The organism is Anaerotruncus colihominis (genome assembly GCF_010206195.1).
Taxonomy (GTDB): domain Bacteria; phylum Bacillota; class Clostridia; order Oscillospirales; family Ruminococcaceae; genus Anaerotruncus; species Anaerotruncus colihominis_A.
In genome coordinates this window covers 1-56676 of the sequence record NZ_VIQT01000012.1, presented here as the reverse complement: position 1 = coordinate 56676, position 56676 = coordinate 1, and the positions used below count along the sequence as shown (strand labels likewise).

Sequence of the window (56676 nt, the reverse complement as noted above, 5' to 3'; positions counted from 1 at the left end):
AAAAAAAGCCTCGGCAAAAAACTTTAGTCGGCTGCGCCGCAAACAGTGGGGCAGGCGCTGCGTAATCAAAAGTTTTCGCCCGCCTTTTTCAAAAGGCGGCGGGTGAAGGGGAATGACAAGGCCCCTTGTGGGTCTTGTCATTCCCCGAGGGCAGAGCCCTTATCCCGGGCCGCAGCCCTCATAAAAAGCGCGGACCGCGCACGGGCCGCAAGATACCCGTTCAGACGAACCCCCTGCCCCCAGCAAAATCCGTGACAGACGCCGCGCGGCTGGCATGGATTTTGCCCCAGCCTTTTTGAAAAAAAGGCCTCGGCGAAAAACTTTCCGGCTTTTTTGAAAAAAAGGCCTCGGCGAAAAACTTTCCGGCTTTTTTGAAAAAAAGCCTCGGCGAAAAACTTTCCGGCTTTTTTGAAAAAAAGCCTCGGCAAAAAACTTTAGTCGGCTGCGCCGCAAACAGTGGGGCGGGCAAAATCATCAAAACAGGCCGCGCCGCTGTTCGCGGCGCGGCCTGTTTTGATAACATGCTTATAAAGCCTTAGTCGTCACTATTTTCAATTTTATCAATTGCGGCCGCTGCGTCCACACCGCCATATAGTACGGACAGGATGCCCGAACCATAACGGTCCAGCATACAAAATCCAAGATTGATCACCCGGTCCATATGGCGTTCCGGTACCTCCAAATCACCCCAAATGGCCGTTGTCTTGTAACGGATTTCCCCATCGTCAAAATCCATTTCAAAGTTGCCGTGATTGAGTCCATAATTGGCGCGTGTGATGAATTCCGCAATCTCCGAGCGTTTATCCTCCGGAACCTTAATTGGAAAAATACTATAAACAACAAACGAATCATCATCAAACGAACGCATGACCGTGGTGCACGCATCAACTGTTTTTAAATTCATGCGCATGATCATATATTCTTCTTCTTCTTGCCCGCGAACATCATAATTCCATTCCTGTGTATCAAGATAATCGCGTACCTGCTCGAGCAATGCCGTCAAGCCAATCACTCCTATTTCTATTTTTAAGGTTTTTCCCATTCGCCGGTCCACCAGCGCTTTTGATTTATAGTAATAGTATACATGGCTTCATGACAAAAGACAAGATTTTTCGAACAATTGCTTAAAATATTTACATTTTATGCGCATACTGCGCATACTTAAAAAATTGGCCGTCCGCGCCGTCCCCGGCACGGGACCGTTTGATTAAAATGTGCCTGTTTGCACCTGTGCTTATGGCCGCATCCTGGGAAGGACTTGACTTTCCGTCCATAATCCGGTATAATAGGATATACTTCGCAGGATATACTGCGCAGGTGTGGTGCAATGGCAACACTTCTGCTTCCCAAGCAGACAACGCGGGTTCGATTCCCGTCACCTGCTCCACCAGGCAAGGGCCTGGAGCCATTTCGCGCTCCAGGCTTTTTCTTATGTCCAAAGCAAATGCCCGCGTCCGGGGTAGTTCCAAGCTGGGCAGGTTTGCCGCCAGGTAAGGGCCTGGAGCCAATTCGCGCTCCAGGCTTTTTCTTATTGTCCAAAGCAAATGCCCGCGTCCGGGGTGGTTCCAAGCTGGGCAGGCTTTCATATTTTTCATGCGAAAAATTTACCGCCGGCTGTGGAGGCAGCCGGCGGTCTGATCTCTTTTTCTTGATTGTGCGTCTCTTTACTCCCTGATCAAATCCGGCGCAAAATCAGCGGCCGGTGTTCGGGATCGGTTTTTCCGGAGTCGGAGTGGGGTTTTCCGGCTCCGGGGCGGGCTCGTTTGTTGTCGTATCGTCAACAAAATCGATGTCAAGCTCCGTGTCTGAAATGATATAGGTGCCAAGCGTCCGTGTCTGGCGCGACCAGCCGGGGATTTCGCGCTCGTCGTCGCTATAGGAGAATTTGCTTGTCACATCCGTCAGATTGCCGTCGGCGTCAAGCTCGTAAATATAGCAGGACATAGGATCCGGGGTGTAGTCGCTGTTGTCATCCCACGGAACACCCAGCGTCAGCCAGGCGCGGGAGGTCGACGGAATGGTCGAGCTGCCGACAAAATCATAAAACCACAGATCTGCGCCGGCAGGGTCGCCGTATTCGGTATAGATCTCGGTGATAGACTTTGTGGACATCTTGGCATAGAACTTGGAAGCGCTGTTATCGGATTCAAATTCAAGCGCTGCACGGTCGTCGCCCCAGACAAGGATATTGGTATCATTATCATCTGGATTCATCACAACGCCGTCGCCTGTATCCGGGTTGTCATCGTTGCCAACTTCACGGTTGCTGACCCAGAAATTATAATGAATCGTAAACCTGTCATCCTTCTGCCAGACATTGCTTCCGGTTGTTATCGGCTGATTGTTCTTTTTTGCATAAGAATCAAAATCCGCTTTTGCCTTGAAGGTGATGTCACCGGTTGTTTTGTTTTCATCCGTCGAGGTTGTATCCGCAAATTCGATCTTGAGATATGCGGAGCGGCTCAAGGTGTCGGACAGCTTCTTATCGTCAATGATCGTGATGGATTTCACAAGCTTGCCGTTAACATCCTTGTCGGTGCCAAACTTAAAATAATCCTCATTGACAATATCCTCCACCAGGATAGCGGAACTGCCAAATGTGTCGCTCATCTCAGTCGCAAGCGGGATATAAACTGTTGAACCGGGATAAACAGGGTCGGCGCCAATGCTGGCCTGGGAATTCAGGGTCAGACTGCTGATGTTGGATGTAAAACCAACCAGATCTTCGGATACCTCGCCATCGCTGTTATAGGCTGTATTCATCGCCACATTTCCTGCAAAGACGGATACAGACGCAATCGAAAGGACGGTTGCTCCAGCAAGCATTACGCTTAAAATCTTTTTTGCGTTCATAATGGTTTATTCCCTCCTTGAAAAATCAGTTTTAAATGATCGCGGCTAAAGGCGGCCCTCCAACCATTCCCTTAACTGTTTCCAATTATAATGTCTAAAAATGACATTGTCAAGCATTTTTGTAACCGTTTTGTAACTTTTTATGGCGCAATTGTAACATATTTGTCATTTTTCAATTCATTTTTCGCCTATTTATTTCTATTTTGTTAATTTATTATTAATTTTTTGTGTACACAACTTCTTGTATCTTCAAATCAATCAACCACTATAGCTTGTTGATTTTTGTATAATAATCCTTACTTTTAAGCATTATTTTCCTATTCAATCAAACATTATTTGACAAATTTTGTCGAATTCTGTACAATAGAATTGGCGCTGCCTCAGACGGCACACCGGGCCATAAAGCCCGGCGAATCGAAGGCCAACTGCCCGCAGGGGCGGCTCTCAGGCCAAAGACAGGCGGTACAATCGTGCCCCCAAAAGGGGGTGTGCGTATGGAGTACTTAATCGTATTGGTCGTTTTGCTGATCGTTTTAGACTCTGTCCTGCACAATAAAAAACGATAACCGCCCCAACCTCCCCCAAGGTTAACGGTTATCGTTCATCATGAATGGGGGCGTACCGTCTGCCGGCAGCGCCTCTTTATATATATTGTAGCATAAGGAGCAGACCGCGTCAAGCATCCCCGCTTTTCAATTGACAAATTTTGTCGAATTCTGTACAATAGAATTGGCGCTGCCTCAGACGGCATACCGGGCCATAAGCCCGGCGAATCGAAGGCCAGCCGCCCGCAGGGGCGGTTCTCAGGCCGAAGACAGGCGGTACAATCGTGCCCCCAAAAGGGGGTGTGCGTATGGAGTACTTAATCATGCTGGTAGTAATCCTGTTGGTTCTGGATTCCATTTTCCGCAACAAAAAACGATGACCGCCCCATCCCCTAGCAAAGGATAACGGTCATCGTTTTCTCTTAACATGGGGGCGTACCGTCTGCCGGCAGCGCCTCTCTATATATATTGTAGCATAAGGAGCAGGCCGCGTCAAGCATCCCCGCTTTTCAATTGACAAATTTTGTCGAATTCTGTACAATAGACTTGGCGCTGCCACAGACGGCACACCGGGCCATAAGCCCGGCGAATCGAAGGCCAACTGCCCGCAGGGGCGGCTCTCAGGCCAAAGATAGGCGGTACAATCGTGCCCCCAAAAGGGGGTGTGCATATGTACTTAATCGTATTGGTGGTTTTGCTGATCGTTTTAGACTCTGTCCTGCACAATAAAAAACGATAACCGCCCTACCCTCGCAATGTAGGCGGTTATCGTTCATCATTAAACGGGGGCGTACCGTCTGCCGGCAGCGCCTCTTTATATATATTGTAGCATGGCGTTTGATCTCTGTCAAGCGCTTCCGGCTTTCTCAAAAAAACGATAACCGCCCCAACCTCCCCCAAGGTTAACGGTTATCGTTCATCATGAATGGGGGCGTACCGTGGCGCTTATCGTTTACCATTAAATGGGGGCGAACCGTCTGCCGGCAGCGCCTCTCTATCTGTATTCCGGCAGGAAAGCAGGCGGCTTGACAAGCCGCCTGCTTTCCTGCTCGTAAACAAGCAAGTAAAAGGGACAGGCGTGGAGAGTCGCCTGTCCCTTTAACAAAACCAAAAATGTTAGATATTAACTGTGATTAGCGGCCAGTGTTCGGAACCGGCTTCTCATCGACCGGAGCGGTCGGATCGCCCACAACAGCGGAAGCCTCGGCCTCAGCGATGATGTAGCAGCCCAGCTCACGGGTCTTGGTCTGGAAAACATAGTCGCCGTCATCGTTCTGCAGAGCGGTGAAGGAAGCGGTCACGTCGACCAGCTCGCCGTTAACGATCTGATAGATGACACAATCTTCCGGAGCAACCGTCAGGAGATCCTCATCCCAATCATAGTACGGGTTGTAGAGCTCGAGCGTAGCACGGCTGGTGGAAGCGATCTTGGTCTCTCCAGCGGCGCGGCCAACAAAATCAAAGATGAACGCGTTCTGATCAGCGAAATACTCGGCATAATCAGTGTTGTCCCACTTTGTGGTCAGCTTCGGGAAGAACTTCGCAGCGTTGTCATCGCTGTAGAAGGTCAGTGTAGCGATCGTGTTGTTCGCATCTTCCCAGGTGATCGTGTTGTCATCGTTCTTGTTGGGCTTGAGCACGATGCCGCCGGTGCCGGCCATGTAATCCTGGTCAGCATTATCGGTGGTGTTGCTGATGTAATACTTACCAACCTGATAAACGAATTTGTCACTCTTCGAGAGCACGGTTGTAACACCAGTACGGCCATCGACCGGAGCAAGCACATTCGCCGTTACTGTAGTACCATCACCCAGTGTCACGGTCACGGTTTCAGAAGTTGCATAGAAGTCGTCTTTCGCGGTCAGCGTGAAGGACGGATTGATCTTGAACTCCCTGTCGGTGAAATCATCGTTCAGCTTGATTTCAAACCAGGGGCCGCGGCTGCCCTGAATGTTTTTCTCGGACAGAGCCATCGACTTGATCATCTTGGCGTTCTCGTCGCCCTTGTCAGTCTTGACTTTGAAAAGACCCTTGTCAGTATAATACGCTGAAGGAAGCACCCAATAATTGCCACTACCATCGTCTCCAACAACACCGCCAGGCGCAAAATACAGGGTCTTATCCGGCTTCACGCTGTTGGCGCCGTCATAAGCGGCCTGCGTGCCATCATCAAAGAAAGCTACGCTATCCCACTGAATCTCATAAGTTTCTGCAGCAAAAGAAACCGTGCTCAAAGAAGCAACAGTCGCGACCGCAAGAGCAGCCGCCAGAAGCTTTTTCATCGGTAAATCTCCTCCTTGAATAAATTCATGTTCATGATTAAGTACAGGAAACACTCTCCAGCCATTTCCTTGTGGCTTTAGTATAGCACAAGCCTTGGAAATGTCAAGCAATATTGTTACCACTTTGTAACTTTTTCTTCATAATTACCGCTTCAAAGCCTGTTTTCCAACCTATTGCTTCCTGTTTCCCCATTTTTTATGAATAAACTTTTAACGTTCCAAGAACATTTTGTCATAATGCCGTCTGTTTTTACATTTTGTAGTATTCTGCTGCAATCCTGCTCGTTTCCTATTTATAATATATAACCGCCGCGCTTGACAGCGGCGGCGGCGTATACTATAATCGTTTTAGAGAGGCGCTGCCGGCAGACGGTTCGCCCCCATAGATGCAAAACGATAACCGCCTACGTTGTGAGGGTAGGGCGGTCATCGTTTTTTGTGATTTATCCGTTGACAGCTCAAAAAGAAAAAGCTATACTAAAATCAAAACAGGGGCGCTGCCGGCAAACGGTTAGCCCCCGGTGTTATTGCAGAAAGTAACCGCAGGCCGGGAAGCTGATGCGGTTACTTCTTTTTTGTCGCCTGAAAGAACAGGCTGATAATGCCAACAATTAAAATTCCTGTCTGAATCAGATCCGAATATGTAACCATTGCCAGCGCCCCCTTTCCTCAGAATCAGGGGCCAAGAAGCTGCCCTCAAAAAGAGGGCTAACCGCCTGCCGCTTATCGGCAGCGCCGTTTTGATGATACCATTTTCGACATTTTCTGTCAATCTTTTCCCTATGCTTGACGTGGTCGGTTCCTTATGTTACAATATACATAAAGAGGCGCTGCCGGCAGACGGTTCGCCCCCATTTAGTTTCACGATAACCGTTCACTTTGTTGGGGTGGGGCGGTTATCGTTTTTTATTGTGCAGGACAGAGTCTAAAACGATCAGCAAAACCACCAATACGATTAAGTACTCCATATGCACACCCCCTTTTGGGGGCACGATTGAACCGCCTGTCTTCGGCCTGAGAACCGCCCGCACAGGCGGTTGGCCTTCGATTCGCCGGGCTTATGGCCCGGTGTGCCGTCTGAGGCAGCGCCGTTTTGATGATACCATTTTCGACATTTTCTGTCAATCTTTTCCCTATGCTTGACGTGGTCGGTTCCTTATGCTACAATATATACAAAGAGGCGCTGCCGGCAGACGGTTCGCCCCCATTTCGTTTCACGATAACCGTTCACTTTCTGAGGGTGGGGCGGTTATCGTTTTTTATTGTGCAGGACAGAGTCTAAAACGATCAGCAAAACCACCAATACGATTAAGTACTCCATACGCACACCCCCTTTTGGGGGCACGATTGAACCGCCTGTCTTCGGCCTGAGAACCGCCCGCACGGGCGGCTGGCCTTCGATTCGCCGGGCTTATGGCCCGGCGTGCCGTCTGTGGCAGCGCCGTTTTGATGATACCATTTTCGACATTTTCTGTCAATCTTTTCCCTATGCTTGACGTGGTCGGTTCCTTATGTTACAATATACATAAAGAGGCGCTGCCGGCAGACGGTTCGCCCCCTAATTAGATGAAACGATGACCGTTATCCTTTGTCAGGGGATGGGGCGGTCATCGTTTTTTGTTGCGGAAAATGGAATCCAGAACCAACAGGATTACTACCAGCATGATTAAGTATTCCATACGCACACCCCCTTTTGGGGGCACGATTGAACCGCCTGTCTTCGGCCTGAGAACCGCCCCTGCGGGCGGCTGGCCTTCGATTCGCCGGGCTGCGGCCCGGTGTGCCGTCTGTGGCAGCGCCAAGTCTATTGTACAGAATTCGACAAAATTTGTCAATCAAACGCCTGGTTGAATCAGCCGCTTAATCCAAAGGGCCGGAGATTTTCTCCGGCCCTTTGGATTTTTATGGCTTATGCGACACGCGCCCCTCTCCAAAATGCGAAAACCGCGCCGCATATGCATATTCAATCTTGGCATAGGGAATCCCATTGCGGTTTTTCAGCATGACAAGCTCAACCGCGCGCGGGCTGCGCGCCTTGGCTGCGTTGACGTCAAAGCCCGCCTCCCCTGCCCCGGCCAGCTGAAGCCCAAACAGGACGTCTGATGAATATTCAACTGCTCCGCTCTCTTTAAAGGCTTCCATAGAAACGGCGTTGCGGTAATTTTCGCGGTTAAAGCTTGAGATCGCAAGCACTGTCAGATCAAAATCGCGGCTGATGCGTTTCAGCTCGACAACAGCCCGGTCCGTATTCTGCTTGTCGGTCGCGCGCGGGTCGTCCGGCTTGAGGATCTGCAAATAATCGATCACAACGACCGGCTTGCAGCCGCGGATCTGAATATGGTTCTGTACACGTTCACGGATTTCACGCGCGCCCACGTCCGCCAGCCCTTCCCAGATAAACAGCCCCTCGGCGGCTGTGCGGTATTCCTTGAGCGCCTCGCTGAGCAGCGTGCTTTTTTCCAGCGGCATGTCCGGGTCGACGCGCAGCACCTGGCGCGCGGTAAACGCCCGCGTATGCCCGGGCGACGCGTCCAGGCAATAGGTCAGGCGCGATAAGCTCTTTGCCATCAGTTCAAATTTGCTCATCTCCAAAGAAAAAAAGAGCACGTCCGTTTGATGGGCGGCGATATAATCGGCGATCTGAAGGACAAACGATGTTTTGCCAAGCGATGAAATCGCTCCTATAATATATAGCCCCGCGTACAGCCCGCCGTCAAGCACATCGTCGAGCGCCGCAAACCCGGTTGGGCAGGCGCTGCGGCTTGCGCGGCGCAGGGATGTATCAAGCAGCGCCTCCAGCGCATGGGCGGCGCTCCCGGCCGCATAAGCGGCCTGCCGCGCGCCGGCGGCTTCCGCCAGCGCGCGGGAAAGCGCCGCCCGGTCGGACAGCAGCAGCTCGTTTGCATCCTTTGCGCCGTCCGGCAGCTGCAAAACGGCGCACGGCAGGCCGAGCGCCTCCAGCCCTTCCTTTAAAGAACGGTTCATGCGTTCGCCGGCGGCGTCCATATCGCCGGCTGCAACCAATGTATACCCGGCCGCAGCGGCCGGGTGCGCGGCGCACAGCGACAGCCATTTTGCCACGTTGGCCGCGCCGCACAGCGCGACGGCGCGATAGCCGCACGCCTCGATCGACAGCGCGTCGAGTATCGCTTCTGTAATGAACAGCGCGCCGCCCTTTCCCTCGCCGGTCAGATATCCGGCGTTAAATATATCCATGGCGCCGGGGCTGTTTTTATAACGCGGCGTTATATCGTCCCCGGTGGCGCGGGCACAGTAGCAGGTACATTTTTCGCCCATAAAAACAGGCATCCAGGCGCGGCCGCCGGCTTCATAAAGGCTGTATTGCTCGCACAGCGCGCGCGGGATACCGCGCGCTGTAAAATAGCTTCCGCCGGCTCCGTGCTTGGCGACGGCCGCGCGGACCATGTTTGTATAATCGGCCGCCTCGCCCGCCGGCGCGCTTTGCGCGGCGGCGGGCCTGACGGCGCGCGCGGCGGGCTTTGACGCGGGCGGGTCCTTTGGCAGCGGGATGTGAAACAGCTCGCACGCCTTTTTGACCTGGCGCGGGAAGCTGTCGCAATCGGGGTAATCCATTGCAATCACATCGAACAGGTCGTAATTCGCCCCGCATCCGAAGCAATGCAGACGGCGGCTTTGGGGATGGTACGACATGCTCGGGGTCCTGTCGTGATGCTCGGGATTGATGCAGCGGATCAGCTTTTTGCCGCGTGAACCGACTACGATGCGCTTTTGCGCCATATATTCGGGCAGCAGCGCGCGCAGCTCGCCGAGAAAGCGGTCGTCCCATTGCATATGTGATCATCTCCTTAATATATATCCTATCATATCCGCGGCCCGAGGCGCAAGTATATTAGGGTTTCTATTCGTCATTATAATTGTTATTCTAATATAAATTATATTCGTTAATGCAATCGATATTACATCTTATAATATAATTTTGAATATGTGATAAAATAGATTGTAAAATATATTTCGAAATATATTTTACAATCTACTTTACAATGCATTTTCTATTATAATATATATCATAATCTTTTATACGTTCGACATTCTATTCTTGCATATCATAACGATTGTATGATATACTGTCCTAAAGAATCGATGCGTTGATACAATAACGAATCTATTGGAGGCTTTCGCCATGGCAAAAATTATCACATTCGGAACGCTCAAGGGCGGCGTCGGCAAAACGATGCTCTGCTTTAACATCGGGGGCATTGTATCGCAGCTTGGCAAACGCGTGCTTGTCATCGACTCCGATCTGCAGGGCAATCTGACAAATAATATGGGCATCGACCGCACCAGTGCCGACCTGCTCACAACATACGATATCTATAACATCGAAACCGACCAGCCCGACCCGCAGGCGCTCGTCGCGCGCCAGCCGATCGAACGCCTGCCGCTGCTCGATATGATCGCCGGCTCCATTTTCCTGCACAAGGCGGAGCTGAAAATAGCGTCTGTCGCCGGGCGTGAGCAGATCCTCTCAAATTATCTGACGGATAACCAGGCGTTTTTTGATGAATATGATTATATTTTCATCGATACCAACCCGAGCATGTCCATTGTCAATCAAAACGCATTTCTCGCCTCAGACGCCGTGCTGCTTGTCAGCGACGTTTCCATGAACGCCATTGAAGGCGCGCAGCTTTTCATCGCGCTGTGGGAGGACGCCCGCCGGCGCCTGCGCCGCGCCGACAATATCCGTGGTTTTATTGTCAACGACTATGACCAGCGAAACAAGCTGTCAACCGATTTCCTTGAATATCTGCGCACCTCGCCCGATGTTGAGGACCTGCGTGCGCTGCTGTTTCGGACAATCATCCCGCGCAATGTGCGCATCACAGAAAGCGAGCTGGCCGCCATGCCGATTTCGCTTTATGATCTGCGGTCAAAAGGATGCGATGCAATTGCGTCGCTTGTCGACGAAATGTTCGAAAAAAATATCCTATAATAAAGGCGGTGAACAGAAAACCTATGCGCGCGTCTATTCGCTGGACGAATTGCACGCGCCATGTATCAAACCGCATGCAAGGGGGCATACTCATGGCAAACAAGTTTACGAAAAGCGTATTGGAACGCCAGGCCAAGGAACGCCGGCAGCATCCGGACGGACAAGCGGCAGGGGAGCGGGCAGCGCCCGCAGCGGCGGGCGCGCCGGCCGCACCGGCTGCGCCTGAGGCTGCCGCGCAGCCGGTCCCTGCCGCGCAGGCCCAGGACATACAACAGGAAGCTGCCGCGCCTGAGGCCGAACGCCCGGCGCCGCAGGCGCCGGCCGGCGGCAGCCTGGAGCTGCCGCTTTCCGAGCAGCCAAAGACGCGTTCGAAACATACAAAGGCCGCGCCGGCAGTCGACCTCACCGCATTTATTGTCCGCGACGAGGGGAGAAGCGCAAAGAACAAAACGTTTTATCTCGACGCCGCCGTTATTGACGCGCTGCACAGGGCGGCGGTCGCCCAAAAGGTGACTGACAGCAAGCTTGTCAATGATATTCTGAAAAAGCTTCTGGGCGTTTAACTGTGGGAAGCGTTGAGCCTTTACAGATGATGGTCCCGCGTGTCAGTCCCGACTACCCAAAACTGGGTACCTTTCATGATATAAATATCGTTTTATCTACTGAATGCTTTTATTTTTAAAAGAATTCAAAGGAATACACTTTATTTTATTTTGTGCGCAAATCAGGTGTTTTCATCACTTTTACAATCCGTATTTTCTTGAATGGTACCACTAGCCAAAACTGGGTACCTTTTTAGAATATCTGGGCGTTTATCTGGTTCAATCGTCTGTTCACGGCTGAATGCTTTTATTTACGCACTTCTTCATTATAACGAAAATCCGACAAAAACCCCGTAAAGCAAATACCTTACGTATAGAATCTTCCCCGCTTTTTTGAAAAAAAGCTCCGGCCTTTTTGAAAAAAGGCCTCAGCGAAAAACTTAGTTCGGCTGCGCCGCGAATAGTGGGGCAGGTTCCGGCGTTTTTACAGGCTGCGCCGCGAACAGTGGGCTTGGCGCATCGCAATCAAAAGTTTTCGCCCGCCTTTCCGGCCTTTTTGAAAAAAGGCCTCAGCGAAAAACTTAGTTCGGCTGCGCCGCGAACAGTGGGCTTGGCGCATCGCAATCAAAAGTTTTCGCCCGCCTTTTTCAAAAGGCGGCGGGTGAGACGGCGGCCAAGGCCCCCTGCGGGTTTTGGCCGCCGTCGAGGGCAGAGCCCTTATCCCGGGCCGCAGCCCTCATAAAAAGCGCGGACCGCGCACGGGCCGCAAGATACCCGTTCAGACGCACCGCCTGCCCCCAGCAGGAAGCGTGACAGACGCTCTGCGGCTGGCGCGCTTCTTGCAAGCACTCCACTCCCGGGCGGGCGCAGTGAAACGATCCCCCTCCAAACGTTTTGGCGTGCGCCTGATACGATCGCGCCAGGCAGAGGTGGGGATAACATAAGGGGAGGGGTCGCTCGACCCTCCCCTTGTGAGGCGCGCTGAGGGGCGCTGCCGCGGCTTGTCCGCGCCCGGCGCTACAGCGCCGGAAAGCCCCGAATAGCCGGCCGGGCAAGCGCAGCGCCCGGCGGTGAGTGGCCCGCGCACGGGCCACGCGCGCCCCCCCGGCGGTGAGTAACCCGCGCACGGGCCACGCGCGCCCCCCCGGCGGTGAGTAACCCGCGCACGGGCCACGCGCGCCCCCCGGCGGTGAGTAACCCGCGCATGGGTCGCGCGCGCCAACGCAACGGTGACAAGCTAACCGAAACTGGGTACCATCAAAATAATTCTCCGGTTTTTTGTCCATTTGCTCAATTTTCCGGCTGAAATCTCACCGTTTCATCCAAATACATTTTCGGAAAATCCGCGAATATACATAACAATTCGGGACAAGCAAACGTTGTAAAAGATCGAAAAAGGGAAGATGATCACCAAATGGTACAGACTAACCGAAACTGAGTACCTTATTTTTAAAAATCAAATTATCTTACAATTCCTCCTGTTTTCATCGATTTTCACCTTTATTCATCCACAAAAAAAACCGGCTGCAAGCTTAACCCGGCCCATAACCAATATAACACAGGCCATAATCAGCCAAACTAACCGGATCAGATCACCAAACTAACCGGATCACACCACCGCGCCAACCGAAACCGTCCACCATACCAACCGAAACCGTCCACCGTCACAAAATCCGTATCATCCCTGCAAAGCAGCATTCCAAGGGGATTTCATCCAATTTTAAAACCGATATCTCCCGCCTGTAGGTACTGTAGGTACTGTAAGTACTGTATCAATTATAAGAAAAGGGCCTCCTTTTATAAAAGGGAGGCCCCTGCCTTTTAACGTAAAAACATGGCCTTGCCTAAAGGAAAAATTATGGTATAATATGCGCAGTACAAGCGGCAAAGCCGCTTGTACTGCGCATATTATACCAGGTTATGCCCAACGGCTCGCCGCTTACGCGGCAACCGCCTTTTGATGGGCAATGATACCATGCCGATTCACAGACACAACATCATAATAGCCGGTAAAGAAAAACTGACTGGTCCGCCTGCGCTGTGGGTGGATTTTTTGGAGGGACTATCATGCCGCAGGAACCCTTTCTTTTTATACTGCTGCTGTTGACGCTCTTTTCCTTTTTGGCGGCGGCAGCGGCAGCCATATTGGCCGCCAGGGCCGGCAATGGAAAAAGTGATATGGACGGCCTTTATAACGCGCTGGACCGGCAGCGGACGGCGCTGTCTGAGGAAGCGCGCCAAACGCGCCAGGAGAGCAGCCGGGCCGCCATGGAAGCGGCCGAAGCGCTTGGGCGGACGCTGGCCAGCGGCCAGCAGCAGCAATCCCGGGAGCTCTCAATCCGTCAGGACAGCCTTCAAAGGACGGTCGCGGAGCTGACGCGGGGCATGGACGCGCGGTTTGCTCAATTTATGGCGCAAAATGAACAGCAGCTTTCGGGCATTCGTTCAACGGTTGAAAACAGGCTGTCCGCAATGCAGGAGGACAACGCCGCAAAGCTGGAACAGATGCGCAAAACAGTTGACGAACGCCTTGAAAAAACGCTTGAGACGCGTCTTGGACAATCCTTTAAACTGGTGAGCGAACGGCTTGAGCAGGTCTATAAGGGCCTGGGGGAGATGCAGACGCTCGCGGCCGGCGTAGGGGATTTAAAAAAGGTGCTTTCAAATGTCAAAACGCGCGGCCTGCTCGGCGAGGTGCAGCTTGGCGCGATTTTGGAGGATATCCTTGCACCCGGCCAATATGAAACGAATGTGGCGACGCGGCGCGACAGCCGCAATCCGGTTGAATTTGCCGTGGTTCTGCCGGGGGATGGGGAAACGCCTGTCTATCTTCCGATTGACGCGAAGTTTCCGGCGGATGCTTATATACAATTGACGCAGGCGTACGAGCTGGGCGACCGGGAGGCGGTCGACGAGGCGTCAAAGCTGTTAAAGACGCGCATCAAGGCGTTTGCGCGCGATATCCGCGATAAATACATCGACCCGCCGCATACGACTGATTTTGCAGTGATGTTTTTGCCGTTCGAGGGGTTGTATGCGCAGGTGCTCCAGTTGGACCTGGTCGAGCCGCTCCAGCGCGATTATAAGGTTGTCGTCGCTGGGCCGGCCACGATGGCCGCGCTGCTCAACAGCCTACACATGGGCTTTAAAACGCTGGCGATCCAAAAGCGTTCAGCCGAGGTCTGGCAGGTGCTTGGCGCGGTCAAAACAGAATTCAACCGCTTTGGCGATGTGCTTGAAACGACGCAGCAACGTCTAGAACAGGCGGGCAGCGAGCTTGACAAGCTTGTCGGCGTGCGCACGCGCGCCATCCGGCGGCGTTTGGCGCAGGTCGGCGAGCTGCCGGAAACGGATGCGGCAAGCCTGCTTGGCGGTGAAGAATAAGGACCGGCGGCACAGCGTCCGGCGGCCGTATGACCGGCAGGGGCGGTGTGATCTGGTTCTAAGCGCAGGGGAGAGAGAAACATATGCTTATCAGCCTGGATAATGTCAGTAAACTATTTGCGGACAAGGTCGTATTTATGAATGTCTCCGTAAAGGTGGAGGAGGGCGACCGCATTGGCCTTGTCGGTATGAACGGCGCGGGTAAATCGACGCTTTTAAATGTGCTTGACGGCGCGCTTGCGCCTGATGAGGGCGAACGTGCTGTGCGCGGCGGCCTGCGCATTGGGTTTTTGCGTCAAAACAGTGGGATTGAAAGTACAAACACCATCCGTGAGGAGATGCGCGGCGTATTTGGCCCCTTGCTCGACGCACAGGAGCAGGCCAAACAGCTTGCCGCGCAGATGGAAACGCTTGCGGACCGCGCGGGTGAGGAATATAAAACCCTGTCCGCGGAGTACGGCCGCTTGCAGGCTTATTTTGAGACAAACGACGGATACAACATCGACGTCAAAATCGACACGGTTTTAAACGGCATGGGCTTTGGCGGCCGCGATCGGGATACCATCTGCGGCACGCTTTCAGGCGGCGAAAAGACACGTCTGGCTTTGGCAAAGCTGCTGCTTGACGAGCCAGATGTGCTTATGCTTGACGAGCCGACAAACCACCTTGATTTTATAACGCTGCAATGGCTTGAGGAATACCTGCAGGCGTGGCGTGGGGCGCTGATTGTCGTTTCACACGACCGTTATTTTCTTGATAAGATCTGCACGCGCATATGGGATGTGGCCAATCTGCGGCTGATGGCTTACCGCGGCAATTATACAAAATATATCCGCACGCGCGAGGCTGCATATGAACGCGCTGTCAAGGAATATGAGATGCAGCGGAAAAACATTGTCAAGCTGACCGATTATATTGCACGCAACAAGGCGCGCGCTTCGACTGTTGCGATGGCGCGAAGCCGTGAAAAGCAGCTTGAGCGCATGGAGCCGCTCGACCGGCCGCCGCCGCCGCCCTTGCCGGTGCGCATTGCTTTCCATTTTGAAGAGGACCCGGTCAAGGACGTGCTGCATGCCGCGGGGCTGACGCTGCGCGCGGGCGGCACGGCCGATGGAACGATATTATGCCAGGCTGTGGATTTTGATCTGATGCGCGGTGAAAAAATAGCGATTGTCGGCCGCAACGGCGTGGGGAAATCGACCTTTTTAAAGGCTTTGCTTGGACAGATTCGGCCGCAGGCCGGTTCGATTCGATGGGGACGCAATGTAAAAACCTCATATTTTGAACAGGAACAGCTAGATTTACATCCTGGAAAAACGGCGCTGGCCGAGCTGTGGGACCGGTTTCCTGCGGCTTATGAACGCGATGTACGCACAATGCTTGGGAATCTGCGCTTTTCCGGCGAAGCGATTTATAAGCGGGTGGAAGCGCTTTCCGGCGGTGAAAAGGCGCGCTTAAAATTTGCAATCATGATGTATGAGGAGGGGAACGTCCTCCTGCTTGACGAGCCGACAAACCACCTTGACCTGGCTACGCGCGAAGTGCTTGACCAGGCCCTGATACGGTATAAGGGGACGATTCTTGCCGTTTCGCATGACCGGTATTTGCTTTCGCGGGTGCCGACCTGTATTGCCGAAATGACAGAGGAGGGCTTTACTTTTTATAAGGGCGGTTACGACGCGTATCTTGCGGCGCGCCGCCCCGACGCGCCGGCCGCGGGGGGACCCGCGGCAGCGTCGGAACAGGCGGCGCGCCCCGCGCCGGCGGAGGATTCCGCCGGCGAATACCATCGCAGCAAAAAGCAGCGCGCCGAAGCAGTCCGGCGCAAAAACCGCCTGATTGAGATTGAGCAGGCGATTTCCGACTGCGAATATGAGATTGAACAGCTTCAGGCCTCGCTCGCCGAGCCTGAGATATCAAGCGATTATCAAAAGGTGTCCGAGGTTTGCGCGCAGCTTGAGCAGAAGCGCGGGCAGCTCAACGCGTTTGTCGAGGAGTGGGCGGAGCTTGCGGAATAAGGCGCAGGGGCGCGGCTGCGCCCGCCGGAAAGGGGCTGGTAAAAAATGGCGCTGAAATTGGCAGGACAGGTCGCCGTGATGTTTATACTGCTCGGCGTTGGGATTGTTATCCGCAGGCGCGGCATTGTTTCACAGGTTTCAGCCGAGCAGTTTTCAGGCTTTGTGCTTTTGATTGTCACGCCTACGCTGTTAATACAGTCGTTCCAGCGCGATTTTGAACCAAAGCTTGGCCTGTTAATCGCAGCTGCTGCACTGTTGACAATTGTTTTTCACCTGTTGGCCATCCCAATTACAAAGCTTGTGTTCAGAGGGATGCAGGATGATTACGATTCTGTGGGGCGGCTGTCCGCGATCTGTTCCAACTGCGGCTTTATGGGGATACCGCTTATGAGCGCCGCCATGGGCGAGCTTGGCGCGCTGGTTGCGGCGGTTTATATCGCAGTGTTTAATCTTTACATATGGTCGCATGGCGTCATGATTTTACGGCGCACGCGCCAGGTCAGCGCGCGTGAAATCCTTTTGACGCCATGCGTTGTTGCGGCGCTGGCAGGCACGGCGCTGTTTTTGCTGCGCATCCGTCTGCCCGGTATTTTACAAAATGCGATGGGGTATCTTGCGGGGCTCAATACGCCGCTTCCGATGATTATTACAGGGATTTTGATTGCAGAGGTGAAGCCAAAAACGCTGTTTAACGATTTTCGCCTGTGGATTACAGCTGCCATGCGCCTGTTGGTTTTGCCGCTGGCGATGCTGGCCGTGCTTTTGGTGCTGCGGGCGCCGTCCTGGTTTGACGGGGCGCAGACAGCGGCGCTTGGGGTAATGATTGCATGCGCCTGCCCCACGGCGGTCAGCTGTGTGATGATGCCTGCGCGCTTTGACGCAGACGCTGCGCTTGGCGCGCGCCTGGTCGCCGTCACCACCCTGCTTTCCATCGTCACCATCCCCTTAATCACCCAACTATCCGCATACCTTTTCCGGCCTTTTTGAAAAAAGGCCTCAGCGAAAAACTTAGTTCGGCTGCGCCGCGAACAGTGGGGCGGGCGCTGCGTAATCAAAAGTTTTCGCCCGCCTTTTTCAAAAGGCGGCGGGTGAAGGGGAAGGACAAGGCCCCTTGCGGGTTTTGTCCTTCCCCGAGGGCAGAGCCCTTTCTCCGGGCCGCAGCCCTCATAAAAAGCGCGGCCCGCAGGCCGCAAGATACCCGTTCAGACGAACTGCCTGCCGCCAGCAAAATCCGTGACAGACGCCGCGCGGCTGGCGCGGATTTTGCTCCAGCCTTTTTGAAAAAAGGCTTCGGCGAAAAACTTTAGTCGGCTGTGCCGCGAATAGTGGGGCAGGCGCTGCGTTTTTACAGGCTGCGCCGCGAATAGTGGGGCAGCCGCAGTGAAACGATCCCCCGCCAGACGTACTGGCGTGCGCCCGATACGATCGCGCCAAGCAGAGGTGGGGATAACATAAGGGGAGGGGTCGCTCGACCCTCCCCTTGTGAGGCGCGCTGAGGGGCGCTGCCGCGGCTTGTCCGCGCCCGGCGGCTGTAGCCGCCGGAGAGCCCCGAATAGCCGGCCGGGCAAACGCAGCGGCCGGCGGTGAGCAATCCGCGCACGGATTGCGCGCGCCAGCTGGCCGGGCAAGCGCAGCGGCCGGCGGTGAGCAATCCGCGCACGGATTGCGCGCGCCATGCAGTAATTCTCCCATATAAACGCACTATTATATGGAAGGCGTATCCGAACCTATCAAGAGAAAGGGAGAAAAGCATCATGAAAAAGCTTCTTGCAGGTATTTTGGCTGCTGCGGTTATATTGCCGTTGCAAATGCCGGCGTTTGCCATTGACCAGGGCGCGCGCACCTATCAGATAACAGCGGTTACCGGGGACCCGCTGAATGAAAACGGCGAGCAATTTTCCATCGGGGATACGGCGCAGCCGGGACAAACGGTGTATTTTACCCTGCCTGTAACGCTTGCCGGTTGGGCGGATTCATCAAAGGACGTGCGTATTTCCACGCGCAAGGAGAAAAATTCCAAGCTGATTAAATCGATCAAGGTTGTTGAAAAGAAGCTGACAAATTCCTCTAAAAATACAATTTATGTCCCCAACCAGCAAAATCCTACAAGCAATGATTACGCTCAATTTTATACAAATCAGCGCAACAGTTATATTGCGCTCGAGTTAAGCGACATGACGGGCGTGGATGAACAGAAGATCGAATTTTCTGTAACATTTACCGCACGCACGCCGGCCGTGCTTTGTTATGGTAAGCGCACCGATACAAAAAACGACGCGGTGACGGAAAACGGCGTGACAAGGTATACACAATTTTTTAACGGTAAATCCGGCGATAAACTGACGCTGACCGGCGCGCTGTATGTCGGCAACCAGGAGGAGAGCGGCGACAGCGCGAGCGTAACAGTGGGCAATAAGGGCGTTACCATCCGTCCGGAAAAAAATGTGATCAATGAGGTTGTTTTTGAAGGCGGCGATACGTATGCAACGCTGACCTACAAAGCGAACAGCAACCCGTCCAAATTTTATGCGGCGATGTCGACAAAGTGGCCCAGTTCTTTAAGCTCAAAGTTCCGCAATACGGATGCGGTCATCCGCAAATTTACAGCTGCGACCATCCCTGCGAGCGGCCGGGCGACGCTGGCGCTCAACAATCCCTTTGACAGCGATATTGACCCGGACGACGTCTATATTTATACGGCGGACAGCAAAGGAAAGCTGCGTGATATCACACGCACAGTCGTATATAATGAGGACGACGACACGTTTGAGCTCCAGACAAGGACGCTGACCACCTATATTTTGTCAAACGAACGCGTCAGCACAAAATAGATATCTTCTATATTGATATAGTCTCCAGCCATGGGCGGGCCGGCTTACGGGCCGGCTCGTCCTATTTATCCGGGCTTGTAAGAATTTGATAGATACATTGTCAATTCCTACAAATCTTTTATGAATATACGCATTCAATTATACGCTCGCCTGCTCGATATGTGACGAAAATTGCTTGACAAGAAGTTGATGGAAACTTATAATGAAGAATGTACCAACAGGGCAAAAAACAAACGGGAAAACCGGCAGGGGGCAGCGCGCCCCGATACCCGGGGATTTTAGGCAGGCCCTTACAGATTGAAATGGTGTCATGTCGCCCGTGGAAGGTGATGACATAAAAATTTTATTTCGATTCCAAGATCGAAAAAAGAGGAGAGTGTATCAACAATGAAAAAAGCATTGGCGCTTATCCTGGCCGTCTGCATGCTGTTTAGCTGCGCGGTTATGGTCAGCGCAGCGGAAGGCGGCGGCCCCGGCGGGACTGACAGCAACTACGACAGCAACTATGACAGCGGCTACGACAGCGGTATTATCGGTGGCGGCGGTGGCGGCGGCGGTTCGTCCTCCGGCTCCAAGCTCGGCATCATCGGCGACAGGACCAATACCGGTGCGGCTAAAACGCTGAGCGCGGCTGCGGCTTCCAAGGCTGCTTCCGATGCGGCGGCGGCAGCGATTGCCGAAGCGCAGGCGGCCGGCAGGAACAGCACGAACGCTTCCGTTACCTTTAACAATGTAAGCAGCCTGACTCCTGAGGCCATCAAGGCCATCAACGATGCGGTTGCCGCGGCTGAGGCAAAGTCCGGCGTCAAGGTCAACCTGACAGTCAACCTCGACAAGGTTGTCAATGGCAGGGTTGTTACCCGCATCTCACTCAATCCGGCTGATCTGGCAAACATCACCAGGGCTGTTAATACGACGGTTTCCTACGATGTGACCGACAGAGCGGTTAAGAGCGTGCTCGACAGGTTTAACAAGTACTTTGCAAACGACATCGTTGTTGTTTCCTACGGCGAGGTAAGCCCGCTGACCGGCGTAAACGCTGAGTTCTGCGCCAAGCTGGACCTTTCCGCGCTGAATACCAACACGCTTGTTGTTTATTCCTATGACAGGGCTACAAACGTTTATGCCCGTGTCGCAGCTCCGAACTTCTTTGTTGACGTCAATGGTTACGCGCATGTGACGGCTCCGTTCGGCGGAAGCCTCGTCATCACCGATGCGCCCTTGGTCAGCAAATAAGAAGCTGTCCTGACAAATCATGCACAGCTGCAAGCGGGAATTCCCGCTTGCAGCTGTGACGGTTGGGTTCGCTCCCTCTCCTGCGCGCCCTGCGCAGGAGAGGGAGCGAATATTTTTCTTGCGGATATGGTTTCAAGGCTTGTGATTTTTCCGCCGCAATCAGGAAAACATAAACGCAGGGCGTTTATGTTTTATGGCCAGGGCGATACGCGGGCGCGGCCCGCTGCCGCCCTGATGGCCAATTTTATCATGCCGCGCTGCGGACATGATAAAATAAACGCAGGGCGTTTATTTTATATTGCGCGTATGAGCGCCTTTGGCTGCGCCCCCCTGTTTGCCGGGGAATTCCTACAGACAGGGGGCGGGAATAAGGCTGTTACAAAGCTTGAAAGCATGTCCGAAAACGGACGATGCAATGAATGGAGGATGCGGATTGCTCCCATATATAGTTTTGTTGGCGGCGGCCGGCGCTGGCGGCCTGCTGCTTTGCGAATGGAAACCGTCGCGTATGGCGAACCTTTGGTATTTGTATGCAATGACGGTGGTTATGTGTATCATGGTGATGCTGCGCTCCTCAATGGTGGGCGTCGATTACCCAACCTATCAGGCGTATTTTGAAACGGTCTGTCAAAATTCTTTTTCGTTCTTATTTTCCCCAAATAATATTTATCGGTTTGAACCGGGATTCAGCCTTTTGACATATCTTTTTTCCCTTGTGACAGAGGACGCGGTCATTTATATGGGATTGATTCCTGTATTGATCATCATCCCGCGCGCGGTCACCATTTATAAACAATCGTGTTCCGTTTGGTTTAGTGTCTTTGTTTATATCAGCTTTGGATTTTTTAGTTATTCGATGTGCACGCTCCGTCAGGAGCTGGCGATTTCCATAATGCTTTTTGCACTGCCATATCTGAAAGACCGCAAAATACTGCCTTACATGCTTATCATTGTGCTTGCGGCGTGCTTTCATAAAAGCCTTTGGCTGATGGTCCCTGTATATTTCCTTGCAGTGATCCCGCTGAATTGGAAAAGTATATCGTTTTATGCCGCAGGGACGCTTTTTGTGCTGATTTTTTCTGTACCCATCCTTGGATTTGTTACACAGTATGTTTTTAAAGCATATACGCCCGGGTCTTATTACACATGGGGCCGCAGTTTTGATACTGCGTTGATGATTCTAGTATTTTTAGCCGTCGCGCTGCTGATGAAAAAGCATATATTGGCGCGCGACCCTAAAAATATTGTGCTTTTAAATCTTTATATCTATGCCTCTATCCTGTTTATCCTGACGCTTAAACATTTTATTTTCCAGCGCGTAGGGCTGATGTTTTTGCCTGTGGCAACATTTTTGCTGCCGGAAATGCTTTACAGCATCAAGCCCGACGAAAGCAAATATACAGAGCTTCAAACGCTTGACAAACAGCAAAAGAAACAACAGCTTTCCAAGTTTGGGGCGTTGCGCGCACAGCTGCGCGGGGAACGGGCGATTTATTATACAGCGATGGGCCTTTTTATGGCTGGATGCTTTTATTATTATATCTTTCTGCTGTCGTCCAACCGGCTGCTGCTTGTGCCGTATACAACGATTTTCAGCAGTTCGGTGCGTCAAATACTTGTGCGGTCGTAGGCCCGGGCCTGCCGCCGGAAAGAAATAAACGAGGGCAAGCGGATATATCCGCTTGCCCTCGTTTATTTTTTATAGATTGCATTTTGCAATCTATAAAAAATTGGCCATCCGCGCCGTCCCCGGCGCGGGGCCGTTGGATTAAAAATGCGCAGCTGCCCGCAGAGCGGGCAGCTGCGCAAGAAAATCGTTGCTTTGCAACGATTTCTTATTGTTCCTTTTCCTTCCAGTGGATACGCACCCCTGTGATGGTGCGGCCTTCCTTGATAATTTCATACTGTGTGATATAGCCCATGCTGATAAAATGGGTTAAAATAACCTCTGTATAATCACGGATACGCTTTTTGCGCTTCTTGTCCGATTCGAGGTCGCCAAGCTCCCGGTAAATCGATTCAAATAAAATTTTATCGCGTGTCAGACGGTTGTTTTGATTTTTCATACCCTCAATGCGGCTGAGAAGGTATGTTTTTAAAGGGATTGTCGTTGCATTGTTGTTGAGCGGCGCTTTAAGCAGATCAATTGGCAGGGTTGTAATTTGATTTTTCAATTTGGCATAGCTGTAAAGCGGCGGCGTGTCAATAATTTGATACATTTCGCTGCGTTTACCGTTGACAACGCCTGTATATTTGTTAAGCGGCAAAAGATAACCGTCGATTGTAAAGGAATCAATACCATTGACGCCATCGATATTGCGGCGAATCATATGCGCCTTAATTTCTTCTGTCAGATCGATATTGATTGAAAGGCGGCGCATCGCGTCAAGTTTTGCCTTGATCTCCTCAACAAGCCCGTCGTCAACAGTTGGGTTTTCCTTACCGGTCATTGCGTGGTAAAGCATAGGGACTGTAAAGCTGGAATTTCCACTTTCCAAAATAGAAACAATGCCATTGATAATGCTTTTATCATAGTTTGTAAGCTGAAAATTGCCGTCAATGCGCATATGTTCAGGGCTATCGATCGTAACTGCCGTTTGAATGGTCAGATTTTTTCGGCGTGCAACTGTGATCTCGTTAAATTCTTTAAGCTGGGCCAGCTTGTTTGTAATCGGGTCGATCGGCATAATATAATTTTTAGGCCGGATCGCCTGTATGGCAGGCGCGACGGAAGCAAGCAGGCTGATTTCTTCGCGGACGTCCGGTTCGATTTCAAGCAGGCCGTCGATTTCATCAGCTGTGACGCCGCCCATTAAAATTAAAAAACGGCGCATATCCTCAGGGAGCTTGGCCAAAAACGCATAATAGCTGCCGGTTGCTTCAACGACGCGCTTGACAGCGTCGGACTGCGCCGTTTCGTCCGAACCGACGTCAAGCAGGCTTGCATTGCTTTCCTGGACACGCGCAAGCTTGGCGCTGCATTCATTCATATAATCCCCGACAGCCTCACGCGAATATTTTTCAATCAACTGCGGCAATAGCTCAGAAAGCGCGCTTGTATAATCAGCGGGAGCGGCCGGTTTCATACCCGCATTTGCCATATAGATCACCTCTTGCGTGGGCAGCAGGAGCAAAGCGCCGTGCTGGCCGTTTTGTAATACCTTTATCATATCAAATTTCAGCCGTTTTGTCATCTGCTTTATCATCTGTCAAACACCCCTTTACCCATACCCCCGCACACCCCCAAATTTGCAAAAAAACGCTCCCGCTTTTTTGAAAAAAAGCGGGGCAAAAAACTTTAGTCGGCTGCGCCGCGAACAGTGGGGCGGGCGCAGTAAATCTGATTCACGCCGCGTCGATCAAAAGTTTTCGCCCGCCTTTTTCAAAAGGCGGCGGGTGAAGGGGAATGACAAGGCCCCCTGCGGGTCTTGTCATTCCCCGAGGGCAGAGCCCTTTCTCCGGGCCGCAGCCCTCATAAAAAGCGCGGCCCGCAGGCCGCAAGACACCTGTTCAGAGGCAGGTGCTTCCGCCAGCAAAATTCGTGACAGACGCCGCGCGGCTGGCATGGATTTTGCCAGCGCCCGCTTTCCAGCCTTTTTGAAAAAAGGCCTCGGCGAAAAACTTAGTTCGGCTGCGCCGCGAACAGTGGGGCAGCCGAAGTTAAAACGATCCTCTTTCCGGACAAGTTTGCTTTCTGGAAAATACTATGGTAAACTGGAGGAAAATAAACGGATGAGGTGAACGCAATGATCGATGTAACAGCGCTTGGAGAGCTTCTGATTGATTTTACACCGGCTGGCCGGTCACAGCAGGGGAACAATTTGTTTGAACAAAACCCTGGGGGAGCGCCTGCCAATGTATTGACAGCCGTTACACGGCTTGGGAAAAAAGCGGCTTTTATCAGCGCTGTTGGCAACGATCAGTTTGGCCGCGCGCTGATTGAAGTGGTTGACAGCCTGGGGATTGATACCTCTGGAATCCAAGTGAAGGAGGACGCCTTTACAACGCTGGCGTTTGTACATCTGAATGAATCAGGTGACCGTTCCTTTAGTTTCGCGCGCAAACCCGGTGCGGACCAATGCATAGAAGCCGGAAAAATTGACTATAGTTTAATTGACAGATGTCGGATTTTTCATTTTGGGTCGGTAGCCCTATCCGATGAACCGGCGCGTTCCGCTACGCTTTCAGCGGCGCGCTATGCATTCGAACACGGCAAGCTTGTTTCTTATGATCCAAATTGGCGCCCTGTGCTTTGGAACAGCACAGCACAGGGAATTGCCGGCATGAAGCTTGGATTACCCTATACAAATGTTCTCAAGCTGTCGGAAGAGGAATTGGAGCTGCTTTCCGGGACCACGGATTTGGAACAGGGGACAAAAAAGCTTTTTTGTGGCGCAATGAAACTGATTGTTGTGACGCTTGGACCGCGCGGCTGTTTTTACCGCTGCGGTGATCAGACAGGCGCTTACCCGACCTATCATGTAAAGGTAGTTGATACAACCGGTGCAGGAGATGCGTTTTGGGGAGCGCTGCTCTGCCGCCTTCTTGATCAGCCGTCCTGTCTGGAGGGGGACAGCCAAGCCCTTGCCGACGCGCTCAATTTTGCAAATGCGGCCGGTTCGCTGTGCGCCGCCGGACGCGGCGCCATCCCGTCAATCCCCACAAACGAACAAATTACCGCCTTTCGGCTTTTTTGAAAAAAGCTCCCACCTTTTTTTCAAAAAAGGTGGGCCAAAAAACTTTCCGGCCTTTTTGAAAAAAGGCCTCAGCGAAAAACTTAGTTCGGCTGTGCCGCGAATAGTGGGTTTGGTACTGCGTTTATGCAGGCTGCGCCGCGAACAGTGGGGCGGGTCCCGGCATTTATACAGGCCGCACCTGCCCCGGGGTTGGGTCCATGGGATAGGGGCGGCCCGCCCCTTCCACCAAACGTACTGGCGTGCGCCCGATACGATCGCGCCAGGCAGAGGTGGGGATAACATAAGGGGAGGGGTCGCTCGACCCTCCCCTTGTGAGGCGCGCTGAGGGGCGCAGCCGCGGCTTGTCCGCGCCCGGCGGCTATAGCCGCCGGAGAGCCCCGAATAGCCGGCCGGGCAAGCGCAGCGCCCGGCGGTGAGCAATCCGCGCACGGATTGCGCGCGCCCTAGCGCCCGGCGGTGAGCGACCCGCGCACGGGTCGCGCGCGCCCTCCGGCATTTTTGAAAAAAAGCCTCGCGGTAAGCGTTTAAACTTTTAGTTCAGGGGATCTTTATGAAATCAGCATTTAAAAAAGTCGCATTTCTTGTGGGCCTCTTTGCAATCGTATGCGGTATTGCGCCAATGCCCTTTGGGGTGTTCAATAGCGGCGTACTGACGCTTGTTTTATTTGGGCTTGTGCTATGCGCCCTGGCGGTTTTATGGGATGCGTTCCCGGCGGCGCAGGGTGCGCCGCGGGTTCATCGCAGCCTTTTATTTGGCGCGGCGCGTCTGGTGCCGGTACGCACGGCCCGTTGGTGGCGTGGGCTGCGCCTGGCCGTATCCCTCGTGCTTGCGGTTGCCGTGCTGATTGGCGCTGTCCTGTCTGTGCTGATGATTCGTTACGCCTGGTTTACACCGCCGCGCACCGGAGAATCATATACAATTGTTGTGCTCGGCAGCCAGAGCGTTGACGGCAAGCCGTCGCAAATCCTGCGCCTGCGTCTCGACGCGGCGTATACGTATCTGACCGCGCATCCAAACGCGCCTGTTGTTGTGACGGGCGGCGTCGACAAAGGGGAAACAATCAGCGAAGCTGCTTGTATGCGCGATTATCTGATTGCACGCGGTTTGCCGGCCGGCCGGATCTATATGGAGGAGCAGTCCCGCAATACGCTTGAAAATCTGTGCTTTTCCAAGGAGTTGATCGCGCGCGAGCAGCTGCCGCGCGAGCTTTTAATTGTGACGGATGGTTTCCATCAGCTTCGCGGCGCAGTCTATGCGCAGGCTGCCGGGCTAAAACCGTGCGCTGCCATTTCGTCAACAACGCCGTGGGGCCTGCTTCCGTCGTATTGGGTGCGTGAATGTATGGCGCTGCTGCGCGCGCTTGTGCTTCAGGGGAACCGTTTGCCCTAAGGCCCGCGCTTTGACGGTCCGGCCCGCAGATCGCATATATAAAACCGCCCCCTTTGCTGGAGCATTCCAGCAAAGGGGGCGGTTTTTGTCTGCCGGTTACGGCGCGGGCAGCGCCGGATTCGTTAAAACAGTGATCGCATTGTGATGGTTTTCAATTTGGACGGTTTCAACCTTGCCGCCAAATTCCCCATCAAGCGTCCAAGGGACCGGTTCGGCCGCTGTGATGGCCAATTGCTTTGTACGCAGCGTTGTGATATAGGGCGAGCTGAAATCACGTCCAAGCACCGCCCCAATGATAGCGGTCGCCTCGGCGGCGTTTTTAGGGTCGCGGACAAGCAGCAGCTCCAGCAGGCCGTCGTTCATGCGGATTTCCGGGGAACGCAGCTTAAAGCCGCCGACCGAAAGCGCGTTTGATACCATACCAAACAAAAAACCGCCTTCGATTTCGCCGCCGTCATGCGCCAGCTTCATATGGTATGGATGGATGGTGGGCAAACGGCGGATTCCCTCGAGAAAATACGCCGTCCGTCCGAGCATATTTTTTGATTGCTGCGGCGTCTGGTACGCCACATCGGTAAACGCGCCGAACGCGGCGATATATGAAAAATACCGCGCCCCAAACGACCCGACGTCACAGGCAAAGGGGGTTCCGTCCAAAACGGTCTGCGCCGCGTGTAAAATATTTTTTGAGATGCCCAGGCTTGAAGCGAAGTCATTGACTGTTCCCGCCGGGATGTAGCCAAGCGGCGGGCGCTGCCCGCTGTGCATCAGGCCGTCGATTGTTTCATTGAGCGTGCCGTCGCCGCCGCAGCAGACAACCAGGTCGTACAGCGCAGCGCGTCCGGCCAGCAGATGCGTGATTTCACGGCGGCGCTGCGTTGTATGCACGGTTACTTCATAACCGGCATGTGCAAACAGGTCGATGACCTCAAGCGCCTTTGTTTTTATTTCACCTTTGCCGGCGTGCGGATTGATTGCAAAAAGCAGTTTTTTCATGATGATCGAATCCTTACAGATGTTCTTGGAATCCCGATTCACCGCCGGAAAAATGCCGGACAGGCGAAAAATTTTATCCCCGGTCCATGCAGGTTTTTTGGCCGGGCGGCCGCCCGGCCAAAAAATTTTAAGACGGCGCAGGGACAAAGGACCCATCCGGCCAGCGTTTTTTGGCTGTAAAGCAGGTTCTTAAAGATGCAGGCGGCGGCGCAGCTCGGAAAACAGCGCTTCGCCCTGGAAAGAAAGCAGAGCGGCCAGCGACAGGATGCTTGCCGCGACGCACAGGATGGAAGGGAGCGGTACACGCACCCATCCAAGCGTTAAAAACAACAGCGGGACAATGCCAAACAGGCCGTCCAGCAGCACATAGATCATATATTCTTCGATATGCAGATGCAAAATGATTGCGATGGCGGCCATTGCAATCATAGCCAGCACACAGATGGCGGGGATGACATAATCAATGGACCAGCCGCGCCGCCCGGTAAACAGATCCCACAGCACGGCAATAAGCGACAGCCAGAATACAAGCCAGATAATATTTTTTGGGATATTGTTGCGGCGGCGGATCACGCTGTAAAGACAAACCCACATACAGGCGACGGCCGCCGCGATAAACAGCCACCAGCGCCGCCCGCCAAGCAGGATATTGACTGTGGCGCAGATAACGATTGCGGCGATCGATGCAAAAATCATGGAGCGGATCAGAAGATGATACCGGGGCGCCTGATAGGTGTGGGCGGGGAACACGCTGTTTGGCGTTTCCCCCTCGCCCGTCAAAGGGCCCTGGCAGAGCGGGCAGCCCGCGTGCAGGCCGCGTACATGGACTTTACATTTTTCGCAGTACTGCACGGATTATTCCTCCTCGTCAAGCGTATTGGCCGCAATTGTAACCGGGATGCCCATTTCTGTCAGCGTGCGGAAAAAGCCCTTTTGCACATCGGCGCTGGCAAACGGCGACGTGATGCTCATAACCAGGTTGCCATTAAAGGAGCACATGACGGTTTGAAGGCGGTCCGCGCCGACAAAGGCGTCAAACCGGGAGATAAACGGCGTCAGCTCGGGCGGCATCGTAACCGGCCCGATGTTGGAAAGTGACGTTGTTTCGCCGCGCTCCGATATAAGCGCCGACAGCCGCAGGACAGGGTCTTTGAGCGCCAGCGGCAAAATCCGCACAAGCGGGTTGTGTTCCAGCGCCAGCAGTGCGTTCATCCGGCGGCTGAGGTTTTCCGCGGTCAGCTCGCGTTGAAACGACGCGGCTACGGACGCGATCACATCCTCAAGCCGGTCGCTTTGCCTGTGAAAGGTATATTTGACTGTAAACACGCCAAAGAAATTGCGGGCGGATTCCGATTCAAAATAATTGCGCAGATTGACCGGGATAGATACGGCAATCGGTTTCTTTTGACGGCGCGGGGGAATGACCTCATGAAACGCACAGATCAAAACAGCCGTCAAAAACGCCGTGATGCTTGCGCCATAGGCGCGCGCCTTGGCCGCGACCTCGCAAACGGGCGCTTCGCCCTCGATGACGCGCAGAAAATAATCTGGATTGCGCGGCCCCTTCAAATGGCAGGCAGGCGTTTTTTTGATATTGGCGCGCCGTTTTGTATCGGGGTTATAATGCTTATAAAAGCTGTCGGCTGTGCGCTCGGTCAGCGACGCGTCGTAATCAAGCGCGGGCGGGTTGTCCCCAAACTGCTCTGGATGGCATAAAATCAAATAACGGCATACAAGCGCCCGCAAAAACTGGAGCGCGCCGGTCCCATCGGTCAGGGCGTGGTAAATTTCAAGGTTGATGCGCCGCCGGTAATATGTGACGGAGAACAGTAAGCTTTTGATAACCGGGTCGTAAAGCGGCCGGCAGGGCGGCTGCGACTCCTCTGTGACAACGGGGCGCTGGGCGCTTGTCTCAAAGTAATACCAGAACAGGCCGCGCCGGATCACGCTGCGAAAGACCGGAAAAGCTTCAATCACTGTATCAAGCGCCTGCTGGAGGATTTCCGGGTCGACCTCCTCCGTCAGCTCGCAGGCGAAGCGGAACACCTTTGGGTCGGCTTTGCTGCTGGTGGAGGGGAAAATTTTAGCGGCGTTGTCAAGCCGGGTCCAAGCCGCGGCTTTTTTTCGTTTCATGTATGCGTCACCTCGCATAAAAAGCGGTTGATATATCCATATGCCCGCCTGGCTGCCTGAGTGCGCGGCGAGCGGGAGAAAAAACCGTGCAGCGCATCCGGAATGCGGTGCATCTCCACCCGGTTTCCCGCGAGCTTGAGGCGTTCGCCGTATGCCTCGCCCTCGTCGCGCAACGGGTCGTACTGCGCCGTCAGAATGAGCGTCTGCGGCTGCCGCGACAAATCGCCGGATTCCAGCGGCGCAAAGTAGGGATTGTGGCGGTCCTCTTCGCTGGAGATATAAAGTGACATATATTCTTCAATATGCTTTGCGGTTAAAAGATATCCGTCGCCGTTTTCATGCACGGAGGGGAAGGGCGAATCCGGCCCGTGGTCTGCGGCTGTCGCGGGATAAATCAGGATTTGGCTTTTCGGCAGAAATTCCCCCCGGTCGCGCGCCATCAGCGAGACGGCCGCCGCCAGGTTTGCGCCGGCGCTGTCGCCGATCAGCGTAATTTGGCGCGGCGCCATCATGAACAGCGAAAGGTCTGTAAAGATGTCGCGCGCCACGGCATAGCAATCCTCCGGCGCGGCCGGGAAACGATGTTCCGGCGCAAGCCGGTAATCGACCGACACAACCATGCGGCCCGTGATGTTCGACAGATTGGCGCACACGCGGTCATAGCTGTCGATATTGCCCGTCACCCATCCGCCGCCATGGAAAAACAACAGGATGGAATCACGGCTGTTTGTTTTCGGCGCGAACAGCCGCACCGGCACCCGCCGCCCGTCCACGCACACGATGTGGTCCCACGGCTTGTAAAACAGACGCGGCGGCCTTCCTGCCGCTGTCTGCACAGAGCGGACGGCTTTATACATCTTCCGGATATCAAACGCCGGGTTGGAGAGCGCGCGCAGCGCCGCCCGGCGCAGCTTTCGTATAGGCAAATTGACCATCCTTTCCGGCTTTTTTGAAAAAAAGCCTCGGCAAAAAACTTCATACCTTTTTTGAAAAAAAGGTATGCCAAAAAACTTTAGTCGGCTGCGCCGCGAACAGTGGGTTTGGTACTGCGTTTATGCAGGCTGCGCCGCGAACAGTGGGGCGGGCGCTGCGTAATCAAAAGTTTTCGCCCGCCTTTTGGGGGAGGCGGCGGGTGAAGGGGAAGGACAAGGCCCCCTGCGGGTTTTGTCCTTCCCCGAGGGCAGAGCCCTTATCCTGGGCCGCAGCCCTCATAAAAAGCGCGGACCGCGCACGGGCCGCAAGATACCCGTTCAGACGCGCCCCCCTGCCCCCAGCAAAATCCGTGACAGACGCCGCGCGGCTGGCATGGATTTTGCAAGCACCCGCTTTCCAGCCTTTTTGAAAAAAGGCCGAAGCGCTATGATTATTATAACAGATAAGCTGCATAATTCCTATGCAAAAAATGTGAATGTTACTGTGGCGCGGGCCCTGTGGAGCTGCGGGGCACAAGCTGCGGTTCATATTCAATCCGGCTGACCTGCGGGGAAAGCGCGCCGCGTTTGCCAAGCACAATATCAACGGCCGCGCGGCCGCGCAGATCAAGGTGATGATCTACCGTTGTAAGCGCCGGGAAGGCGGTGCGCGCTGCGAAAATATTGTCAAAGCCGCAGACGGAGCAATCCTTTGGCACACGCACGCCCAGCGCACGCGCAGCTGAAAGAATCCCGAGGGCAGTCATATCGTTGACGCCGATGACGGCTGTAACGCCGTGCGTCTGTGTAAACAGGCGGCGCGCCAGCAGCTCGCCGGCGGCAAATTCGTATGGCTCGCTGTCAAAATCGCCCTCGGACGCATCGTCTGTAAAAAAGGTAAGCAGCTCGCCGCCCTCGCGCTCAAAGCAGGCGCGCGCGCCTTCCAGCCGCTGGCCGCGCGCAAGCGTCAGATTTTTAGTGGGGGTGGACAGAAACGCCGCGCGCCGGTGCCCAAGCTTTAAAAGATGACGGGCGATGATTGCGCCGGCTTTTTGGTTGCTTAATTCAATGGACGGCAAGGTTTGCCCGGTATTTTTTTCACCGATCAAAACGGTTGGGATTGTCTGTGCAAGCTGTTCGGCCTGCTGCAAAAAGGCGGGCAGGAACGTATAAATCACGCCCGCAACGCGGCTGCGCCTGAACAGCGCAAGGTAATACGCTTCGCGCTGCGCGTCGCGCGCTGTGTTGCAAAACAGCGTTCGAAAACCGCGTGCAGCCGCCTGGTCCTCGACCGCCTGCAAAAGCTGCGTATAATATGGGTTGGAAAGCGTTGGGACCAGCACGGCGAGCAGCTTTCCGTCGGAATCGACCATACTTTGCGACGGAAGGCTATATCCAAGCGCGCGCGCCGCTTCAAACACACGCATACGTGTTTCGGCGCTGAAGGAAACGCCGCTTTTCCCATTTAAAATCATCGAGACGGCCGCCTGTGAAACGCCTGCCGCATGCGCCACATCGGATGAGGTTGGTTTTCGCATATCGCACCTTCATTTTATTAATAATTATTAGTTATTATTTTAATCAGATAATCAGCATCCGTCAAGGGGAAATCTGGCAAAATATCGTTTTAAGCTGCAAATTGCATCCATCAGGCGTGAAAACTGTTCAAATGGGGGAGGTGCAAAAAAGAGTTGACACGTTTCATGCGGGAGGCTATAATGAGGTTAAAGTTTTTAATTAATAGAAATCAATTAATATTATTAATTGGAGGCAAACGCTATGGAGCACGCAAAAACCGGCCGGCCATTTATTTCTATCGGCGAATTGCTTGTTGAATGCATCCCTGTAGAGCCAACGCTGCGCATTTGTGAGGAGGGCGCAATCCTCAAGACAGCCAGCGGTTCCTGTGGAATTGTCGCCTGCGCTTATGCGCGGCTTGGCGGTGACGCGGCCTTTTTTGGCAAGGTTGGCCGCGATGGGTTGAGCGATTTTGTTTATGGCGCGCTCAAACGGGAAGGCGTCGACGTTTCGCACATTGTCATATCCGATGAAGGACAGATCGGCCTTTCCTTTGTTGAATATCTTGAAAACGGCCGTAATTTTCAATATTACCGCAAAAATTCGGTTGGCAGCCGCCTGTCGCCCGCAGATATTGATGAACCGTTCATTGCGGGCGCGGCAGCGATCCACTATGCCGGGATGCTCCTTGAGGTCAGCCCTGAAATGCGCGCTGCCTGTCAGGAATGTGTGCGCATTGCGCGCGAACATGGCGTGCTTGTTTCATTCGACCCAAACATCCGCAAGGAGGTCATGAGCAGCGGCGAGGCGCGCGACCGTCTGCTGGAAGCGATCCGCTCGGCTGATATCATCGCGCCCACGCTCGACGAGGCGCGCTTTATAACCGGGCTTGACGACCCGCACGACATCCTGCGCGAGCTGCACGCCTGGGGGCCGCGTGTGATTGCGCTGACGCGCGACGCGGACGGCGCAATCGTAAGCGATGGCAAGCAAATCGTAACCGCTGCCGGCATCGATGTGCCGGCAATCGATCCCACCGGGGCCGGGGATACATTCGCAGCGGCGCTGGCGTACTGTGTGCTTCACGGGTATGACCTGGAGCGGACGGCGCTGTTTTGCAACTGCGCCGGTTCGCTGGCTGTCACAAAACAGGGCTCCATCGGCCGGGCGCTGCCGTCCCGCGCCGAGGTCGAAGCCCTCATGTTCCGGCCTTTTTGAAAAAAGGCCTCAGCGAAAAACTTCCCACCTTTTTTGAAAAAAAGGTGGGCCAAAAAACTTTAGTCGGCTGCGCCGCGAACAGTGGGGCGGGCGCAGTGAAACGATCTCCCTCAAGATGTTTTGGCGTGCGCCCGATACGATCGCGCCAGGCAGAGGTGGGGATAACATAAGGGGAGGGGTCGCTCGACCCTCCCCTTGTGAGGCGCGCTGAGGGGCGCTGCCGCGGCTTGTCCGCGCCCGGCGGCTATAGCCGCCGGAGAGCCCCGAATAGCCGGCCGGGCAAGCGCAGCGCCCGGCGGTGAGCGACCCGCGCACGGGTCGCGCGCGCCCCCGCGCGCACAGGGGCAATACAACGACGAACGACGGAGGAAACAGCAATGAATCTGAAAAAACGCATCCAAAGCGGGGAACGCGTCCTTGGCACCATGGCGACGACCTTTGACACGCCTGACCTTGCAAAAATTTTAAAGGTTTGCGGCTTTGATTTCTTTATCATCGATTGCGAGCACGGTTCCTTTTCCTATGGCGATTGTTCGCGGATGATCGGCGTGGCGCGCGCGATCGATTTGCCGGTGATTGTGCGCATTCCCGGGCCGCTGCGCGAACCGGCGCTTAAATTTATGGAGATGGGAGCCTCCGGCCTGCTGCTGCCCAATACGGAATGTGCCGAAGATGCGCGCAAGCTGGTTGACTTTACAAAATATGCGCCGCTGGGACATCGCGGCGTGTCGTTGTCACGGCCGCATACGGACTTTATGAAGGTCGACGGGCGCGCATATATGGAACAGGCAAATGAAGAAACGCTTTTGCTCTGCCAGATTGAGTCGCGCGCCGGTGTGGAGCATGTGGAGGAAATTTTAGCAGTCGATGGGATCGATATTGCGTTTATGGGCCCAAACGATCTTTCCCAGGATTACGGTTTACTCGGCCAATATGATCATCCCGAGATTGCCGCGGCGTTTGAACGTGTCATACAGGCTGCAAAAAAAGCCGGGAAAGCTTCCGGCGTACATTTTGGCGGTATGGAGCCGCTCGCGCGCTGGATAAAAGCCGGTATGGCGGTCAATATGTGCGGCAGCGACGTTGGCCTGATGCAGATGGGCGCCAAATCCATGCGCGCCTGGCTGGATGAACATACAAAGCAGTAAAGGGGGCTGGCAGATGAACATTGTGGTTTTGGACGGTTATACAGAAAATCCCGGCGACCTGAGCTGGAACGGCCTTGAATCGCTCGGCGAGCTGACGGTATACGACCGCACGCCGCTTGACCAGATCGCCGCGCGTGCGCAGGACGCCGACGCAGTCTATGTCAACAAGGTTCCGCTTGACCGTGAGACGATTTTTTCCTGTCCCAATCTAAAGTTTATCGGCGTTCTGGCCACAGGTTATAATGTGGTTGACATCGCCGCGGCGCGTGAACGTGGAATTGTGGTCTGCAACATCCCGACATATGGGACGGCGGCTGTCAGCCAGTTTGCAATTGCAATGCTGCTTGAAATCTGCCATCATACCGCCCATCACAGCGACGCGGTCCACGCCGGCCGCTGGGAACAAAGCGCTGACTGGTGTTTTTGGGATTATCCATTGATTGAGCTGGCGGGAAAAACAATGGGGATCATCGGTTTTGGCCGGATTGGACAGGCGACCGGACGCATTGCAAAGGCGCTTGGTATGGATGTAATTGCATATGATGAATCCGAAAACGGCGCAGGCCGCGCGCTGGCTGAATATGTCCCGCTTGACGCGCTGTTCGCACGGTCCAATGTGATTGCATTGCACTGCCCGCTGCTCCCTTCGACGCAGGGGATCATCAACCGGGAAAGCATCGCCAAAATGAAGGACGGCGTCATAATCCTTAACAATGCGCGCGGGCCGCTGATTGTTGAACAGGACCTTGCCGACGCGCTCAACAGCGGCAAGGTGTATGCCGCTGGCCTTGACGTCGTTTCCACCGAGCCAATCCAAGGAGACAACCCGCTGCTGAAAGCGAAAAACTGTCTGATAACGCCGCACATCTCCTGGGCGCCCAAAGAGAGCCGCCAACGTCTGATGGATACCGCCGTCGACAATCTGCGCAGGTTTCTTGCGGGCGAGCCGGTCAACGTTGTCAATCCATAAGGATGCATCAACCGGCCGTCAATCATGCATGATTGCCTGAAAAGTGCATCATCTTGCCAGACGGGCCGCCGCCGGGACATGTCCCGGCGGCGGCCCGTCTGTCTTTCTGTATGGCGCGCCTTATTCGCCCGGGCAGGATGGCTTTTTGGGTGCGGCTTTGCGTCAATAAGCCGAAAGAAGGGGGGAGCGGGGCCGGGCGAACTGTACCGTATGCTGAATTTATGAAAACCCCTTGACGAAACGCATGCCGGGTGTAAAATAATGACACTGGAAATTTGCAATATGAAATGAGGATTCATGCAGAATGACAAAAAATATGACCGTGGGCAATCCGGCAAAGCTCATTCTCTTTTTTACAATCCCGCTGTTGATCGGCAATCTGTTCCAACAGCTTTACAGCATGGCCGATACGCTGATTGTTGGACGCACAATCGGCGTCCAGGCGCTGGCCGCCGTCGGCTGTACGGGCAGCATCATGTTTTTAATTCTCGGCTTTACACAGGGGTTGACCGCCGGGCTTTCCATTGTGACGGCGCAGCGGTTCGGCGCCGGCGATGAGCAGGGCGTGCGCCGCAGCTTTGCGGCGGGCATTCTGATCGGCGGTGCCATCACCATATTTTTGACGGCGATCAGCGTGGCGCTTGCAAGGCCGATTCTTGTTTTAATGCGCACGCCCGCCAATATCATCGACGGCGCATACAGCTATATTGTCGTCATTTACTCCGGCATTGCAGCGTCTGTGCTTTTTAACCTGCTTTCAAGCGTACTGCGCGCGCTTGGCGACAGCCGCACCCCGCTGATCTTTCTTGTGATCGCCTGCCTGATTAATATTGGGCTTGACTTTTTATGCATTTTAACCTTTCAAATGGGCGTGGCAGGCGCGGCTGTGGCGACCATTGCCGCGCAGCTTCTCTCCGGCGGCGCATGTATCGTTTATATCGTCCGGCGTTTTCCCATGCTGCGCCTGCACCGCGAACACTGGCGCGTCACACGCGAGGAGGTTTTCGAGCATCTGCGCGTTGCGCTTCCAATGGGCTTTCAATCGTCCATCATTGCAATCGGTTCCATCATTTTGCAATTCACGCTCAACGGCCTTGGCGAGACGGCCGTTTCCGCCTATACGGCCGCACAGAAAATTGATCTGATCGCCACGCAGCCCATGATGTCGTTCGGCATGACCATGGCCACCTATGCCGCCCAGAATTACGGCGCAGGCAATGTGCCGCGTATCCGGCGCGGCGTGCTGCAATGTGCGGTTATGTCCGTATCGTTCAGCATTGTGATGGGCATTGTCAACAATATGTTCGGAAAAAATCTGATCGGGTTGTTTGTTGTCGGCCATCCCGAAGTGGTTGAAACCGCGCGGGTCTATCTGGCTATCAACGGCTCCTGTTATTTTTTACTGTCGCTGCTGTTTATTTTCCGCTACACCCTCCAAGGGCTTGGACAGAGCTTCGTACCGACCTTTGCCGGCATTATGGAGCTGTGCATGCGCGCTCTGGCCGCGCTTGTGCTGGCCGGTATATTTGGCTTTGCGGGCGCGTGCATGGCCAATCCTTTGGCCTGGGTCGGTTCGTGTGTGCCTTTGTCCATCGCGTTTCTTCTGACCATGCGCCGCCTGTCATATCTGGCGCCCGCGCCGGAACAAAGCAGGATGTAACGCCCGCCCCGGCCGCAGGCCGGGCGGGCCGCGCGCCTTGTAAAAGGCGGGGAAGCGGCCCCGGCCGCAGGCCGGGTGGGCCGCGCGCCTTGTAAAAGGCGGGGGAGCGGCCCCGGCCCTAGGCGGGCCGCGCGCCTTGTAAAAGGCGGGGAAGCGGCCCTGGCCGCAGGCCGGGCGGGCCGCGCGCCTTGTAAAAGGCGGCCCCCTGTGCTACAATGGACAAAGATGGGCGGCGTATGCCGCCCGGAAAGCAGGGGAGGGACCAAGCGTATGATTACCTGTCCGAAATGCGGCCGGCCTGTCAGCGGACGGGCACGGCGCTGCGGCTATTGCGGGCAGTCGCTTTTACATGACTATTTTCAGGATGCGCAGCAGCGCGCCGATGAAATCCAGGATTCCCGCCCAAGCGGCGGCGCGCTGGCAGGTGTGGTGCTCAGCGGGTTCTGTGGGCTTTCGCTTATTCTGGCGCTTGTATTTCATTTGCTCGCGCTGTTTGGCCTTGGGCCGGGCGGCGCGCTCACGCCCAGGCTGGATATCCTTTGGTGGGTGCGTTCCGCTTTGATGGCGGTTGTCCCCGTTGTCTACATCATGCAGACAATGCTGCTCTTGGGACGGCGCGCCTCGCTTACGCTCGACGCGATATGGCTTTTCCTGATGGCCTGCGGCCTGTCGGTGACTGTACAGGCCTACCTCGAAATGGGCCCGGCCGCTTTTTACGGCCTGATGGCCATTCCATATCTGTTGATTGTCGGCTGTGCGCTCGGCGTGGCCGCAAGCATTGCGTCAATCCTTTCCTTTGACCGCCCGCGTTATTAGGGGCTTGTTTAAAAAATCAAAATACCCGCCTTTTTCTGCAAACAGCGGCAGATGCTGCGTTATAAAGCCTCGGAATCCAAAAGGATTCCTGCGTTTTTTGCCTTGCGTTCTCCTGCTGTTTGCGAAAAATTCGGAAATTCCTCTATTTTTTAAACAAACCCGAATCGAGGACAGAAAATAGTATGATTTTATCAATTGACATTGGAAATTCCAATATTAATATCGGCGCTTATCACAACGACGAATTGTTGTTTTTGACCCACATCGTCAGTGAAGCCGGCAAGACAGAGGTTGAATACGCCGTATTGCTGCACCATATTTTACATCTGCATCGCTTAAGCGAGCAGAATTTAAAAGGTGCGGTGATTTCCTCGGTTGTTCCGCAGCTCTCGCCCGTGCTCAAAGCGGCTGTTCAGCTTACAAGCCCCGTCCCGGTCATGCAGATTGGGCCGGGCGTCAAAACCGGGCTGAATATACGCATTGATAACCCCGCGCAGCTTGGCGCGGACTTTGTCGCGGCGGCTGTCGGCGCGTTTGAAAAATATCCGCTGCCGGTTATCATCGTTGATTTTGGCACGGCGACGAAAATTTCCATCGTCGACCACAGCCGCAGCTTTATTGGCGGTTCCATCATGCCTGGGGTGCGGGTGGCGCTTGACGCTTTGAGCAACCGGGCCGCACAGCTGCCGCATATCAGCTTGGAGCCGCCCGCGCCGGTCATTGGGACCAATACGGTTGACTGTATGAAATCAGGGGTGCTGCTTGGCAACGCCAGTATGATCGACGGTATGATCGAGCGGTACGAGGAAAAGGCCGGGCCGGCCGCCTCCATCGTTGCAACGGGCGAATCGGTCGATGCAATCGCCCCGTTTTGCCGCCACAAGCTTCTCGTCGACAAAACGCTGCGCCTTGATGGGCTATATGCTGTCTGGAAAAAGAACACCGTCATGTAAGGGGAATTCCCTTTACAAATAAAACGCGCTGCATCCGCATACGGAGCAGCAGCAAGGAGCGATTTTTTATGACAACGGCAACCATTCGCAGGACCACACGGCTGACACAGCTTTCACTGCTCGCCGCATTGCTGGCGGTACTTGGCTTTACACCCATCGGATTTATTATCATTCCGCCGGTATCGATCACCTTGATGCACATACCCGTCATCATCGGAGCCATTTTGCTTGGTCCGCTCGATGGGGCGATCCTCGGCGGCATCTTTGGGTTCATCAGCTTGTTTAAAGCTGTCACAACGCCTGGCGGCCCAGTCGATCTGCTTTTTTCCCCGGCTGCCAGCGGCGCGCCCCTTAACTCCTTAATCATGTGTCTTGTCCCGCGTATCCTGCTTGGGGTGATTGCGGCGCTTGTATACAAAGCTGTCCGGCGCGCCGGTATGCGCCCTGAGCTGTGCACCGGTGCGGCGGCCGCCGCCGCAACCATCGCACATACCGTCATGGTGCTTGGCTGCTTATGGCTGTTTTTCCAGGCCATCCCTTTAAAAGAAGTTTTTTTGACAATCATCGGCGTCAATGGACTTTGTGAATTAGCGGCAGCAATTATACTGTCGGTATTTGTCTGCCGGCCGGTTCAGATCTTTTTGAAAGCGGGGCAGTAAGCTTGCGACAAATTCCAATCTCTGATATAAAAGGTGTGCGCATTGGCTGCGCTGAAGATCAGGCCGGTAAAACAGGCTGCACGGTATTGCTTTGCGGCGGCGCGGACGGGGCTCCCGCCGGTGTTGATGTGCGCGGCGGCGGCCCTGCCTCCCGCGAAGCAGAGCTGCTGCGCCCCTGGGCTGCGGCCGAACGTATCCATGCGGTATTGCTTTCCGGAGGCTCGGCGTTTGGCCTTGATGCGGCAGGCGGCGTGATGCGCTATCTGTCCGAACGTGGCGTGGGATTTGACACCGGCATTGTCAAGGTGCCGCTTGTATGCGCGTCCTGCATCTTTGATCTTGGCTATGGCTCGCCCGACGCACGCCCTGACGCCAATATGGCATATGCGGCCTGCCTTGACGCACAGACAAACAACCGTCCCCGCTGCGGCAGCTTCGGCGCAGGTACAGGCGCTACTGTCGGCAAGCTCGGCGGCGCGGCGGCCATGATGAAAGCAGGCCAGGGCTTTTTTGCAGTCCAGGCAGGCGATTTGCAGGTAGGCGCGGCGGTGATTGTCAATGCGCTTGGCGATATTTTTGATCCTGACACGCATGAGCGCATCGCCGGTATGCGCACGCCCGACGGCAAGGGCTTTGCAGACAGCACCGCTGTGCTTTGCCGCGATATCTCCGACAAGGGCAGTTTTTTTACAGGCAATACAACCATTGCGGCCATTGTCACAAATGCCGCCTTTGATAAAACCCAATTGACCAAGATCGCGTCTATGGCGCAAAACGGCCTTGCCCGCACCATCGACCCGGTGCACACAACAGCCGACGGCGACAGCGTTTATGCGCTGTCCGTCGGTTCCCTGCGCGCCGACATCAACGTTGCCGGCACACTCGCCGCCCATGTGCTCGCTCATGCAATCGTCCAGCCCTGGCGGCGCGCGTGACCCTTCCGGCCTTTTTGAAAAAAGGCCTCAGCGAAAAACTTCCCACCTTTTTTGAAAAAAAGGTGGGCCAAAAAACTTTAGTCGGCTGTGCCGCGAATAGTGGGGCAGGTTCCGGCATTTATGCAGGCTGCGCCGCGAACAGTGGGCTTGGCGCATCGCAATTAAAAGTTTTCGCCCGCCTTTTTCAAAAGGCGGCGGGTGAAGGGGAAGGACAAGGCCCCTTGCGGGTTTTGTCCTTCCCCGAGGGCAGAGCCCTTATCCCGGGCCGCAGCCCTCATAAAAAGCGCGGCCCGCGCACGGGCCGCAAGATACCCGTTCAGACGCAGGGCTTTCCCCCAGCAAAATCCGTGACAGACGCCGCGCGGCTGGCATGGATTTTGCAAGCACCCGCTTTCCAGCCTTTTTGAAAAAAGGCTTCGGCGAAAAACTTTCCGGCTTTTTTGAAAAAAAGCCTCGGCAAAAAACTTTAGTCGGCTGCGCCGCGAACAGTGGGGCAGGCGCTGCGTTTTTACAGGCTGCGCCGCGAACAGTGGGGCAGGCGCAGTGAAACGATCTCCCGCCGGACGTACTGGCGTGCGCCTGATACGATCGCGCCAGGCAGAGGTGGGGATAACATAAGGGGAGGGGTCGCTCGACCCTCCCCTTGTGAGGCGCGCTGAGGGGCGCTGCCGCGGCTTGTCCGCGCCCGGCGCTGTAGCGCCGGAAAGCCCCGAATAGCCGGCCGGGCAAGCGCAGCGACCGGCGGTGAGTGACCCGCGCACGGGTCACGCGCGCCCCCCGGCGGTGAGCAATCCGCGCACGGATTGCGCGCGCCCCCTATTCCCATTTGTCGCACAGTGCGTTGATCTGGTTTGTAAATTTGGCCAGGTCCTTGTTGGCCCGGCCTTTGCTGCGCTCGATGACCTGCATCAGACGTTTGCCCGCAGCGACAAGCCGTCCAAACACGCCGGACGGCGCGGCGGCGGATACGGCGGGCTTCGGCTTCATAGCCTCGCGCTTGACGCCGGGCGAGAGCATCGTATTGCTGGCAAGATCGAACTGCGCCATATAATCGGGCGCGCTCACCGGAACATGATAGCGCCGGGCGGCAATGTCTGCAAACTCCTCGCAGACGCCCGATTCGCCGTGCACAACAAAAATACGGCGCGGCGGCGTCTGGAATGCGTCGAGCCAGCGGAGCAGGCCAGCCTGATCGGCATGGCCGCTGACGCCCTGCAAAGAGGTTATTTCAGCCTCAACCTCAATCGTTTCACCAAACAGCCTGACGCTTTTTGCGCCTTCCTGAAGCGAGCGGCCAAGCGTCCCGGCGGCCTGATAGCCGACAAATACGACTGTGCAATCCCGCCGCCAAAGGTTATGCTTTAAATGATGCTTGATGCGGCCTGCGTCACACATGCCCGACGCGGAGATAATCACCTTGGGCGTATGATCAAAATTGATTGCGCGTGATTCCTCACTTGTTACAGAAAGCTCAAGCCCCAAAAAGGTGATTGGATTGATACCATGCTTTACAAGCTCCATCGCTTCATCATCAAAGCAATCAATACGGTTTTCCTGGAAGATGGTTGTCGCTTCAATGGCAAGCGGGCTGTCGACATAAACAGGAAAATTGTCATGGCCATGGACAAGCCCCCGCGCCTTGATATCGCGCAGAAAATAAAGCATTTCCTGTGTGCGGCCAACCGCAAACGATGGAATTACAACATTGCCGCCGCGATCAAAGGTACGCTGGATGATCTGCGCCAAATTGACACTGTAATCAGGCGGCGGTTCATGCAGGCGGTTGCCATAGGTGGATTCTACAACAATATAATCAGCGTCCGTTATGTAGGCCGGGTCGCGCAAAAGCGGTTGATTTATATTGCCGATATCGCCGGAAAAAACAATTTTTGTTGTGTTCCCATCCTCTGTTGCCCACACCTCAATACTTGCGGAGCCGAGCAGATGTCCCACATCGACAAACCGGACGGCAATCCCTTCGCAAAGCTGCTCCACCTGGTTATAGACAAACGGGGAGAGCAGTTCAATAGCAGCCTGTGCATCCTCCACGGTATAGAGCGGCTCAACCGGGCTGCGGCCGGCGCGTTTGCCCTTGCGGTTTTTCCATTCGGCTTCAAATTCCTGAATGTGCGCGCTGTCGCGCAGCATAATCCCACAGAGGTCACAGGTTGCGTCAGTCGCACAGATCGTCCCATGAAACCCGTTTTTTGCAAGCAGCGGCAAACGGCCTGAATGGTCAATATGCGCATGTGTCAGCAGCACAAAATCAATTTCGCCCGGTGCAAGCGGCATTTCCTGATGTTCATATTCATCGGGACCCTGCTGCATTCCACAGTCAATCAGTATCTTTTTTCCACAGGCTTGCAGATAGTGACAGCTTCCTGTCACTTCATGCGCCGCGCCCAAAAATGACAGCTGCATAAAACGCCCTCCTTTGACGGCTTTTTTTACATTATACCGTATTTTTTGCAGCGGTACAATCGTTCAATATACGAATAGAATTTCTATTCGTTCTTCTATTCGTTTCGTGTTTCTATTCGTTTAACAGTTCATGTTTCTATTCGCCGCAGAAGCTTTGATACCTGTGGGATTTTATCTGCCCTTAATTTCGTTAAATCTTTCTTTAACGTAATTTCCTTACTTCTTTTTCCAGATGCCCTGCCGGTATACATGGGCCTTTATACGCTTTTTAAGAATAAACTGCTGCATTATGATACTATATGCTATTGCGAAATGTGTCAATCTATCATATAATTTGTATAAAAGCTGATGTATCAGATCAATGTAAATGCATAAATTGACGTAAAAGGGTGACAGACAATGGCATTTCTGGATTTTTTAAGGCCGAAGCCGGCTGTAAAGACATTGACCTTCTCCGGGCCAATTTTTATAAAAGAAAACAGCTCCACTAAAAATCAGATTGAAAAGCTGGAAAAATGGCGGGAGCTGATTGTCCCTGAACAGACCGAGCGTATAACACGGGAAATTAAAATGCTTACCAGTGGTTTAAACGGTGAAAAAACGGTAGCCTATGAACTGAAAAACAGCTATCTGCCGATTTTGATTTTACAGGATCTTTATTTTAAAAATCAGGACACGGCAGCGCAAATCGATTTTGTCGTCATTGCCACCTCATTTATTTTGGTTATTGAAAGCAAAAAGCTGATCGATGATATCGAAGTGACAAGCAAGGGCGATTTTAACCGCTGTTTTAAAACGGCAACCGGCCTGGTTTACAAAAAAGAGGGTATGTACAACCCTGTCACACAAAATCAGCGTCATGTCGATATGCTCAAAAGCCTTTTAAAGGAACGGATACCGATCCTGTCTGCTCAGAATTTGGAAGCCCTTCTTAAATCGATCGTTGTGCTTGCCAATCCTAAAACGGTTATCCAGGATGCGAACGCCCCGGCGGAAATCCGGGATAAAATTATCAAGCACGATCAGTTGATCAATCATCTTAAAAAATTACAGGAAACAAATACAAGCGTGCTTTTAAGCGAACAGGAGATGCGTTCCATCGCCGAAACCTTGCTTTCATCACATCAGGAAAAATCATTTGTGCCGGCGGCGGATTACAGGTTTACAGTCCCGCTTTGTCCCAAATGCAATGTCCCAATGGTCCGGCGCACAGCCAAAAAAGGCGCAAATCAGGGAAATGAATTTTTCGGCTGTCCAAATTTCCCAAAATGCCGCCAGATTATCAATATCGATTGACGCCGCAGAGTATGTAAAAAAGCGCATGGAACATCGGTTCCATGCGCTTTTTTCGTCTAGAGCTTGTTTGAAAAAAGAGGAATTGCCGGATTATTCGCAAACAGCCGGAGAATGCAAGGAAAAAAACGCAGGAATCCTTTCGGATTTCAAGGCTTTTTAACGCGGCGTCCGCCCCTGTTTGTAGAAAAAGACGGGATTTTTGATTTTTCAAACAGCCCCTATTCGGACAGGGTTGTTTATGATACGGCGCAGCCTTGTGGCACGGCCCACGCACAGGTCACACGCGCCGCCGCCGGCCCTGCCAGGTATTGCGGCGCAGGAGTTCTTTGTCAATCTCGTTGAGAACACACAGCTTTTTACGGCTCCAATCAGGACCAATCAATATATCCGGGCCGCCGTCGCCGGTCAGGCGGCCGATGATGCATTCAGCCGGCAGCTCCTCGAGCTGATCGCAAACCGTTTGCACATACGCTTCCCGTGTCATCAGCTCAAACGCCCCGGCACGCCACAGCTTTGCAAGCTGTGTGCCCTCAAGCACATGCAGCAGATGGATTTTTACAAGATGCAGGTCAAGACGCGCAAGCGCGCGCGCAGTTTCAACCATCATTTGCCGCGTCTCCCCGGGCAGGCCGTTGATGATATGCACGCCGACCGGGATACCCCGCGCGCGCAGCCGCTCGTAACCGGATAAAAACGTATCATAGCCATAACAACGGTTGATCTGTTTGCCGGTTTCATCGTGTATACTCTGTAAACCAAGCTCCACCGTCAAATATGTGCGCTGGCTTAATTCTTCCAGCAGCGCGCAAACATCATCAGGCAGGCAATCGGGCCGGGTCGCAACCGCCAGGCCCACAACGCCCGGACAGGCAAGCGCCTGTTCATAGAGCCGCCGCAAAACCGAAACGGGCGCATACGTATTTGTATGCGCCTGAAAATATGCGATCCGTAAAGGCGTATCCCATTTTTCGGACATACGCGCCGCGACCTGCGTAAACTGCGCTGCAATGGAATCGGCGGGATTTCCGCCGAATTCCCCGCTGCCCGACGGCGAGCAGAACACACAGCCTCCCCGCCCCTTTGTTCCGTCGATATTCGGGCAGGTAAAGCCAGCGTTCAGGCTGACGCGCATCACCTTGCCGCCAAACCGCCGCCGCATCGCATAACTGTATGTGTGGTATCGTTTGTTGCTGTCGGAATACAAAAAGGGCATCCGCACATCTCCTGTTTTCATGATGCTTGGGCGCGGGGGCGCGGGGGCGCGCGCGACCCGTGCGCGGGTCGCTCACCGCCGGGCGCTGCGCTTGCCCGGCCGGCTATTCGGGGCTTTCCGGCGCTACAGCGCCGGGCGCGGACAAGCCGCGGCAGCGCCCCTCAGCGCGCCTCACAAGGGGAGGGTCGAGCGACCCCTCCCCTTATGTTATCCCCACCTCTGCTTGGCGCGATCGTATCAGGCGCACGCCAGTACGTTTGGAGGGGTCGCGCGCGACCCGTGCGCCTGGGAGGGATTCTTTCAAAAAGGCTGGAAAGCGGGTGCTTGCAAAATCCATGCCAGCCGCGCGGCGTCTGTCACGGATTTTGCTGGGGGAAGCCTGGCGCGTCTAAACAGGTATCTTGCGGCCTGCGGGCCGCGCTTTTTATGAGGGCTGCGGCCCGGGGATAAGGGCTCTGCCCTCGACGGCGGCCAAAACCCGCAGGGGGCCTTGGCCGCCGTCTCACCCGCCGCCTTTTGAAAAAGGCGGGCGAAAACTTTTGATTGCGATGCGCCAAACCTTCTGTTCGCGGCGCAGCCTGCATAAATGCCGGAACCCGCCCCACTATTCGCGGCGCAGCCGACTAAAGTTTTTTGCCAAGCTTTTTTTCAAAAAAGCGGGGGCCTTTTTTCAAAAAGGCCGGAGCGGGTGGAAGCTTGTAACGTCGAAGAGGCCGATATCCGTGATGCGGATTTCGGGGATGACGGGCAGAGCCATAAAGCTGAGGGTGATAAACGGGTCAACGCCGTCTGCAACGCCCTGAGCGCGCGCTTCTTCGATCATCCGGTCGAGCGCGGGAATAAACGTACCGGCGCCGTCAAGGCTCATCAGGCCGGCCGCAGGCAGCGGCAGCGTGCCAAGCACCCGGCCGCCGCGCACAATGGTATACCCTCCCTGTACGCGTTCAATTTCACGTACAGCCGCCAGCATGTCGGCGTCATTGTCACCGGCTACAATCAAATTGTGCGAATCATGCGCAACCGTTGTCGCAACCGCGCCATGCGTCAGACCATACCCGGCGAGCAGCCCAACGCCAATGTTCCCGGTGGCATGGTGGCGTTCAATCACCGCAATTTTACGCAGACGGCCATCGGCCAGCATCGCCGGGACTTCGGCCGCATCCACGTCAAAGCGCGTTGTCGTAACGTTGCCGGGCATAATGCGGATCACCGGATAACGCGGCCAATCCGGCAACGCAAACGACGTTTCCGTAACAGGCGCAAGCCTGACCGAATGCAGGATTTTATCTGCGCAGCCGCCAACCAGCCCGGCAGGCGGCGTTTCCGGCTGTTTTTGGCCGTCCTTGTAGACGGACAGCACCTCCATGTGCTCCAAATCGCGCAGAACAACCAGGTCGGCGCGGTAACCGGCGGCGACTGCGCCCAGGCCGTGCAGGCGGTAGATACGCGCGGCGTTGATGGTTGCAATCTGGATGGCTGTCACCGGGTCCATGCCGCAGGCAATGGCGCGCAGGATATTATACCGGATGGTCCCTTCCCGGCGGATATCGGAAAGGTGCTTGTCATCGGTGCAGAATGCAAGATGCCAGGTATCCACGCCGTCGGCCAGGACGCCGCGGATGATTTCCTCCAGGTTCTTACAGGCCGAGCCTTCCCGCACCAGCACCGCCAGGCCCGCGCGCAGCTTTTCCTTTGCCTCGGCCCATGAGGTGGATTCGTGATCCGTAGCCATCCCGGCGGAAATATACGCCTGCAAGCCATTTCCCAGGATACCGGGCGCGTGGCCGTCGATTACACGTCCGCCGTACAGCTCCAGCTTGGCCATCACCTCGGGGTCGCACCCAGCCACGCCCGGATAATTCATCATTTCGCCAAGGCCCAATACGCGTGGATGATCGAGAAAACGTCTCATTTTTTCAGCTGTGAAAATATCCCCGGCATGTTCAAAAGGCGTTGCGGGCACGCACGACGGAAGCTGTACATAATAATTGATTGGCAGACGCTCCGATAAATCCAACATGAACTGTACGCCGTCGCCACCGGCTACGTTTGCGATCTCATGCGGATCGGTAATCAGCGTCGTTGTCCCCCATCGCAGCGCCTCGGCGCAATAGACCGGCGGCGTAACCATTGACGATTCAATATGCACATGCGCGTCAATAAAGCCGGGCGCAACATACGCCCCGCCGAGGTCAACCGTTTCCTCCCCGCTTTCATAGGCGCCCACGCCCGCAATGCGGCCGTCTGTTATTGCGATATCACCCGGCAGGATTTCACCGGTGAATACATTGATAATCCGGGCGTTTTTTAAGACAAGCGCCGGTTCTTTTTCCCCAAGCGCCGTTTGGATCAAGCGTTCCCTGTTCATCAGACAGCCTCCCTATTGAATTTTTCTGCATTCCAGATAAAAACGTTTTTCATATGCATGCCCCATTGAGAAGGTTTTTCGCGGGAGCGCGCCGCCTTCACATACCGCCGGGAAAAGCTGGGATTTTTCCATCGCAGGCAGCAAAAAGCCGATGGCCCCCGGTTTTTCTGAAAGCTTTGCAACCACATCGTCGCCGTGTATATAATCGACGGTCCCGCCATGCGCGGCAAGATAACCGTCAATAAAGATCTGAAGCGTCCCGGCAGCCAGCGGTGACGGCGGGTTTTCCACTGTAAGACAGCCTGTGCGGCCGCCTGTTACATATGTAAACGCCTGCCCCTGTCCATTTTCACATGCGCCAAGCTGTTTTTGCAGCGCCTTTAAGACATCATGGGGATCAACATCAAATAAAACACGGTGGATCGGTTCAAAGGCCAATGCGCTGTCATGCAGGTTGACAAGCTCCGCCAGGGCGTAACGCGCCGGATGCATGCGCTGTTCCTGTTCGGAAAGCGTGGGCTTGATCCTTTCCCAACATGCCTTTGCCGTGGCAAGCGAATGGTTGCCGTCGCCAACGGCAATCAGCATCGGCGGCGGGCACTCCCTGTCTGTACAGCGGCAGCACTGCTGGCTTGAAAGCAAAAACAGCATGGCCGCGTCGACCCGCGCACACAGCTCCGGCGTCACATGCCAGCCTGCAATATGGCCGCCGTCCGCCATCAGGTCAAAATCATAAAGCAGTTCCATGGTGTTTTTTTGTTTTTGCAGCGGCTCAATGACCGTATTCAGTGCATCATCGACCAGCACCATAATATGCGGGCTTTCCAACGGCGCCTGTTCGCGCACGCGCATCCGCGGCGGCAGGCGGCTTTCTACGGTCCCCTCGGTCGGCCTTACCAGAGAATGGCTGCCTGCGCTGTAATCATACTGTTCCAGATCGATCTTTCCAACCAGGCCGCGCCGTATCTTCCCCGGCGCGACAGTCCGTTCCACATAAACATAGCTGTCATGCAGGACGCGAAACAGGCCGCTGTCCAGATAGGCGCGCATGGATGCGTTGATCTGTGCAATGCGCCGGTCAACATCGCCCTGCTCCAGATAAACTTCCGGCAAAACAAGGTTCAATGTGCTTGGGGATGCGCCGGCTATCTGCGCTGCACGCTCCCAATAATCCGGCTGCGAAGTATACTGGTCACATGCAATCACGCTCCAACGCGTCATATCCACATGCTTTGGAAGCAGGATGTCTGCTGTTGAAAAACCAACCTTATCCATTTTAACAAACCGCCTTTACTGAAAGTTCAGAACCTGTATTGACAGCCAAAAAACGCTGGACAGGCAAAGATCTTTACACCCAGCCGATATAAATTTTGGAAGGCAAACTGCCGCCCGGCAGGAAAATTTAGAAGCTGTACCAACCAGGGGGCAAAAGGCCCGCCCATACAGCGCTTAGCGGCTGTGAATACAGGTTTTTATAGTGAAAGCACGTTCAATTGACGATCTTATAACCATCTCATGGACGCCCGCCCGTGACGCCCATCCGTGACGCCCCCCGTGGGGCAAAGGATTGCCACAGCTGTAAAAACACAAAAAACGGGCTGTATGCCCGCGCCGCTGCTGAAACCGGCTTATTTGCGGGCAATATGGACCGTATACAAAGCCATCCCCTTCAAAGCTTTTTCACCAAAACCCGGCAAATCCATAGTATGGAATGAACATTGTACCGGGTGGTGTTTCATAAATATGCTTGTCCTGCTTACAGCGCTTGCTTTGAGCGCCGACGGGTTCGCTGCGGGCGCTGCGTTCGGCATGCGCGGCGTCAAAATCGGTGCGGCGGCCAAGGGCGCAATCGCGCTGCTGTCCACCGCCTTTGCAGCCGCAGCAATCCTGCTTGGCGGCGCGCTCGGCACGTTTTTGCCTGCATGGCTTGGACGCGCCGCAGGTGCGTTGATTTTGATTGTGCTTGGCCTGGCCTCCTGTATCCGCGCCCTGCTCCCGCCAAAGCCGCAGCGGCCCCCGCGTCCGCCGCTGCGCCGCCGTTTCCGTGCGCTTGGGCTGACCATCCTTGTCATCCGCGAACCGGCCGCAGGAGATCTTGACGGCTCCGGCGCAATCGATATTGGCGAGGCGCTTTTACTCGGCTTTTCCCTTTCGGTTGATATGCTTGGCGCAGGCGTGGGTCTGGCGCTTGCCGGGGCCGGCTCTGTATGGCTGCCGCCAGCTGTTGGAATGATACAAACAATCTGTTTAACGCTTGGCGCGTTCGCTGGCCGGATGCTTGCACGCCTGCCTGTCTCCAAGCGTGCGCTGGCCTGTGCAGCCGGGCTGCTGCTCGCGGGGCTTGGCGCTGCGCGGTTGCTGCTTTGAAAATCCCGCACACGGCTATGCGGTTATTGTGCCGCAGCGGCAAGCCCTTTTGGGGCTTGCCTGCCGCAAAGCGGCAGTAAAACCGGCAAGGCCGGTTTTGGCTGCGGCCCGGTATGCGCAGTCCGCTGCTTTACAGCGGCTGCCGCCGGACGGCGGCTGCAAACGGTAAAGCCGTTTGCTCTGCGCATATTGTACCATGTCCGCGAAGCGGCAGGGTACAATTGCCCATCAAAAGGCGGTTGCCGCGCAAGCGGCGAGCCGTTGGGCATATCCCGGCATCATAACCGCTCTGCGGTTACGACGCCGCAGCGGCAAGCCCTTTTTGAGGGCTTGCCTGCCGCAAAGCGGCAGTAAAACCGGCAAGGCCGGTTTTGGCTGCGGCCCGGTATGCGCAGTCCGCTGCTTTGCAGCGGGCGCCGCCGGACGGCGGCTGCAAACGGTAAGGCCGTTTGCTCTGCGCATATTGTACCATATTCCTTTTCAAATTACCACCGGAAAGCCGCCGGGACATGCGGAAAATCCGCATGTCCCGGCGGCTGTATCTGTAAAGCGGCGGCAAGCGCCGCCGCTTTACAGGGCGCGCCGCGCGCCTTAGCGCGCGGCGCGCCCGCCGTTTCCCCGCATGGGGAAACGGCCAAGGGGGGGGGGCCGGGCGGCCATTCGGCCGCCCGGCCCCCCCTGGCCCCCGGCGCGGGCTTTTTCTGCGAAAAAGCACCTGCGCCGGGGGCGCGCCTCATACGAAAACACCTGTCAGCCTTGCGCCTCAACCGTCACCATGCCGCGCTCGCTCTTTGCAGCCGTGCCCTCAATATACGGGGTCACATATGCGCTTTCAGAAACAAATTCGCCCGGGAGCGCCGCACTTACATAATATGTCAGGGTGTATACATCCGTGTCCTTCTGCGCCTGTGCGCCGCTGGTTGAAGGGACCCCCTTTTCTTCGGCCGCCGCGCTGTCAGGCAGCGGAGCAACACTGTCAGCCAGCGGGGCCGCCCTTTCACCGGACTGCTGTCCGGTGAGCGCCGCCTGGGCTTCGCGCCAAACGGCAATATTGCGGTAAATCCGCCCGGAAACGGCCTGCCCTTCATTGTCAATACCGCCCCACATCCAGTCAAAGTACGGATTGATACCAAAAACGCCGGAGGTCTCCATATAACGCATACCAGATGGGATATAATCGGAAACAATATAGCAGCCGTCGGGCGCGCTGTCGGAAAAACGCACCGTCAAATCAACGCGCACCCGGTCGGAAACACCGATCCCATCGCCGGCAACAGGCGTGTATGTCTTGGTGATCTGTACGCGCTCGTCATCCGGAATCTGCGCCGCATCCGCATAACCTGTGTAAAGCGCACAGGCATACACATTGCCGTTTGCCTGGAAATTCGCGGCTTTCAACGCCTCATAGCTCATGGAAAGCGGTTCTATACCGCCGTTTTCAAGGGTGCGTTTTTGCGTCTCACCCTGCGTATCCGTGTAGCTGAAGCTTTCCGCCCCCTTCTGCGGCGGCGTAAATGAATTGATATAACACAGCATCTCCAAATTGGCAAGCGTGCTGTAGCTCTTTGCACGGTCCCGGTCAAGGTTATTCATATAACGCATCAGCGCGTCAGCATCCGGATTGGATGTAACCGATGCAAGCATCAGCGCCGCAGCCGATGTTTGAATGCGCGCATCGAGCGTACCGTCCGCTCCTTCAGCATACAGCATATCGCCATCTTTGACAAGGCGGCCGCCAAGTGAGTGATAAACAAGATCAGCTGATGTAAAGTCGCCGAGCAGCGCAAGCCCTGTTCCCAGATAGAGGCGCTGCGCGTCTGTCATGGACGCGCCCTCCTCCGAAATAATGCGCAGCAGATCAAGCAAAATTGGTTCCTTTGCCGCCGCAAGCCCCAGATAAGCCATCACACGGTCATCCTGCGCAGCGGCCGGGTCCTGGAGCACACCCTTGAGATAATCGCGCGCCGCGCCCTTGTTGATGAGTTCCGGAGCCGCAACCAGCATCTTTGCCGTTACAGCGGCGCTGCTTTCAGAGACAGGCAGCAGACGCACGCCGCCGTCGCCTATCTGGATATCGTCCAGACGGACGTCGCGGCGCACCGGCTCGCGTTCGGCTTCGTCCAACAGCTCATTGTACGCAAGCTGTGCGCGGTATGCCGCTGCAATGATCTCCGTGCGTTCGCCCGCCTGCATTGAAAGATACTGCAAGCCCTCCATATATGGCTGCATCCGCTGGTCATACACCATCAGCTTAACCGGGTAACGCACCGAATCAATATTCACGGTATCTTTAAGCGGCATATTCTCATAAACCGGCGTTGTCAGCGCCTGTTTGACAACTGAAAACGGATACCGCACCGCGTCGCTGTTTTCACCACACACGCTTTCCATGGTCAGCGTGTATGCGCCCGCCTCCAGCTTGCCAAAGGAGAACGGCACACGCACGCCAATAGTTCCTTCGGCGGTCTGTTTGTCAAGCTCTTTTCCCGCAGCGTCGGCGATTGTCACCGTGTACGAAACCGCGTCACCGGGGTTTGCGCCAGTCCCGACAGCGCCCGCCGCGATCACAACGTCGTCGCCCTCCAGATATGTGTCTGTATAAAGCGGCGTTAGGTAAAACGGCAGCGTTGCAGCCGCAAGCCTGGCTGTGTCGCCGGCCTTCAAATCGTCTGTCACGGCCAGCGCTGTAATGCGCCATGAGGTCACATTATCCGGCAGCTCAAAGGTCATGGACGCCTGCCCGTTTTCATCGGCCTTTGCCGTTTTAAACAGCGCCGTATCGGCAAAGTCCTCGCGCAGCAATACGCCGCCCGCACCGCCGCCGGTGTCAGCCATCATCGGGGTCGCCCCGCCCTCTGCGTTGGCGGATGTCTTTTCATCAGCGCCGGTATCATATTCCGCATACGACAGGCTGCGCCGCAGGCGCGGATAATAAACCGCGCTGTAAAGCTGGTAAAGCAGTTCGGCATGTTGTTCCGCCACATCAAATGCCGCCTCGTCGGCCACGCCCACACATACGGAGCCGGGCACCGGATTTCCTGCCGCGTCCGTCAGCTTGAGCGTCACTGTCGCTGTTTCGCCGGGCCGGTACGATTCTTTGTCTGTCTCGGCCGTCACGGTCAGCCCCTTGTCCGTGTAATCGTAATGGACTGCATATTCCTCCACAGCATAGATATGCCGCCCGTCAAAATAGGCGCCCGCAATGACAATGTTCGGCAGGAAGCTTTCTTCCATTGTCAGCGTCTGCGTTTCCCCGTCAAAGACGCCGTTTTTGAGCGACCGGCGCTGCAATACGCTGTAAAGTACGCGGCCGGTATTTTCAGTTTTTACACCGTTGCGGTACAATCCAAGCGTGACTGTATCGCCCACGTCGACCGGCGCGGCCGCCGCCCCGTCGTCCGGGTTGAAGAAGGTATAAATTGGCGTGTCGCCCCTGTACTTATAAGGCCGCGCGCCAAACTGGTTTGTTTCACAAACCGTACCGGCCGCGCCGCCGTCAACGCGCGCCTCGGCCCAATAGGTCGTATCGTCCGTATTTTTATACGCAAGCCCTTCAAGCGTGACAACGCCGCCGCTCGTCTTTGTTTCAATCGTTTCAGCGACCGCCTCGTCAAGCTCGGTTTCATATTCCGTCACCGTGCGTTTGTTGACATAATCATAATAGCTCCCGGTTTCCACCTGGCGGCGTGTGACACTGTGAATCAACACCGTCACCGGCACATCGACAGGCGCGCCCGCCAGACGGTCATACTCGCTGTTGTAAACCTCCAGCGGGCTGATGGGATTGCCGCTGTTCAGCTTTGTATCGTCGAGCTGCGCCGTGCGGATGGTCAGCCTTTCAGGGGAATCGCCCTCCAGCTTGAGCGCGATGCGCGACGGCAAAACCGTTGCATTGGCGCTGCCGGAAACATAAACGTCCTGCGCGCTCACATTACGCGCCTCAATCCACAGGCTGCGCGGCGACCAGCCCATCGGATCATTTTCATCGTTTGGCGCTTTCAGCCTGACAGTACAGCCCGCATGGCCGGATGCGTCGAGCGTCACGGATTGCTCCTCAATATAGGAGCCTGACAGCATAAGCGTTTCACCCGAAACAGGCGTGCCGTCAAAATACCGCGCTGTAATGGAAACGCCAACCGCTTCATCAAAATAATAGCGGTCCTTATCCAGCGTCACACCGATTTCATACGGCGGCTTTGTGTATTTTTCCAGCGAAAGCCCCTTGGAGGTGTAAACGCCCTGTTCGCCGTCGTTGACAGAAAGTTCATAATAATTTTTGGCGATCCCGGTCACAGCGATGGCGCCTTCAAATGTGCCGTCCGCCTGATTGACAGCCGCTTTCACACGGTAAACCTCCGCACGCGGCCACGAGGTGGAAAGCGACACCCACACGTTCTGCGGCAGCGCGCTGTCGCCGGTGCGCGGCTTGACAACGCCCCAAAAATGGATGGTATCCGACGGCTGGTAAGCCTCGCGGTCGGTATAAAGCGCCGTATAATACCGTTCGGACAGCGGCGGCGTCTCAACCGCCTGCGACAGGGGCGCCTGTGCAAAATAGACGCTCTTTCCATCGCGCAGCACCGTTACGTAAACAGCTTCGCTCTCCCCTGTCATCACGCGCGCCGTCCCATCAGCCATTGTAACCGCCGGGAATTCACCTTCGCCGTCCACATCCTCAAGCTGGAGCGCGGCTTTAGCAACCGGCCCGCCGGTTGCAGGGTCATTGAGCCAGAACAGCGTATCGCCGTCAGCCGACTGTGAATAAACGCTTAAATTGCACACCTGAACCAGCTTCTGTACAAACTGGTCGGAGCCGGAGGCGTCCTCCCCCGAGATGGTAACGACATACCACCCTTCACCCAGGTCATCCGGCAAAATCGCGTACAGCTCGCCCCATCCGCTGTCTTTGGAAAACAGCTCGCCGGTATATGAGGCAACCTCCTCCAGGCCGGTTGTATTGGCGACATAATCTGTCTTTTCGCCATACCGCTCCCGATAAAACGCGTTATATTCGCGCAGCTCTTTCATATATCCGCTGATATCGCCATAGCGGTGGATTTTGACATTGAACGGCAGCCCGGATACCTCGCCGCCGCTTTGCAGCTTGACTGTCAGCGGGTCGCCGGGCAAAAATGTTTCTGCATACGGGCTGTCAAGCCGCAGCCGCTCATAATCACGCTGCGCATCCTCAGCCTGTGCTGTCTCAAACGAGAATGTATAATCCTCCTTAAGCGCCATACCGCCCGGCGCTGTCAATCCGGCTTTCAGCGTTACCCGGTAAATGCTGTTTGCCGTCAACGGCTCAGCGGGTTTAAAGACAACCGTATAACCGTTTGTTTCAAAGGAACCGGCAACAGCCGGCTTGATTTCCATATGGTTTTGCAGATCGACATTCTGCGCATTCAAGGTAATTTCTATCCCTGTTTCCAGCGGTACAAACGTTTCGCCGTCGCCGGGATAAACCGTGTTTACAAGCAAATCGCTGCGCGTCTGAAATGCAAATGACTGTACCGCCGCGCCCGTATCGGGATTGATCACGCGTACAGTATAAACTGTATTTTCCTCCAGCGGGTTCATCGGGCGCAGCGTCCATTTTTTCCCGCTCCCTTCAATCATATACTCCCCCATATCCGGTTCAATCGACAGCATTGCACGCAATTGCTCCTGTGACACGCTGTAATCAAGCGTAATGGCAAACGTGCTTTCAGGTGCGAGCGGCTCTGCGCTCTCCTGCTCCTGCGGTTGGATATTGACAGATGCATAGATCATATCGCCCTCTGGCCGCGAAAGAAAAAACGCTGCGCCAGCTGCGCCTATAATCACCAGCATCACCAGCACCGGAATCAGCCATCTTTTTTTTGTCATACTGGTCCCCCTCCCTTGGCGGCCTTTGAAAAGCTGTTTGCCAACACCGCCTGTTACCCTATAAGTATCTTAAAAACGACAATTCCCTGCACACCTTTTTTGAAAAAAAAGGTGTGCCAAAAAACTTTCCGGCCTTTTTGAAAAAAGGCCTCGGCAAAAAACTTTCCGGCTTTTTTGAAAAAAAGCCTCGGCAAAAAACTTTAGTCGGCTGCGCCGCAAACAGTGGGGCAGGCGCTGCGTAATCAAAAGTTTTCGCCCGCCTTTTTCAAAAGGCGGCGGGTGAAGGGGAATGACAAGGCCCCTTGTGGGTCTTGTCATTCCCCGAGGGCAGAGCCCTTATCCCGGGCCGCAGCCCTCATAAAAAGCGCGGACCGCGCACGGGCCGCAAGATACCCGTTCAGACGAACCCCCTGCCCCCAGCAAAATCCGTGACAGACGCCGCGCGGCTGGCATGGATTTTGCGGCATGGATTTTGC

Annotated in this window: 37 protein-coding genes and 1 tRNA gene; 22 read left to right on the top strand and 16 right to left on the bottom strand. The window is 54.9% G+C overall.

Annotated features, from left to right (window positions below; genetic code table 11):
- Positions 1–220: 220 nt before the first annotated feature.
- Both FMM72_RS10105 and FMM72_RS10100 read right to left on the bottom strand, forming a co-directional pair.
- The gene (locus FMM72_RS10105; protein WP_162221324.1) at positions 221–478 is read right to left on the bottom strand and encodes a hypothetical protein; all 258 of its coding nucleotides are present in this window, start codon (positions 476–478) and stop codon (positions 221–223) included.
- Between the two features lie 57 nt (positions 479–535).
- The gene (locus FMM72_RS10100) at positions 536–1003 is read right to left on the bottom strand and encodes a YbjN domain-containing protein (protein WP_160211046.1); all 468 of its coding nucleotides are present in this window, start codon (positions 1001–1003) and stop codon (positions 536–538) included.
- 310 nt (positions 1004–1313) lie between these two features.
- Between FMM72_RS10100 and FMM72_RS10095 the strand changes: the two genes are divergently transcribed.
- Positions 1314–1387: transfer RNA gene (locus FMM72_RS10095), tRNA-Gly, on the top strand.
- A 305-nt stretch (positions 1388–1692) separates the two neighbouring features.
- On the opposite strand, the gene FMM72_RS10090 is transcribed toward FMM72_RS10095, so the two are convergent.
- The 3 genes from FMM72_RS10090 to FMM72_RS10080 form a co-directional block, all read right to left on the bottom strand.
- A complete protein-coding gene (locus FMM72_RS10090) occupies positions 1693–2853 on the bottom strand; it encodes a hypothetical protein (RefSeq protein ID WP_160211045.1) in 1161 nt (386 codons plus the stop codon).
- Between the two features lie 1678 nt (positions 2854–4531).
- Positions 4532–5680, bottom strand: a complete 1149-nt coding sequence (locus FMM72_RS10085) for a hypothetical protein (protein WP_162221353.1) — start codon at positions 5678–5680, stop codon at positions 4532–4534.
- A gap of 1902 nt (positions 5681–7582) precedes the next feature.
- Positions 7583–9493, bottom strand: coding sequence for a DnaB-like helicase C-terminal domain-containing protein (locus tag FMM72_RS10080; RefSeq protein ID WP_160210928.1), 1911 nt, complete (start codon positions 9491–9493; stop codon positions 7583–7585).
- 349 nt (positions 9494–9842) lie between these two features.
- Between FMM72_RS10080 and FMM72_RS10075 the strand changes: the two genes are divergently transcribed.
- The 8 genes from FMM72_RS10075 (at position 9843) to FMM72_RS10040 (ending at position 22296) form a co-directional block, all read left to right on the top strand.
- Positions 9843–10655: a ParA family protein gene (locus FMM72_RS10075; protein ID WP_162221352.1), complete on the top strand. Its 813-nt coding sequence runs from the start codon at positions 9843–9845 to the stop codon at positions 10653–10655.
- 92 nt (positions 10656–10747) lie between these two features.
- Positions 10748–11218 carry a hypothetical protein gene (locus FMM72_RS10070; RefSeq protein WP_162221351.1) on the top strand — a complete coding sequence of 157 codons (471 nt, stop codon included), beginning with the start codon at positions 10748–10750 and terminating at the stop codon, positions 11216–11218.
- Positions 11219–13264: 2046 nt separating this feature from the next.
- Positions 13265–14581 carry a DNA recombination protein RmuC gene (locus FMM72_RS10065; RefSeq protein WP_162221350.1) on the top strand — a complete coding sequence of 439 codons (1317 nt, stop codon included), beginning with the start codon at positions 13265–13267 and terminating at the stop codon, positions 14579–14581.
- A gap of 83 nt (positions 14582–14664) precedes the next feature.
- On the top strand, positions 14665–16599 hold the full coding sequence (locus FMM72_RS10060) for an ABC-F family ATP-binding cassette domain-containing protein (protein ID WP_162221349.1): 1935 nt from the start codon (positions 14665–14667) through the stop codon (positions 16597–16599).
- 45 nt (positions 16600–16644) lie between these two features.
- A complete protein-coding gene (locus tag FMM72_RS10055; protein ID WP_162221348.1) occupies positions 16645–17586 on the top strand; it encodes an AEC family transporter in 942 nt (313 codons plus the stop codon).
- 767 nt (positions 17587–18353) lie between these two features.
- A complete protein-coding gene (locus FMM72_RS10050) occupies positions 18354–19430 on the top strand; it encodes a hypothetical protein (protein WP_162221347.1) in 1077 nt (358 codons plus the stop codon).
- Between the two features lie 387 nt (positions 19431–19817).
- A complete protein-coding gene (locus FMM72_RS10045) occupies positions 19818–20666 on the top strand; it encodes a hypothetical protein (protein ID WP_162221346.1) in 849 nt (282 codons plus the stop codon).
- Between the two features lie 433 nt (positions 20667–21099).
- A complete protein-coding gene (locus FMM72_RS10040; protein WP_162221345.1) occupies positions 21100–22296 on the top strand; it encodes an EpsG family protein in 1197 nt (398 codons plus the stop codon).
- A 205-nt stretch (positions 22297–22501) separates the two neighbouring features.
- Here the strand turns inward: FMM72_RS10040 and FMM72_RS10035 are convergent, their stop codons facing one another.
- Positions 22502–23872 carry a hypothetical protein gene (locus tag FMM72_RS10035; RefSeq protein WP_160210937.1) on the bottom strand — a complete coding sequence of 457 codons (1371 nt, stop codon included), beginning with the start codon at positions 23870–23872 and terminating at the stop codon, positions 22502–22504.
- Positions 23873–24412: 540 nt separating this feature from the next.
- On the opposite strand from FMM72_RS10035, the gene FMM72_RS10030 reads away from it, so the two are divergent.
- Together FMM72_RS10030 and FMM72_RS10025 are read left to right on the top strand one after the other, a co-directional pair.
- Positions 24413–25363 (top strand): carbohydrate kinase family protein, encoded by a 951-nt coding sequence (locus FMM72_RS10030; RefSeq protein WP_162221344.1) that lies wholly within the window; start codon positions 24413–24415, stop codon positions 25361–25363.
- Positions 25364–25913: 550 nt separating this feature from the next.
- On the top strand, positions 25914–26753 hold the full coding sequence (locus FMM72_RS10025) for a YdcF family protein (protein ID WP_160211043.1): 840 nt from the start codon (positions 25914–25916) through the stop codon (positions 26751–26753).
- A gap of 96 nt (positions 26754–26849) precedes the next feature.
- Here FMM72_RS10025 and FMM72_RS10020 read toward each other — a convergent pair whose 3' ends face one another.
- From FMM72_RS10020 to FMM72_RS10000, 5 genes are all read right to left on the bottom strand, one after another.
- Positions 26850–27749, bottom strand: a complete 900-nt coding sequence (locus FMM72_RS10020; RefSeq protein WP_162221343.1) for a diacylglycerol/lipid kinase family protein — start codon at positions 27747–27749, stop codon at positions 26850–26852.
- A gap of 189 nt (positions 27750–27938) precedes the next feature.
- On the bottom strand, positions 27939–28601 hold the full coding sequence (locus tag FMM72_RS10015) for a DUF6320 domain-containing protein (RefSeq protein ID WP_162221342.1): 663 nt from the start codon (positions 28599–28601) through the stop codon (positions 27939–27941).
- A gap of 3 nt (positions 28602–28604) precedes the next feature.
- Positions 28605–29882 carry a hypothetical protein gene (locus tag FMM72_RS10010; protein ID WP_162221341.1) on the bottom strand — a complete coding sequence of 426 codons (1278 nt, stop codon included), beginning with the start codon at positions 29880–29882 and terminating at the stop codon, positions 28605–28607.
- Entirely contained in the window at positions 29879–30802 is a 924-nt protein-coding gene (locus FMM72_RS10005) for an alpha/beta hydrolase (RefSeq protein WP_257432212.1), read from the bottom strand. The genes FMM72_RS10010 and FMM72_RS10005 overlap by 4 nt, the downstream gene beginning before the upstream one ends.
- 491 nt (positions 30803–31293) lie before the next feature.
- Positions 31294–32331: a LacI family DNA-binding transcriptional regulator gene (locus FMM72_RS10000; protein WP_160211038.1), complete on the bottom strand. Its 1038-nt coding sequence runs from the start codon at positions 32329–32331 to the stop codon at positions 31294–31296.
- A 241-nt stretch (positions 32332–32572) separates the two neighbouring features.
- Here FMM72_RS10000 and FMM72_RS09995 point away from each other — a divergent pair, with 241 nt between their 5' ends.
- The 9 genes from FMM72_RS09995 (at position 32573) to FMM72_RS09955 (ending at position 41077) form a co-directional block, all read left to right on the top strand.
- Positions 32573–33529 (top strand): carbohydrate kinase family protein, encoded by a 957-nt coding sequence (locus FMM72_RS09995; RefSeq protein WP_162221339.1) that lies wholly within the window; start codon positions 32573–32575, stop codon positions 33527–33529.
- A 377-nt stretch (positions 33530–33906) separates the two neighbouring features.
- Complete coding sequence (locus FMM72_RS09990) at positions 33907–34677, top strand: HpcH/HpaI aldolase family protein (RefSeq protein ID WP_162221338.1); 771 nt, start codon at positions 33907–33909, stop codon at positions 34675–34677.
- Positions 34678–34690: 13 nt separating this feature from the next.
- The gene (locus FMM72_RS09985; protein WP_162221337.1) at positions 34691–35647 is read left to right on the top strand and encodes a D-2-hydroxyacid dehydrogenase; all 957 of its coding nucleotides are present in this window, start codon (positions 34691–34693) and stop codon (positions 35645–35647) included.
- Between the two features lie 304 nt (positions 35648–35951).
- On the top strand, positions 35952–37307 hold the full coding sequence (locus FMM72_RS09980; protein ID WP_162221336.1) for an MATE family efflux transporter: 1356 nt from the start codon (positions 35952–35954) through the stop codon (positions 37305–37307).
- A 207-nt stretch (positions 37308–37514) separates the two neighbouring features.
- A complete protein-coding gene (locus FMM72_RS09975) occupies positions 37515–38123 on the top strand; it encodes a zinc ribbon domain-containing protein (RefSeq protein WP_162221335.1) in 609 nt (202 codons plus the stop codon).
- A 182-nt stretch (positions 38124–38305) separates the two neighbouring features.
- Entirely contained in the window at positions 38306–39076 is a 771-nt protein-coding gene (locus FMM72_RS09970) for a type III pantothenate kinase (RefSeq protein ID WP_160211019.1), read from the top strand.
- Between the two features lie 68 nt (positions 39077–39144).
- Positions 39145–39735: an ECF transporter S component gene (locus tag FMM72_RS09965; protein ID WP_162221334.1), complete on the top strand. Its 591-nt coding sequence runs from the start codon at positions 39145–39147 to the stop codon at positions 39733–39735.
- Positions 39736–39737: 2 nt separating this feature from the next.
- Positions 39738–40670: a P1 family peptidase gene (locus FMM72_RS09960; protein ID WP_162221333.1), complete on the top strand. Its 933-nt coding sequence runs from the start codon at positions 39738–39740 to the stop codon at positions 40668–40670.
- The gene (locus FMM72_RS09955; protein WP_162221332.1) at positions 40667–41077 is read left to right on the top strand and encodes a hypothetical protein; all 411 of its coding nucleotides are present in this window, start codon (positions 40667–40669) and stop codon (positions 41075–41077) included. Before FMM72_RS09960 ends, FMM72_RS09955 begins: the two co-directional genes overlap by 4 nt.
- Positions 41078–41486: 409 nt before the next feature.
- On the opposite strand, the gene FMM72_RS09950 is transcribed toward FMM72_RS09955, so the two are convergent.
- Entirely contained in the window at positions 41487–43091 is a 1605-nt protein-coding gene (locus tag FMM72_RS09950) for an MBL fold metallo-hydrolase RNA specificity domain-containing protein (RefSeq protein ID WP_162221331.1), read from the bottom strand.
- Between the two features lie 399 nt (positions 43092–43490).
- Here FMM72_RS09950 and FMM72_RS09945 point away from each other — a divergent pair, with 399 nt between their 5' ends.
- Positions 43491–44387, top strand: a complete 897-nt coding sequence (locus FMM72_RS09945; RefSeq protein WP_162221330.1) for an NERD domain-containing protein — start codon at positions 43491–43493, stop codon at positions 44385–44387.
- Between the two features lie 277 nt (positions 44388–44664).
- Here FMM72_RS09945 and FMM72_RS09940 read toward each other — a convergent pair whose 3' ends face one another.
- The 3 genes from FMM72_RS09940 to FMM72_RS09930 all read right to left on the bottom strand — a co-directional run bounded on the left by FMM72_RS09940 (position 44665) and on the right by FMM72_RS09930 (position 49243).
- Positions 44665–45600: a TIGR01212 family radical SAM protein gene (locus FMM72_RS09940; protein ID WP_162221329.1), complete on the bottom strand. Its 936-nt coding sequence runs from the start codon at positions 45598–45600 to the stop codon at positions 44665–44667.
- A gap of 670 nt (positions 45601–46270) precedes the next feature.
- A complete protein-coding gene (ade, locus tag FMM72_RS09935; protein WP_162221328.1) occupies positions 46271–47968 on the bottom strand; it encodes an adenine deaminase in 1698 nt (565 codons plus the stop codon).
- 12 nt (positions 47969–47980) lie between these two features.
- On the bottom strand, positions 47981–49243 hold the full coding sequence (locus tag FMM72_RS09930; protein ID WP_162221327.1) for a DUF1015 domain-containing protein: 1263 nt from the start codon (positions 49241–49243) through the stop codon (positions 47981–47983).
- A gap of 468 nt (positions 49244–49711) precedes the next feature.
- Here FMM72_RS09930 and FMM72_RS09925 point away from each other — a divergent pair, with 468 nt between their 5' ends.
- Positions 49712–50335: a manganese efflux pump gene (locus FMM72_RS09925; RefSeq protein ID WP_162221326.1), complete on the top strand. Its 624-nt coding sequence runs from the start codon at positions 49712–49714 to the stop codon at positions 50333–50335.
- A 750-nt stretch (positions 50336–51085) separates the two neighbouring features.
- On the opposite strand, the gene FMM72_RS09920 is transcribed toward FMM72_RS09925, so the two are convergent.
- A complete protein-coding gene (locus FMM72_RS09920) occupies positions 51086–56200 on the bottom strand; it encodes an Ig-like domain-containing alpha-2-macroglobulin family protein (protein ID WP_162221325.1) in 5115 nt (1704 codons plus the stop codon).
- Positions 56201–56676: the final 476 nt, after the last annotated feature.

What these genes read in the sequence shown, in the direction of transcription:
- FMM72_RS09920 (WP_162221325.1), bottom strand. Translation starts at nt 56,200, where the DNA reads ATGACAAAAAAAAGATGGCTGATTCCGGTGCTGGTGATGCTGGTGATT.
- FMM72_RS10000 (WP_160211038.1), bottom strand. Translation starts at nt 32,331, where the DNA reads ATGCGAAAACCAACCTCATCCGATGTGGCGCATGCGGCAGGCGTTTCA.
- FMM72_RS10045 (WP_162221346.1), top strand. Translation starts at nt 19,818, where the DNA reads ATGAAAAAAGCATTGGCGCTTATCCTGGCCGTCTGCATGCTGTTTAGC.
- FMM72_RS10035 (WP_160210937.1), bottom strand. Translation starts at nt 23,872, where the DNA reads ATGATAAAGCAGATGACAAAACGGCTGAAATTTGATATGATAAAGGTA.
- FMM72_RS10020 (WP_162221343.1), bottom strand. Translation starts at nt 27,749, where the DNA reads ATGAAAAAACTGCTTTTTGCAATCAATCCGCACGCCGGCAAAGGTGAA.
- FMM72_RS10055 (WP_162221348.1), top strand. Translation starts at nt 16,645, where the DNA reads ATGGCGCTGAAATTGGCAGGACAGGTCGCCGTGATGTTTATACTGCTC.
- FMM72_RS10030 (WP_162221344.1), top strand. Translation starts at nt 24,413, where the DNA reads ATGATCGATGTAACAGCGCTTGGAGAGCTTCTGATTGATTTTACACCG.
- FMM72_RS10060 (WP_162221349.1), top strand. Translation starts at nt 14,665, where the DNA reads ATGCTTATCAGCCTGGATAATGTCAGTAAACTATTTGCGGACAAGGTC.
- FMM72_RS09970 (WP_160211019.1), top strand. Translation starts at nt 38,306, where the DNA reads ATGATTTTATCAATTGACATTGGAAATTCCAATATTAATATCGGCGCT.
- FMM72_RS09990 (WP_162221338.1), top strand. Translation starts at nt 33,907, where the DNA reads ATGAATCTGAAAAAACGCATCCAAAGCGGGGAACGCGTCCTTGGCACC.
- FMM72_RS10010 (WP_162221341.1), bottom strand. Translation starts at nt 29,882, where the DNA reads ATGAAACGAAAAAAAGCCGCGGCTTGGACCCGGCTTGACAACGCCGCT.
- FMM72_RS09995 (WP_162221339.1), top strand. Translation starts at nt 32,573, where the DNA reads ATGGAGCACGCAAAAACCGGCCGGCCATTTATTTCTATCGGCGAATTG.
- FMM72_RS10075 (WP_162221352.1), top strand. Translation starts at nt 9,843, where the DNA reads ATGGCAAAAATTATCACATTCGGAACGCTCAAGGGCGGCGTCGGCAAA.
- FMM72_RS10065 (WP_162221350.1), top strand. Translation starts at nt 13,265, where the DNA reads ATGCCGCAGGAACCCTTTCTTTTTATACTGCTGCTGTTGACGCTCTTT.
- FMM72_RS10070 (WP_162221351.1), top strand. Translation starts at nt 10,748, where the DNA reads ATGGCAAACAAGTTTACGAAAAGCGTATTGGAACGCCAGGCCAAGGAA.
- FMM72_RS09945 (WP_162221330.1), top strand. Translation starts at nt 43,491, where the DNA reads ATGGCATTTCTGGATTTTTTAAGGCCGAAGCCGGCTGTAAAGACATTG.
- FMM72_RS10050 (WP_162221347.1), top strand. Translation starts at nt 18,354, where the DNA reads ATGAAAAAGCTTCTTGCAGGTATTTTGGCTGCTGCGGTTATATTGCCG.
- FMM72_RS09930 (WP_162221327.1), bottom strand. Translation starts at nt 49,243, where the DNA reads ATGGATAAGGTTGGTTTTTCAACAGCAGACATCCTGCTTCCAAAGCAT.
- FMM72_RS09940 (WP_162221329.1), bottom strand. Translation starts at nt 45,600, where the DNA reads ATGCCCTTTTTGTATTCCGACAGCAACAAACGATACCACACATACAGT.
- FMM72_RS10090 (WP_160211045.1), bottom strand. Translation starts at nt 2,853, where the DNA reads ATGAACGCAAAAAAGATTTTAAGCGTAATGCTTGCTGGAGCAACCGTC.
- ade (WP_162221328.1), bottom strand. Translation starts at nt 47,968, where the DNA reads ATGAACAGGGAACGCTTGATCCAAACGGCGCTTGGGGAAAAAGAACCG.
- FMM72_RS10085 (WP_162221353.1), bottom strand. Translation starts at nt 5,680, where the DNA reads ATGAAAAAGCTTCTGGCGGCTGCTCTTGCGGTCGCGACTGTTGCTTCT.
- FMM72_RS09925 (WP_162221326.1), top strand. Translation starts at nt 49,712, where the DNA reads ATGCTTGTCCTGCTTACAGCGCTTGCTTTGAGCGCCGACGGGTTCGCT.
- FMM72_RS09985 (WP_162221337.1), top strand. Translation starts at nt 34,691, where the DNA reads ATGAACATTGTGGTTTTGGACGGTTATACAGAAAATCCCGGCGACCTG.
- FMM72_RS09965 (WP_162221334.1), top strand. Translation starts at nt 39,145, where the DNA reads ATGACAACGGCAACCATTCGCAGGACCACACGGCTGACACAGCTTTCA.
- FMM72_RS10080 (WP_160210928.1), bottom strand. Translation starts at nt 9,493, where the DNA reads ATGCAATGGGACGACCGCTTTCTCGGCGAGCTGCGCGCGCTGCTGCCC.
- FMM72_RS10025 (WP_160211043.1), top strand. Translation starts at nt 25,914, where the DNA reads ATGAAATCAGCATTTAAAAAAGTCGCATTTCTTGTGGGCCTCTTTGCA.
- FMM72_RS09980 (WP_162221336.1), top strand. Translation starts at nt 35,952, where the DNA reads ATGACAAAAAATATGACCGTGGGCAATCCGGCAAAGCTCATTCTCTTT.
- FMM72_RS09950 (WP_162221331.1), bottom strand. Translation starts at nt 43,091, where the DNA reads ATGCAGCTGTCATTTTTGGGCGCGGCGCATGAAGTGACAGGAAGCTGT.